This window comes from Nitratireductor sp. StC3 (assembly GCF_003015025.1).
GTDB lineage: Bacteria > Pseudomonadota > Alphaproteobacteria > Rhizobiales > Rhizobiaceae > Mangrovimarina > Mangrovimarina alexandrii.
The window spans coordinates 113,658-171,328 of the sequence record NZ_PYBP01000006.1; the positions used below are offsets into that span (position 1 = coordinate 113,658).

At 65.2% G+C, this 57,671-nt stretch carries 50 protein-coding genes (2 of these 50 cut by a window edge); 29 read left to right on the forward strand and 21 right to left on the reverse strand.

Annotated elements, in window-relative coordinates:
- From C7T96_RS14490 to C7T96_RS14510, 5 genes are all read right to left on the reverse strand, one after another.
- Positions 1-731, reverse strand: the beginning of a protein-coding gene (locus tag C7T96_RS14490; RefSeq protein ID WP_106571960.1) for an AMP-binding protein. Its footprint begins 1,255 nt before the window's first position; 731 of the gene's 1,986 nt are visible here — the first part of the coding sequence; it begins with the start codon at positions 729-731; its stop codon lies beyond the left edge, outside the window.
- 304 nt (positions 732-1,035) lie between these two features.
- On the reverse strand, positions 1,036-1,710 hold the full coding sequence (locus C7T96_RS14495) for a Crp/Fnr family transcriptional regulator (RefSeq protein ID WP_106571961.1): 675 nt from the start codon (positions 1,708-1,710) through the stop codon (positions 1,036-1,038).
- A gap of 73 nt (positions 1,711-1,783) precedes the next feature.
- Positions 1,784-2,563, reverse strand: a complete 780-nt coding sequence (locus tag C7T96_RS14500; protein ID WP_238719883.1) for a hypothetical protein — start codon at positions 2,561-2,563, stop codon at positions 1,784-1,786.
- 248 nt (positions 2,564-2,811) lie between these two features.
- Complete coding sequence (locus C7T96_RS14505; protein ID WP_106571962.1) at positions 2,812-5,121, reverse strand: EAL domain-containing protein; 2,310 nt, start codon at positions 5,119-5,121, stop codon at positions 2,812-2,814.
- Between the two features lie 147 nt (positions 5,122-5,268).
- Positions 5,269-8,745: an indolepyruvate ferredoxin oxidoreductase family protein gene (locus tag C7T96_RS14510; RefSeq protein WP_106571963.1), complete on the reverse strand. Its 3,477-nt coding sequence runs from the start codon at positions 8,743-8,745 to the stop codon at positions 5,269-5,271.
- 426 nt (positions 8,746-9,171) lie between these two features.
- On the opposite strand from C7T96_RS14510, the gene C7T96_RS14515 reads away from it, so the two are divergent.
- Positions 9,172-9,753 (forward strand): TRAP transporter small permease subunit, encoded by a 582-nt coding sequence (locus C7T96_RS14515; protein WP_106571964.1) that lies wholly within the window; start codon positions 9,172-9,174, stop codon positions 9,751-9,753.
- Complete coding sequence (locus tag C7T96_RS14520) at positions 9,746-11,554, forward strand: TRAP transporter large permease subunit (protein ID WP_106571965.1); 1,809 nt, start codon at positions 9,746-9,748, stop codon at positions 11,552-11,554. Before C7T96_RS14515 ends, C7T96_RS14520 begins: the two co-directional genes overlap by 8 nt.
- A gap of 113 nt (positions 11,555-11,667) precedes the next feature.
- Here C7T96_RS14520 and C7T96_RS14525 read toward each other — a convergent pair whose 3' ends face one another.
- Complete coding sequence (locus C7T96_RS14525) at positions 11,668-12,774, reverse strand: TRAP transporter substrate-binding protein (protein WP_106571966.1); 1,107 nt, start codon at positions 12,772-12,774, stop codon at positions 11,668-11,670.
- A 480-nt stretch (positions 12,775-13,254) separates the two neighbouring features.
- Between C7T96_RS14525 and C7T96_RS14530 the strand changes: the two genes are divergently transcribed.
- Positions 13,255-13,827, forward strand: coding sequence for a TRAP transporter small permease subunit (locus C7T96_RS14530; RefSeq protein WP_106571967.1), 573 nt, complete (start codon positions 13,255-13,257; stop codon positions 13,825-13,827).
- Positions 13,827-15,218, forward strand: a complete 1,392-nt coding sequence (locus C7T96_RS14535) for a TRAP transporter large permease subunit (RefSeq protein WP_106571968.1) — start codon at positions 13,827-13,829, stop codon at positions 15,216-15,218. Before C7T96_RS14530 ends, C7T96_RS14535 begins: the two co-directional genes overlap by 1 nt.
- Before the next feature lie 87 nt (positions 15,219-15,305).
- On the opposite strand, the gene C7T96_RS14540 is transcribed toward C7T96_RS14535, so the two are convergent.
- Entirely contained in the window at positions 15,306-16,391 is a 1,086-nt protein-coding gene (locus C7T96_RS14540) for a TRAP transporter substrate-binding protein (protein WP_106571969.1), read from the reverse strand.
- Between the two features lie 260 nt (positions 16,392-16,651).
- Between C7T96_RS14540 and C7T96_RS14545 the strand changes: the two genes are divergently transcribed.
- Complete coding sequence (locus tag C7T96_RS14545) at positions 16,652-17,425, forward strand: gamma-glutamyl-gamma-aminobutyrate hydrolase family protein (protein ID WP_106572090.1); 774 nt, start codon at positions 16,652-16,654, stop codon at positions 17,423-17,425.
- Between the two features lie 34 nt (positions 17,426-17,459).
- Here the strand turns inward: C7T96_RS14545 and C7T96_RS14550 are convergent, their stop codons facing one another.
- Together C7T96_RS14550 and C7T96_RS14555 are read right to left on the reverse strand one after the other, a co-directional pair.
- The gene (locus C7T96_RS14550) at positions 17,460-17,852 is read right to left on the reverse strand and encodes a hypothetical protein (protein WP_106571970.1); all 393 of its coding nucleotides are present in this window, start codon (positions 17,850-17,852) and stop codon (positions 17,460-17,462) included.
- Positions 17,853-17,913: 61 nt separating this feature from the next.
- Positions 17,914-18,885: a 2-hydroxyacid dehydrogenase gene (locus C7T96_RS14555; RefSeq protein ID WP_106571971.1), complete on the reverse strand. Its 972-nt coding sequence runs from the start codon at positions 18,883-18,885 to the stop codon at positions 17,914-17,916.
- Positions 18,886-19,060: 175 nt separating this feature from the next.
- Between C7T96_RS14555 and C7T96_RS14560 the strand changes: the two genes are divergently transcribed.
- Entirely contained in the window at positions 19,061-19,405 is a 345-nt protein-coding gene (locus tag C7T96_RS14560) for a hypothetical protein (RefSeq protein ID WP_106571972.1), read from the forward strand.
- A gap of 142 nt (positions 19,406-19,547) precedes the next feature.
- Here C7T96_RS14560 and C7T96_RS14565 read toward each other — a convergent pair whose 3' ends face one another.
- Both C7T96_RS14565 and C7T96_RS14570 read right to left on the reverse strand, forming a co-directional pair.
- Entirely contained in the window at positions 19,548-20,570 is a 1,023-nt protein-coding gene (locus tag C7T96_RS14565; RefSeq protein WP_106572091.1) for a LacI family DNA-binding transcriptional regulator, read from the reverse strand.
- Between the two features lie 252 nt (positions 20,571-20,822).
- Positions 20,823-21,311, reverse strand: a complete 489-nt coding sequence (locus tag C7T96_RS14570) for a MarR family winged helix-turn-helix transcriptional regulator (RefSeq protein ID WP_106571973.1) — start codon at positions 21,309-21,311, stop codon at positions 20,823-20,825.
- Positions 21,312-21,461: 150 nt separating this feature from the next.
- Between C7T96_RS14570 and C7T96_RS14575 the strand changes: the two genes are divergently transcribed.
- The 3 genes from C7T96_RS14575 to C7T96_RS14585 all read left to right on the forward strand — a co-directional run bounded on the left by C7T96_RS14575 (position 21,462) and on the right by C7T96_RS14585 (position 24,456).
- Positions 21,462-22,241 (forward strand): creatininase family protein, encoded by a 780-nt coding sequence (locus tag C7T96_RS14575; RefSeq protein ID WP_106571974.1) that lies wholly within the window; start codon positions 21,462-21,464, stop codon positions 22,239-22,241.
- Between the two features lie 111 nt (positions 22,242-22,352).
- Positions 22,353-23,402 carry a GTP-binding protein gene (locus C7T96_RS14580; RefSeq protein WP_106571975.1) on the forward strand — a complete coding sequence of 350 codons (1,050 nt, stop codon included), beginning with the start codon at positions 22,353-22,355 and terminating at the stop codon, positions 23,400-23,402.
- A 79-nt stretch (positions 23,403-23,481) separates the two neighbouring features.
- Complete coding sequence (locus C7T96_RS14585; RefSeq protein WP_106571976.1) at positions 23,482-24,456, forward strand: WD40 repeat domain-containing protein; 975 nt, start codon at positions 23,482-23,484, stop codon at positions 24,454-24,456.
- A gap of 27 nt (positions 24,457-24,483) precedes the next feature.
- Here C7T96_RS14585 and otnI read toward each other — a convergent pair whose 3' ends face one another.
- The 3 genes from otnI to C7T96_RS14600 all read right to left on the reverse strand — a co-directional run bounded on the left by otnI (position 24,484) and on the right by C7T96_RS14600 (position 27,913).
- On the reverse strand, positions 24,484-25,272 hold the full coding sequence (gene otnI, locus C7T96_RS14590; RefSeq protein ID WP_106571977.1) for a 2-oxo-tetronate isomerase: 789 nt from the start codon (positions 25,270-25,272) through the stop codon (positions 24,484-24,486).
- A gap of 113 nt (positions 25,273-25,385) precedes the next feature.
- Positions 25,386-26,690 carry a guanine deaminase gene (guaD, locus tag C7T96_RS14595; RefSeq protein WP_106571978.1) on the reverse strand — a complete coding sequence of 435 codons (1,305 nt, stop codon included), beginning with the start codon at positions 26,688-26,690 and terminating at the stop codon, positions 25,386-25,388.
- Positions 26,687-27,913, reverse strand: a complete 1,227-nt coding sequence (locus C7T96_RS14600) for a urate hydroxylase PuuD (protein ID WP_106571979.1) — start codon at positions 27,911-27,913, stop codon at positions 26,687-26,689. The genes guaD and C7T96_RS14600 overlap by 4 nt, the downstream gene beginning before the upstream one ends.
- A 138-nt stretch (positions 27,914-28,051) precedes the next feature.
- On the opposite strand from C7T96_RS14600, the gene C7T96_RS14605 reads away from it, so the two are divergent.
- Both C7T96_RS14605 and C7T96_RS14610 read left to right on the forward strand, forming a co-directional pair.
- Complete coding sequence (locus tag C7T96_RS14605) at positions 28,052-28,966, forward strand: LysR family transcriptional regulator (RefSeq protein ID WP_106571980.1); 915 nt, start codon at positions 28,052-28,054, stop codon at positions 28,964-28,966.
- A gap of 29 nt (positions 28,967-28,995) precedes the next feature.
- On the forward strand, positions 28,996-29,265 hold the full coding sequence (locus C7T96_RS14610) for a hypothetical protein (protein ID WP_106571981.1): 270 nt from the start codon (positions 28,996-28,998) through the stop codon (positions 29,263-29,265).
- On the opposite strand, the gene xdhC is transcribed toward C7T96_RS14610, so the two are convergent.
- Genes xdhC through uraH form a run of 4 tightly spaced genes read right to left on the reverse strand, consistent with a single transcriptional unit; the run spans position 29,213 to position 34,308 of the window.
- Positions 29,213-30,064: a xanthine dehydrogenase accessory protein XdhC gene (gene xdhC / locus C7T96_RS14615; RefSeq protein WP_106571982.1), complete on the reverse strand. Its 852-nt coding sequence runs from the start codon at positions 30,062-30,064 to the stop codon at positions 29,213-29,215. The two genes, C7T96_RS14610 and xdhC, sit on opposite strands and share 53 nt — an antisense overlap.
- 43 nt (positions 30,065-30,107) lie before the next feature.
- Positions 30,108-32,453, reverse strand: a complete 2,346-nt coding sequence (gene xdhB / locus C7T96_RS14620; protein ID WP_106571983.1) for a xanthine dehydrogenase molybdopterin binding subunit — start codon at positions 32,451-32,453, stop codon at positions 30,108-30,110.
- 16 nt (positions 32,454-32,469) lie between these two features.
- Positions 32,470-33,942, reverse strand: a complete 1,473-nt coding sequence (xdhA, locus tag C7T96_RS14625) for a xanthine dehydrogenase small subunit (RefSeq protein ID WP_106571984.1) — start codon at positions 33,940-33,942, stop codon at positions 32,470-32,472.
- Between the two features lie 3 nt (positions 33,943-33,945).
- Positions 33,946-34,308, reverse strand: coding sequence for a hydroxyisourate hydrolase (gene uraH, locus C7T96_RS14630; RefSeq protein ID WP_106571985.1), 363 nt, complete (start codon positions 34,306-34,308; stop codon positions 33,946-33,948).
- 238 nt (positions 34,309-34,546) lie between these two features.
- Here uraH and puuE point away from each other — a divergent pair, with 238 nt between their 5' ends.
- From puuE to C7T96_RS14680, 10 genes are all read left to right on the forward strand, one after another.
- Positions 34,547-35,962: an allantoinase PuuE gene (puuE, locus tag C7T96_RS14635; protein ID WP_106571986.1), complete on the forward strand. Its 1,416-nt coding sequence runs from the start codon at positions 34,547-34,549 to the stop codon at positions 35,960-35,962.
- A complete protein-coding gene (locus C7T96_RS14640) occupies positions 35,959-36,810 on the forward strand; it encodes a bifunctional allantoicase/(S)-ureidoglycine aminohydrolase (protein ID WP_106571987.1) in 852 nt (283 codons plus the stop codon). The genes puuE and C7T96_RS14640 overlap by 4 nt, the downstream gene beginning before the upstream one ends.
- A complete protein-coding gene (locus C7T96_RS14645; RefSeq protein ID WP_106571988.1) occupies positions 36,807-37,319 on the forward strand; it encodes an ureidoglycolate lyase in 513 nt (170 codons plus the stop codon). Before C7T96_RS14640 ends, C7T96_RS14645 begins: the two co-directional genes overlap by 4 nt.
- Entirely contained in the window at positions 37,312-37,905 is a 594-nt protein-coding gene (locus tag C7T96_RS14650; protein ID WP_106571989.1) for a nucleoside deaminase, read from the forward strand. The genes C7T96_RS14645 and C7T96_RS14650 overlap by 8 nt, the downstream gene beginning before the upstream one ends.
- A gap of 124 nt (positions 37,906-38,029) precedes the next feature.
- The gene (locus C7T96_RS14655) at positions 38,030-40,039 is read left to right on the forward strand and encodes a CocE/NonD family hydrolase (protein ID WP_106571990.1); all 2,010 of its coding nucleotides are present in this window, start codon (positions 38,030-38,032) and stop codon (positions 40,037-40,039) included.
- Between the two features lie 152 nt (positions 40,040-40,191).
- Positions 40,192-41,781 (forward strand): ABC transporter substrate-binding protein, encoded by a 1,590-nt coding sequence (locus tag C7T96_RS14660; protein WP_106571991.1) that lies wholly within the window; start codon positions 40,192-40,194, stop codon positions 41,779-41,781.
- 15 nt (positions 41,782-41,796) lie between these two features.
- Complete coding sequence (locus C7T96_RS14665; RefSeq protein ID WP_106571992.1) at positions 41,797-42,756, forward strand: ABC transporter permease; 960 nt, start codon at positions 41,797-41,799, stop codon at positions 42,754-42,756.
- Between the two features lie 10 nt (positions 42,757-42,766).
- On the forward strand, positions 42,767-43,591 hold the full coding sequence (locus C7T96_RS14670) for an ABC transporter permease (RefSeq protein ID WP_106571993.1): 825 nt from the start codon (positions 42,767-42,769) through the stop codon (positions 43,589-43,591).
- Positions 43,591-45,255 carry an ABC transporter ATP-binding protein gene (locus tag C7T96_RS14675; RefSeq protein ID WP_106571994.1) on the forward strand — a complete coding sequence of 555 codons (1,665 nt, stop codon included), beginning with the start codon at positions 43,591-43,593 and terminating at the stop codon, positions 45,253-45,255. Before C7T96_RS14670 ends, C7T96_RS14675 begins: the two co-directional genes overlap by 1 nt.
- 105 nt (positions 45,256-45,360) lie before the next feature.
- Positions 45,361-46,206: an alkaline phosphatase family protein gene (locus C7T96_RS14680; RefSeq protein WP_106571995.1), complete on the forward strand. Its 846-nt coding sequence runs from the start codon at positions 45,361-45,363 to the stop codon at positions 46,204-46,206.
- A gap of 3 nt (positions 46,207-46,209) precedes the next feature.
- On the opposite strand, the gene C7T96_RS14685 is transcribed toward C7T96_RS14680, so the two are convergent.
- The gene (locus tag C7T96_RS14685) at positions 46,210-47,193 is read right to left on the reverse strand and encodes a GlxA family transcriptional regulator (RefSeq protein WP_106572092.1); all 984 of its coding nucleotides are present in this window, start codon (positions 47,191-47,193) and stop codon (positions 46,210-46,212) included.
- An 82-nt stretch (positions 47,194-47,275) separates the two neighbouring features.
- Here C7T96_RS14685 and C7T96_RS14690 point away from each other — a divergent pair, with 82 nt between their 5' ends.
- From C7T96_RS14690 to C7T96_RS14725, 8 genes are all read left to right on the forward strand, one after another.
- Positions 47,276-48,193, forward strand: coding sequence for a 3-keto-5-aminohexanoate cleavage protein (locus C7T96_RS14690; protein WP_106571996.1), 918 nt, complete (start codon positions 47,276-47,278; stop codon positions 48,191-48,193).
- A gap of 61 nt (positions 48,194-48,254) precedes the next feature.
- On the forward strand, positions 48,255-49,292 hold the full coding sequence (locus C7T96_RS14695) for a 3-hydroxyacyl-CoA dehydrogenase NAD-binding domain-containing protein (RefSeq protein WP_106571997.1): 1,038 nt from the start codon (positions 48,255-48,257) through the stop codon (positions 49,290-49,292).
- A gap of 40 nt (positions 49,293-49,332) precedes the next feature.
- Positions 49,333-50,496: an acyl-CoA dehydrogenase family protein gene (locus C7T96_RS14700; protein ID WP_106571998.1), complete on the forward strand. Its 1,164-nt coding sequence runs from the start codon at positions 49,333-49,335 to the stop codon at positions 50,494-50,496.
- Positions 50,497-50,505: 9 nt separating this feature from the next.
- Positions 50,506-51,243: a DUF2161 family putative PD-(D/E)XK-type phosphodiesterase gene (locus tag C7T96_RS14705; protein ID WP_106571999.1), complete on the forward strand. Its 738-nt coding sequence runs from the start codon at positions 50,506-50,508 to the stop codon at positions 51,241-51,243.
- A complete protein-coding gene (locus C7T96_RS14710) occupies positions 51,240-53,360 on the forward strand; it encodes an acetate--CoA ligase family protein (RefSeq protein ID WP_106572000.1) in 2,121 nt (706 codons plus the stop codon). Before C7T96_RS14705 ends, C7T96_RS14710 begins: the two co-directional genes overlap by 4 nt.
- Positions 53,361-53,374: 14 nt before the next feature.
- Positions 53,375-54,157 carry a carnitinyl-CoA dehydratase gene (locus C7T96_RS14715; RefSeq protein ID WP_106572001.1) on the forward strand — a complete coding sequence of 261 codons (783 nt, stop codon included), beginning with the start codon at positions 53,375-53,377 and terminating at the stop codon, positions 54,155-54,157.
- A gap of 13 nt (positions 54,158-54,170) precedes the next feature.
- Positions 54,171-55,112 carry an alpha/beta hydrolase gene (locus tag C7T96_RS14720; RefSeq protein ID WP_106572002.1) on the forward strand — a complete coding sequence of 314 codons (942 nt, stop codon included), beginning with the start codon at positions 54,171-54,173 and terminating at the stop codon, positions 55,110-55,112.
- Positions 55,113-55,158: 46 nt separating this feature from the next.
- Entirely contained in the window at positions 55,159-55,674 is a 516-nt protein-coding gene (locus C7T96_RS14725) for a GNAT family N-acetyltransferase (protein WP_106572003.1), read from the forward strand.
- A 16-nt stretch (positions 55,675-55,690) separates the two neighbouring features.
- Here C7T96_RS14725 and pcaF read toward each other — a convergent pair whose 3' ends face one another.
- Together pcaF and C7T96_RS14735 are read right to left on the reverse strand one after the other, a co-directional pair.
- Entirely contained in the window at positions 55,691-56,899 is a 1,209-nt protein-coding gene (gene pcaF / locus C7T96_RS14730) for a 3-oxoadipyl-CoA thiolase (RefSeq protein ID WP_106572004.1), read from the reverse strand.
- On the reverse strand, positions 56,892-57,671 hold the 3' portion of the coding sequence (locus C7T96_RS14735; RefSeq protein WP_106572005.1) for a CoA-transferase subunit beta. It continues 33 nt past the right edge of the window; only the last 780 of its 813 coding nucleotides appear in the window; its start codon lies off the right edge, out of view — the gene reads right to left on this strand; its stop codon occupies positions 56,892-56,894. Before C7T96_RS14735 ends, pcaF begins: the two co-directional genes overlap by 8 nt.

A 57,671-nucleotide genomic window follows, 5' to 3' on the forward strand; every position in this document is an offset into this window, starting at 1 on the left:
ACCCAGGCCAGCGGCAGATAGGCGATCGTCGTCTCGTCGACGCCGAGATTGTCGAAGGCGTTGCCGTGCAGGGCGGACTTCACCAGATTGTCGTTGGACAGCATCACCCCCTTCGGGCGGCCGGTGGTGCCGGACGTATAGAGGATGATGCCGAGATCGTCGCCCGTACCGGCCTTCAGCGACGTCTCCCAGCGTGGCAAGGCATCGGACGAGGCCGAGACCGCGGCAAGCCCGGCGTCACGCAGATCGGCATAGGAATGCAGGTAGGTATGATCGTAGTCGCGCAGGCCGCGCGGCTCGTCGTAGACGATGTGCTTCAAACTCGGCACGCTGTCGGAAACCGAAAGCAGCTTGTCGACCTGTTCCTGGTCCTGCGCGACGGCGAACTTCACCTCCGCATGGTCGAGCACGTAAGCCATCTCGTCAGCGACCGAATCGGCATAGACCGGCACCGGCACCCCGCCAAGCGACTGGATGGAAGCGAACGACCAGTAGAGCCGCGGCCGGTTCGCCCCGACCACGGCGACCTTGTCGCCGCGCGCGATCCCCAATGTTTCCAGACCGAGGGCGAAGGCTCGCACCTCGGCGAGCTGCTGCGCCCAGGTCCAGCTTTGCCAGATGCCGTAATCCTTGTGCCGCATGGCCGGGCGATTGCCGTACCGGTCGGCGTTCAGCAGCAGATACTTCGGAAACGTATCAAGAGTTCTGTCGGCGTCGGCCGCAGCAACCATCTCCCATCATCCTCCCGAACCCCGCCTTGTCTCTGCGGTTGGTCCACATTTATCGCGCGGCTTGGCCCAGCGCGCAAGTTCACCCATCTTGTCCGTTCGGCTAACCCGGCCGGCTTTTTGCGCATCCGGTCCGTCGTCAGCGCCTTAAAGGTAAAATCACACGAAGGATGGCAGAGATTCAATTTCACGATTGACAGACAAGGGAGGCGATGGTCTGCTATCGGTGCCGAGCTTTTGATTTCCGAGATATATAATCCGGTCCGCCTTTGCTCCCGCTGTGCCCCAGGGTGGTGACGCGCGGCGGTCAAGGTTCGTAGCGTTTCAGCTTTTCCAGCTTGACCACCCGGATGCGGCCGTGCTCGCACCGCAGCAACCCCTCTTCCTCCAGATCCTGCAGGGCGCGGTTGGCGACGGCCCGCGACACGCCTGCAAGCAGGCCGAGCTCCTCCTGGGAAATCTCGATCTCGTCCTTGACCGTCGGGTAAAGCACCGGGTTGAAGAACCAGGACAGGTTGCGGGCGACACGGGCGCGCGGGCTGAGAATACGATCATATTCGATCGTGGCGATGAACTGGCCCATGCGTTCGTTGAGCTGGCGAACAAGAAAACGGCTGAAGCCGCGGCTGTTTTCGTAGAGCCACATGAAGGTCGCGCGGTGCATCATCGCCAGACGGGTGTCGCGCAGCACGACCAGATCGTATTGGCGCGGCTCGCCTTTCAGCACCGAACCCTCGCCGAACCAGCTTCCCGAGGTCGCCCCGGCAAACGTCATCGCCTTGCCGTCGCTCGACACGGCCGAAATCTTGGCCAGGCCGTCGACGACACCGGTCCAATAGTCGAGCCTGTCGCCCCGATGACAGATATAGCTGCCCTTGGCGTAGCTTTTCTCGATGGTGCCGCGGCGCGCGCGCTCAAGTTCCTCGGCGGTGAGTTCTTCGGCCCAGATCGCGGTGCCGACGATGTCTTCCTTCGTGCCCATGTCTTTCCGGACTACCGTGCGACGGTGCCGTTATGAACGCGTGCGCGTCCTAAGACAAGCAGGGTGGGACGGCTCAGGCGGCCCGCTCCGACCGGCGCGCGGTCGGCAGCACCGTCAGCGGTGCGCGCGCGCCGGTGACCGGCCGGTCGAATAGCAGTCTCTGCTCCATGCGGGTCGATTTGAAGAACGGAAACCGGGCGAAGGACCGCTCCTCTATGGCATGCACGTTGGCCTGGAACAGCACCACCGGGTAATTGAGGCCCGGATAGTCGCGCAGCCCGCCGATCTGTTCCGACATATAGATGCGCCGGTAGAAGCCGGTATGGTCTTCCTGAATGGTCGACAGGCAGTAGGGCGCGTTGAAATGGAAACACGCCATGCCGGCGATGCGCAGCGTCAGATAAGGGATCTGCGGATAGATCTGCGACCAGTCCGGATCGGCGGCAAAGCGGCTCGGATCGATGAAGGTGTCGCCGGCCCGAATGCGCGGATTAAGAATATCGCCGTAAACCGTCACCGACGGAGAGACCGGGTGCTTCTTGTTCACATGATGAATGCGGATCGTAGAAACCAGATTGCCGTCGATATAGATGCCGAAACGGTAGCAATTGTCGAGATCGTCGAGGGAATCGTGCACCGCCTGATCGGGTAGTTCCGGCACCATGTCGGCGGCGCGGTAGGATTTGTAGCGCAGCCGGTAGATGTCCTCCAGATCCTCGCCACCCTCCACGCGCCGATATTCGGTGCGCTCGAGCACGGCCAGCACGTTCCTGGCGAATGCGGAGATTTCCGAATGACTTTTCTGAGCCACCGCACGCAACTCAGCGCCCGGTAGTGCCGGATTCGCGTTCATGTCACTCAATTCCCCGTACCTCGTACATTCGACGGTAGACCAAGCGCCGGTCAAGTAAAGCTGAAACTTCTCATGGCGGCGTTTACTTAGCGTTAACGTTAACGCGATGATGGCCTATGGCGCGATCGCACCATGACGCGGCGTCACCCACGCAAGTGCCGGGAACGAAGGGCTGGAAAAGCCGTCATGGACGTGTTGCAGAAGGTTTCGGCATGCGACCCGGGCCACCTTGCCGGGCGGTCCGGAACCTATCGCGCCGCGACCTGGGCGCTGCGCAGATCCTCGGCGAACGGCCACACCGTGTTGGACATGGTTTCGATGCCGGAGGCCGACAGCGCCGCGCCGAACAGGAACCCCTGCAGGAGATCGGGCTTGACCTCTTGCGACAGCAGCCGAAGTTGGTCGAAGGTCTCCACACCCTCCATCGTGACCCTGAGCCCGACCTGTCGCGACAGATGGACGACGCCCTTCAACAGTTCGCGCGAACGCCCGTCTTCGGTGACGTCCTTGAGGAAACTGCGGTCGATCTTGACCTTGTCGAGCGGCAGGGTGTGGAGATAGCTCAGGCTGGAATAGCCGGTACCGAAATCGTCGAGCGCGATCCGCACCCCGAGATCGCGGATCTCCTGCAGATATTTGCGCGTCGACAGTTTGTCGTCGAGGATCGCCGTTTCGGTGACTTCGATCTCCAGCCGCTCCGGCGCCAGGCCGCTCTCGGCGAGCGCATCGGCGACGGTGGCGACAATATCGGAATCGCGAAAATCGCGCGCCGACAGATTGACCGAGACGCCGATCGGTTCGGGCCATTTGGCACATTCTCGGCAGGCGGCCTTCAAAACCTGGACGCTGATATCGGAGATAATGCCCATTTCTTCGGCCAGTGGAATGAAAACCCCCGGCGAAACCGCGCCGAGTTCGGGATGCTGCCAGCGGCACAACGCCTCGCAGCTTTCGATGCGCATGGAATCCATGCCCACGATCGGCTGGTAGACCACGCGCAGCGCATTCGCCTCGACCGCACTGCGCAAATCCGATTTCAGCATCTGCTTTTCGCGGAAGGCGGCATCCATCGACGTCTCGAAGAGCTGCCAGCCGTTCTTGCCGGTTTCCTTGGCCCGATAGAGCGCGAGATCGGCCTTCACCACCATGCCGTCGACGTCGCCGAACGCGACCGGCAGCAGCACCGCGCCCGCGCTCATCTGCACACGCAGCAGGTGACCGGCCACGTCGACCTCGTCGGCAAGCCCCTCGAAAATTCCGTCGAGAATCTGGCCGAGATGAAGTTCGTCGTGAACGCGGTCGAAATAGACGACGAATTCGTCGCCCCCGAACCGACTGACCTTGACGTCCTCGTCGGCGAAGCAGCCGAGCTTCTCGGCGATCGCGTAGATTAGCCCATCGCCGACGGGATGGCCGAGCGTGTCGTTGACCGTCTTGAAATCGTCCATGTCGAACACGGCGAGCGCGCAGTTGCGTTCGCGGTCGCCACCGGCCATCTGCTCGGCAACGATCTCCTGGAAATAGGCGCGGTTGGGCAGTCCGGTCAGCGTGTCGTAACGCGCCATGTGACGGATCTTCTCGTCCGCCTGAACCCGCTGGGTCACGTCCTCGAACGTGATCACCCCGAGTTCGTCGTGCCCCTCGCGCGCCGAGAATTCCAGATAGCGTCCGTCGGACAGGCTGACCAGCAGCTTTCGGGTGCGGCCTTCGCGCAGGGCGCGGGTGAGCTGGCCTTCGACGAAACCGCAATCCTTGTAGGAGATCAGTCCCCCCGCCGCGCCGCGCATCAACAGCGCCTTGAGCGAACGTCCGACGAGATGGTCGGGCGTGGCAACCGACATCAGTTGTGCGGCCTCGGCATTGGCCACGACGACGCGGCTGTCCGGGCCCAGCATCACCAGCCCATGCGACATGGTGTTGAGCGCCCGGTTGAAGCGCTGCGCGAGCCGGTTTGCCTTCTTCTCTTCCGAAAGCGCCGAAAACAGCACTTCGCGCACCGTGTCGGCGAAGCGCCGGATGGCGAAGAAGAAGGGAAAGGCCATGCAGCCCAGAATGATGTGATAGATGTCGCCGCGCAGAATGAAACCGATCGAGATCGGCCACGTCATGGTCATGATGAAGATCATCACCATGCGCGGCGACCCGTAATTGCGTCCGGCGATCGACGTCGCGGAGGCCAGTGTCACCGCCACGGAGGCGATTTCGGCAAAACTGTCATGGGCCAGATAGATGCCCACAAAGCAGAAAAAGCCCAGCATGAAACCATGCATGGACCCGAACACGATATAGTCTCTCTCGCGTGCCTTGGCCTCGGCGGCGCTCGCCGGCGGAGGGCGGTTGCTGTATTTGCGGATATTGCGCAACCGCAGAATGCCGACCATGACCATGGCGACGGCGACCAGGAGATAGAGCGGATCCCCGGTTTTCCAATAGCATAGAACGACGAGCAGGGTCTGGGCGACGAGACCGATCGACAGCGTCAGCCCGTCGCGGAAAAGCGTTTCCACGAACGGGATGTAAATATCGACCGGGATGTCGCGCTTCTTGATCCTGTCCATGCCGTGGTCCGCTCAGGAAGCCGGACTATGGCACGGTCCTGTTAATAAAACGCTTCCCGCGCGTGTGGCCGCGCGCGCCTTGCAAAGTTGCACCGGCTGCGACGGTCTCGGTCCAATACCTGTCTCACCGGGGTGCCGAGGCGACCGCTATTCCGCCGCTTCCAGCGTTGCGGCCGCGTCACCGGCCTTGAAACGGGCAAGCAGCCGCGTCCTTTCCTCCGCCGCCTTGCGCGCATTGGCATCCTTGACGTGGCCATATCCCTTGACGATCTGCGGCAGGCTGGCAAGGGCGGCCGCGGCCTCGGCGCGCTCGGGCGTCAGACCGGATAGCACCATGTCGAGATCGGCTTCGTACTCGGCCAGGAGACGACGTTCCATGCGCCGCTCCTGCGAATAGCCGAACAGGTCGAGCCGGGTGCCACGCAGCCCCTTCATGGCGGCGAGCAGGCGAAACGCACGCATCATCCAGGGTCCGAAAACGGTCTTTTTCGGCCGGCCGTCGGCGCCCTTTCTGCCCATGATCGGCGGCGCCAGATGGAATTCGAGCCGGTCGTAGCTTTCGAACTCGGCCGAGAGCTGCCTGGCGAACGACCCGTCCGTATAAAGCCGGGCGACCTCGTATTCGTCCTTGACCGCCATCAGCTTGAACAGGTTGCGCGCCACCGCCTCCGTGACAACGCTCGAGCCGGGAACTGTTTCGGCCTCCTTCGCCTGCACAGCCGCGACCCGCCTGCAGTAACGCTCGCCATAGGCCCGGTCCTGGTAGGCGGCAAGAAACGCGGCGCGGCGCGAAACGATCTCGTCCAGCGTGTCGGCCGGTTTTTCGGCACTCGCGGCGGCGCCGGCCCGCCCGATCAGCTCGCGCACGAATGCCGGCTCGTGCGCGGCCCGTCGCCCCCAGCGGAACGCATCGACATTCATGGCCACCGCCTGGCCGTTGAGCGCGATCGCTTGTTCGATCGCCTCGGCCGAGACCGGCAGTCCGCCATGCTGATAGGCCATGCCGAGCATGAACATATTGGCGCCGAGCGAATTGCCGAACAGGGCCGCGGCCGCACGCGTGGCGTCGAAGAAATGAGCCTTGTCTGCGCCCGCGGCCGCCCGGATCGCCTTTTTCAGCCTCTCGGCCGGCAGCGAAAATCCCGGCGAGCGGGCGAAGTCGCCTGGCATGATCTCGGCCGTGTTGGCGATGAACACGGTCTCGTTCTCGCGCACGGCCGACAGCACCTTCTTGGAGCCCGAGACGACCAGGTCGCAGCCCAGCACCATGTTTGCCTTGCCGGCCGAGACCCGGATGGCGTGGACCGCCTCGGGCGTCTCGGCGATGCGCACATGGGTAAACACCGCCCCGCCCTTCTGGGCCAGACCAGCCATGTCGATCAGGCCGCAGCCGCGCCCTTCCAGATGCGCGGCCATGCCGAGAACCGCCCCGACAGTCACGACGCCGGTACCACCGATGCCGTCGATGATCCCCGACCAGCCGCCGGAAAGCGACGACAACGCGGGTGCGGGCACGCCCTCCAGCGGATCGACCGAACCGGCAATGCCCCGCGATTTGCGGATTTTCGCCCCGTGCACCGTGACGAAGGACGGGCAAAAACCGTTGACGCAGGAAAAATCCTTGTTGCAGCTCGACTGGTCGATGCGCCGTTTGCGCCCGTATTCTGTCTCCACCGGCTGGATTGACACGCAGTTGGACTGGACGCCGCAATCGCCGCAGCCCTCGCACACGAGTTCATTGATGATGACGCGCTTGTCGGGATCGGGATAGGTGCCACGCTTGCGCCGCCGCCGTTTTTCCGCCGCGCAGGTCTGGTCGTAAAGCAGCACCGACACGCCCTTGACCTCGCGCAATTCGCGCTGCACTGGGTCGAGATCGTCGCGATGATGGATCGTCGCTCCGCTGGGAAAGCGTGCCGCGCCTGCATATTTGTCGGGTTCGTCGGTGACGATTGCGATGCGCGCCACCCCTTCGGCGCGCATCTGGTTGGCGATCATCTCCACACTCAGCGCGCCCTCGTGCGGCTGCCCGCCGGTCATGGCAACGGCGTCGTTGTACAGAATCTTGTAGGTAATGTTGGCGCCCGAAGCGATCGCGAAGCGCACCGCCAGCGATCCGGAGTGATTGTAAGTGCCGTCGCCGAGATTCTGGAAGATGTGCGCGCGCTTGGAAAACGGCGCCTGGCCGACCCATTGCGCGCCCTCCCCGCCCATCGCGGTGAAGCCGACCGTGTTGCGGTCCATCCAAAGCGCCATGAAATGGCAGCCGATGCCCGCGCCGGCGATCGAGCCGTCGGGCACCTTGGTGGAGGAGTTGTGCGGGCAACCGGAACAGAAATAGGGCGTGCGGCTGGCCACGTCTGTGCTCTCGGCCAGCATGGCCTGGAACTGTTTGAGACGGTTGACCCGGGCCGCGATCTCCTCCGAGGGCCCGATCACCTTGAGGATCCGCTCGCCGATGGCGATGGCGATGTCGTTGGGATCGAGCGCCCCCTTGGCAGGAAACAGCCAATCGCCGCGCTCGTCCTTCTTGCCGACGACCACCGGCTGCATGGCGGTTCCGTAGAGGTCCTCGCGCACCTGAACCTCGATCAGCGACCGCTTTTCCTCCACGACGATGATCATCTCCAGGCCACGCGCGAAATCGCGTATGTGCTCGAGGTCGAGCGGCCACGGACAGGCGACCTTAAACAGGCGCAGACCGATGCGCTCCGCCCCGGCCTCGTCGATGCCGATATCCTCCAGCGCCTGACGCACGTCGAGATAGCTCTTGCCGACGGTGATGATGCCGATCTTGGGTGTGCGTCCCCCCGAATAGACGATCTTGTTGAGATTGTTGACGCGGATGAAGGCCGCCGCCGCAGCCCGCTTGTATTCGTGCAACCGGGCTTCCTGCCCCATCTGGTCGAGTTCGTGGCGGATATTGAGCCCGCCGGGCGGCATGTCGAACTCGGGCAGTACGACGTTCAGCCGGTCGAGCGCGACATCGACCGAACCGGTCGATTCGATATTGTCTTTCACGCATTTCATCGCCGACCATGTGCCGGCGAAACGCGACAGCGCGAAGCCGTGGAGCCCGTAATCGACCAGTTCCTGGACCCCGGCCGGATTGAAGATCGGGATCATCGTGTCGACGAACAGGAACTCGGTCGCGTGCGCGTTGGTGGAGGATTCGGCCGTGTGGTCGTCGCCCATCAGGGCCAGCACGCCGCCGTGCCTGGACGAGCCGGCCAGATTGGCGTGCCGGAACACGTCGCCGGACCGGTCGACCCCCGGCCCTTTGCCGTACCAGAGCGAAAACACGCCGTCATGCTTGCCTTCGCCGAGCAGTTCGGTCTGCTGCGCGCCCCAGCACGCGGTCGCGGCCAGTTCCTCGTTGAGACCCGGCTGAAAGACGATGTTGGACTGCTGGAGTTCGGCCTTGGCCCGCCACAATTGCTGGTCGAGCCCGCCGAGCGGCGAGCCGCGATAGCCGGAGACGAAACCGGCCGTGTCCAGGCCGGCGCGCCGGTCGCGCTCGCGCTGCATCAGCAGCATGCGGATGATCGCCTGCGCGCCGGACACATAGATGCGCCGCTTTGCCAGGTCGTATTTGTCGTCGAGCGAAACGTCGTGAAGGGTCATCGGTTCCTCCGCGATGCCCGCTGCCGCGCGAACATCGCTTTCCCGCAGGAGTGTTCAATTCCAGAGCCTCCGCGTCAAACAAATTTCGCAAAACCTGACACGGCGCAACATCGCTACCGGCACCAACGCGCCGATGGAAGATCGTAACCGCAGACGGGCCGGCGGCGTATTTTCCTTATCCGCGCGCAAGCCGGCCGAAAAGCCGCAACGCGACCGCCCCGCGATAAAACCCCTAAGCCGAATTGGGGAGTAGGTTTGAACACCAATCGTCTTTGATTGAACGGTCAAAGCTGATAATCACGGCCGGGTCAGCCGGGAAAATTCCGGCGACCAGCCGGGCGGCAATCGACACAAGAGCCAAGAATGGCCGCTGCCCGACTTCGGGGAAACGCCCGCCTGGCGGGCGCATAAAACGGGAGGAAGTGCATGGCGGGTCTGCTCGCGCTCTCACGGCTTGTCGACACGATCAACGAATTTGTCGGCCGCCAGGTGTCGTGGCTCATCCTCGTCGCTGTCCTGATCAGCGCCGGCAATGCAAGCATCCGCAAGGCGTTCGACATTTCGTCGAATGCCTGGCTGGAACTGCAATGGTATCTCTACGGCACGGTGTTCATGCTCGCCGCCGCCTATACACTGCAGCGCAACGAACACGTGCGCATCGACATCCTGTCCAATCGCCTGTCCAAGCGCACCCGCGACTGGGTCGACCTGATCTGCCACATCACCTTCCTGCTGCCCTTCGTGGTGCTGATGGTGTGGTTGTGCTGGCCCTGGTTCTGGTTGTCCTATCGCAGCGGCGAGATTTCGGCCAATGCCGGCGGCCTGGTGATCTGGCCGGCGAAGATGATGGTGCTGGCCGGCTTCATTCTCCTGACGGCGCAGGCGCTCTCGGAGATCGTCAAGCGTATCGCCGTCCTCCGCGGTGACATCGACGACCCCACCCCCTCGCATGACATGCCGCCTGCCGCCGAGGCCGCGATCGAGATGGAGACGAAGGCCCGTGATTGACTTCGTCGCCCATAATCTCGCGCCCATCATGTTCGTGTGCGTGATGGCCATGTTGCTGATCGGCTATCCGGTCGCTTTCACGCTCGCCGCCGGCGGGCTGTTCTTCTTTGCCATCGGCGTCGAGATGTCGGCCATCTCGAGCGAAATCCGATTGTTCTGGCCGCTGCTGCAATCCCATCCCGAACGGGTCTACGGCATCATGTACAACGACACGCTGCTGGCGGTGCCGTTCTTCACCTTTATGGGGCTGATCCTGGAACGCTCGCGCATGGCCGAAGATCTGTTGGAGACGATCGGCCAGTTGTTCGGCCCGGTGCGCGGCGGCCTCGCCTTCGCGGCCGTGCTCGTCGGCGCGCTTTTGGCCGCCACGACCGGCGTGGTCGCGGCCTCGGTGATCGCGATGGGGCTGATCTCGCTGCCGATCATGATGCGCTACGGCTACAACAGAAGCGTGGCGACCGGGACGATCGCCGCCTCGGGCACGCTGGCACAGATCGTGCCGCCCTCGCTGGTGTTGATCGTCATGGCCGACCAGCTCGGCCGCTCGGTGGGCGACATGTATGTCGGCGCCCTGCTGCCGGCGCTAATCATCGTCGCGTTCTACTGTCTCTACGTGCTGATTCTCAGCCTGTTCCGGCCGGAATGGGTGCCGGCCCTGCCACCGGAAGCGCGCACGCTGGGCGGCGGCGTGACCTCGCTGGTGGCGATCCTGGCGGCAGCGGTGGCGATCTACATGATCACCTACAACACCGTTTTCGCCGACATGCGCTACGAGGTCCGCCTGGTCTGGGCGGCGACCGTGGCAACGCTTGCCGCCTATCTGTTCAGCCTGATCAACCGGCAGTTCAAGCTCGGCATCTTGTCGCGCCTTGCCGAACAGGTGGTGATCGTGCTGATCCCGCCGCTGGCGCTGATCTTCCTCGTTCTGGGTACGATCTTCCTCGGCATCGCCACACCCACGGAGGGCGGCGCGATGGGGGCGACCGGGGCGCTGATCCTGGCGCTGGCGAAAGGGCGGCTCAACCTCACCGTCCTCAAGCAGGCACTCGATTCGACCACCAAGCTCGCCGCCTTCGTGATGTTCATCCTGATCGGCGCGCGCGTGTTCGGCCTGACCTTCTACGGCATCAACGGCAATATCTGGATCGAGGAACTGCTGTTGTCCCTGCCCGGCGGCGAATACGGCTTCCTCATCTTCGTTACCATCATCATTTTCATCCTGGGCTGCTTTCTCGATTTCTTCGAGATCGCCTTCATTGCCGTGCCGCTGCTGGCGCCGGCGGCCGAAGCCCTCGGGATCGACCTGATCTGGTTCGGCGTCATCCTGGGCATCAACCTGCAGACCTCGTTCCTAACGCCGCCCTTCGGCTTCTCGCTGTTCTACCTGCGCTCGATCGCACCGATGCGCGACTGGACCGACACCGTGTCGGGCCGGGTCCTGCCTGGAATCAAGACCTTCGAGATCTACAAGGGCGCCCTGCCCTATATCGTAATCCAGTTCATCATGATCCTGATCGTGATCTCGTTCCCGCAACTCGTCACGCACTACAAGTCGGCGCCGGGCGTCGGCGGCGGCGACGTCGAAATCAAGCTGCCTCCGCTCGGCCCGCCTCCGGCCGATGGCGGCGACGGCGACCAGCCCGCTCCGTTCGGCTTGCCGCCGCTTGGTATGCCCGACAACAGCAGCGGCGGCGAACAACCGGCGCCGTTTGGCCTGCCGCCGCTCAACCTGCAGCCCGAGGACACGCCGCCGAAGCCGGGCCCGGCGACAGATCTCAGCCAACCGCCGAAGATCGAATAGGCGGACAGTCGGTTCTGTTCATGCGGCCGCAATGTCCGCGCCCATCGCCATAAGAAAAACCCCGGGGCCGCTGCCCCGGGGTTTCGTGTCCTGGACCGGTATCGGCTCGCGCGTTAGAGCTTGCCGGCGCGCTGCTGGATCATCATGAAGGTGTCGAAATTGTATTCGGTGAGCTGAGCCCACAGATACGCATCCTTCTTGAACGCCAGCTGGTTGTCGTAGATCTTCTTGAAGGTGGCGTTCTGGGCGTTGATCTCTTCATAGGTCTCCAACGCCGCGTTGTAGCAGGCCTCGAGAATCTCCTGACTGAAGGGACGCAATTGCGCGCCGCCCTGAACGAGCCGCTTGAGCGCGGCCGGGTTCTTGTAGTCGTAATTGGCCATCATGTCGGCATTGGCCGCGCGGCACGCAGTTTCCAGGATGGCCTGATACGGCTTCGGCAACTCGTTCCACTTTTCCAGATTGGCGAGCGTGTGCAGAACCGGCCCGCCTTCCCACCAGCCCGGATAATAGTAGTACTGGGCGACCTTGTTGAAGCCGAGCTTCTCGTCGTCATAGGGTCCGACCCATTCGGTGGCGTCGATAGTGCCCTTTTCCAGCGCCGGATAGATGTCGCCGCCGGCGATCTGCTGCGGAACGACACCGACCTTCTCGATGATCTTGCCGCCCATGCCGCCGATGCGCATCTTCAGGCCTTGCATATCGGCCACGGTGTTGATTTCCTTGCGGAACCAGCCACCCATCTGCGCACCGGTATTGCCGCACGGCATGCCGTACAGCCCCTGGGTGGCGTAAAACTCGTTCATCAGCGTGTTGCCGTCGCCATAATAGAACCAGGCGTTCTGCTGGCGATAGTTGAGGCCGAACGGAATCGCGGTACCGAGCGCGTAGGTCGGGTCCTTGCCCCAATAATAATAGGACGCGGTATGCGCCAGTTCGACCGTGCCGGCCGAGGCCGCGTCGGCCGCCTGAAGGCCGGGTACGATCTCGCCGGCCGCGAAGACCTGAACCTGGAAATTGCCGTCCGTGGCCTCATTGACGAATTTCGCCATCGTTTCGGCCGCGCCGTAGATCGTATCGAGCGCCTTTGGGAACGAAGAGGTGCAGCGCCAGGTGACTTTTGGCATCGACTGCGCGATTGCGGGTGCGGCCAGCGTCGTTGCTGCCGCGGCGCCCGCGCCGGCGACGCCCGCCTTCTTGATAAATGAACGACGATCCATTCCGTTTCCTCCCATTCGTGGATCTATCGAAATCCGCCTCCAGCCGAGAGGGCTATCCAACGGTTTCAGCCTGCGACAATACACGCTCGAAGAAGTGTGTCCAGCATTCGGATATCCACCTTTCCGCCAAGGCGAGGCGGACAAACCGCTTCGTTTGCGACGCTTTCGGCACAATCGATCTTGCGCTCTCGCCGTGGCGAGCACGACGTGGCCAGCTGGATATTCCGCGCCGTCACCCGCCCGTTTGTCCGGCAATCCAACCGCCGGCCCGCCACCGGGCGTTGTGGAGGCGCATTTTTCGCTTGCTGTTACTTTTGCCACCCGGACAAAGCTGCTAAGCAAAATCGGCCGGCCGGACAAAGTCCGCGGCCAACGATAAACCGCCTGGCTCGTGCCGGACGGTTCGAGGGGGAAACGGGAGGTCACATGACAGCGTCGGCTGCAGCGCCATCTGCTCGTGGTGCATCGGAGACATAGCCGGTGCAGGCGATCGCTCTTGTCGTACGCGCCATCAGCGCCTTCAACCGCTTCATTGGCAATGTCTTTTCCTGGCTTTCCCTGGCGATCGTCCTAGTCTGCTTCACCGTGGTGGTGCAGCGCTACGTCTTCGCGGTCAGCTATGTGTGGATGCAGGACCTTTATATCTGGCTAAACGGCGCCATGTTCACCGCCGTGGCCGGCTTCGCGCTGCTGCGCAACGATCATGTCCGCGTCGACATCTTCTACCGGCCGGCGGGACGGCGGGCGAAGGCGACCGTCGACCTGATCGGGGTCGTGCTTTTCCTATTGCCCTTCGCCTATATCGTGTTCGCCTATGGCTGGACCTTCGTGGCGCGCGCGTGGCGGCTGGGTGAGGGCTCAGCCAATGTCGGTGGGATGCCGGGCTTGTTCGTCCTAAAAACGTTCATTCTCGGCTTCGCCGTCGTCATCGCTCTGCAGGGCGTCGCCATGGCCCTGCGCTCCGTCCTGGTCCTGACCGGCAACGAGCATCTGCTGCCCGCGCATCTGCGTTACGAAAACGCCGCCGCGCCCGTGCCGGAGGTCAGCGGCTGATGGATCCCGTTTTTCTCGGCGAGCTCCTGTCGGGGCTGATGTTCGTCGGCATTATCGGCTTTCTGCTTTTGGGTTTCCCGGTCGCCTTCACCCTGGCCGGGGTGTCGCTTCTTTTCGGCCTGGCGGGAATGGGATTCGGCGTCTTCGACCCGTCCAATCTCGGCAGCCTGGCCAACCGTTATATCGGCTACATGACCAACGAGGTCCTCGTGGCCGTGCCGCTGTTCATCTTCATGGGCGTGGTGCTGGAACGCTCCAAGATCGCCGAGCAACTGCTTTTGACCATGGGCAAGCTGTTCGGCAATCTGCGCGGCGGGCTTGCCATGTCGGTGGTGCTGGTGGGCGCCATGCTGGCGGCCTCGACCGGCGTGGTCGGCGCGACGGTGGTCACGATGGGCCTGATCTCGCTGCCCGCCATGCTGCGCGCCGGCTACGATCCCAAGCTGGCAAGCGGGGTGATCTGCGCCTCCGGCACGCTGGGCCAGATCATCCCGCCGTCCACAGTGCTGATCTTCATGGGCGACATGCTGTCGGGCATCAACGCCCAGGTGCAGATGGCCAAGGGCAATTTCGCCCCGGTGCCCGTCTCCGTCGGCGACCTGTTCGCGGGTGCGCTGCTGCCCGGTCTGCTGCTGGTCAGCCTGTATATGGGCTGGGTCGCCATCAAGGCGCTCATAGAGCCCGCCTCCTGCCCGGCGATGCCGGTGGCCGCGGAAGACCGCGGCGCGCTCGGCCGCGAAGTGCTGGTGGCGCTGCTGCCGCCGCTGCTGCTTGTGCTCGCCGTCCTCGGCTCGATCCTCGGCGGCATCGCAACCCCCACCGAGGCGGCCTCGGTCGGTGCCGTCGGCGCGATGCTGCTTGCCGCGCTGCGCCTGCGACTGTCCTTCACTGTGCTGCGCGAAACGGTCGTGGCGACGGCGACCATCACCTGCATGGTGTTTATCATCCTGTTCGGGGCATCGGTGTTTTCGATCGTCTTTCGCCTGATGGGCGGCGACAACCTCGTGCATGAATTCCTGACCGGGCTGCCCGGCGGCACGCTCACCGCCGTGGCGATGGTGATGGCGATCATGTTCCTGCTCGGCTTCATCCTCGACACGTTCGAAATCATCTTCATCGTCATCCCGATCACCGCGCCGATTTTGCTGGCACTGGACGTCGATCCGGTCTGGCTTGGGGTGCTGGTCGGCGTGAACCTGCAGACCAGCTTCCTGACGCCGCCATTCGGCTTCGCCCTGTTTTATCTGCGCGGCGTCGCACCGGGCGAGGTCGCGACCTCTATGATCTACCGCGGCGTCTTCCCCTATGTGATCCTGCAGATCCTGGCGATCGCGATCATGTTCGCCTTCCCCGGCATCGCCACGTGGCTGCCGCGGCTTTTGTACAACTGATCCCCACCAACCGTGCCGCACCGAAACGAAAGAGCCCCGGACGTCACCGTCCGGGGCTCTTCAGGGTCAGCGCCGGAGGCGCGATCGTCAGATGGAGAAAAACTTCTCGCGAGCTGCGACGAAGGCGCCGTCGGTGCCCTCCGTCCGGGTCCGCAGGATATTGAGCGCCTCGATGAAGCTTTCCGTGGTCTTCTTCGTCAGCGCATCACCGGAACCGCGCAATTCACCCATGATCTCGGCCGCGGCCTTGGCACCGGCCTCCAGAATGTCATCGGGGAACGTACGCACATTGACGCCGTGATCGTTGACCAGAGTCTGCAGGGCGCGCGGGTCGTTTGCATAGAAATCCGACGCGACCTGATCGTATTCGGCCTGGCACACATCCTTGATGATGGCCTGCAGGTCCGATGGCAGTTCCTGATACTTGGCCTTCGACACGACAAGCTCGGTCGCCAGCCCCGGCTCGACGAAGCTGGGGAAATAGTAGTTCTTGCAGACCTGGTAGAAGCCCAGCGCCAAATCGTTGTAGGGACCCACGAATTCGGCTGCGTCGAGCGTACCCGACTGCAGGGCCTGGAAGATTTCCCCGGCCGCCATGTTGGTCACCGTCGCGCCAAGCTTTTCCCAGACCCGGCCGCCGAGCCCCGGCGTGCGGAAGCGCAGCCCCTCGACGCTGTCGAGCCCGCTCAATTCGTCGCGGAACCAGCCGCCGGCCTGCGTGCCGGTGTCGCCGGACAGGAACCCCTGGACGCCGAACTGGTCGTAGATTTCGTCCCACACTTCCTGGCCGCCCATATAGCGCACCCAGGCGGCGAGCTCGCGCGAGGTCATGCCGTAGGGAACACCGGTGAAGAAGGCGAGGCCCTGGCTCTTGTTCTGCCAGTAATAGGCCGCGCCATGGCTCATCTCGGCCGATCCGTCGATGACCGCGTCGAGCGACTGCAGCGGCGGCACCAATTCACCGGCCGAATAGACCTGCACGGTCAGCCTGCCGTTCGAGGCGGCGGTGATACGGTCGGCAAGGCGCTGGGCGCCGACACCGAGGCCGGGGAAATTTTTCGGCCACGTCGTGACCATGCGCCACGTCATGTTGCCCTGCGCGATGGCCGGCGCGGCGAGCGCGGCCGTGCCGCCAGCCAGCCCCGCGGCCTTGATAAACGAACGACGATCCATAAAAAACCTCCCAATATGCCGGTCATGTTGCAAAACGGCTGCCGGACGGTGCCGACAAGGCCCCGTTACACCCGACTCCGACCCGTATCAATACACGCAGCGCATTCGCCGCAATTGCGCCACAGAGCGGTTGGAAGTGATGGCAAAGACGGTTAGATTCCGGCTCATTCGCGTGGCTCAGCCGGACCCTGGGGCGATACGCAACCTGCTCCGGGCAGCGTCTGACACCGCCCTGGGGCGACCGGCATAGGATGGATGAAATGCACCCGGCTCTCGTCGCCGTCTCAACCGATGTGCGCGTCTTCGACCGCTACACATGGCACGCCACGCCGCAGCAATACATCGAGGCCGCCCTGTCGGGAGCCGGCGTCTTGCCGATGCTTCTGCCCTGCTTCGGGGAGCGCATCGATTTCGACGCCTTGCTCGACCAGGTCGGCGGCGTGCTGATCACCGGGTCCAAGACCAATGTGCACCCCGCGCTCTACGGCGGCGACGCCAGCGAGCGCAACGGCCCCTACGACGAGGCCCGCGACGCCACCACGCTGCCGCTGATCCGCAAGGCGATCGAACGCGGCGTGCCGCTGCTCGCCATATGCCGCGGCATCCAGGAATTGAACGTCGCGCTTGGCGGAACGCTGGCGACCGAGATCCAGGAACGCCCCGGCATCATGGACCACCGCGCCCCGCCGAGCGAGTTCCAGGACGATCGCTTCGCCATTCGCCACCGCGTCAGCTTCACAGAAGGGTCGTGCCTGGCCGATCTGTTCGAAGCCGGCGCGATCGAGGTCAATTCGGTTCACCGGCAAGCCGTCGGCCGGCTTGCGCCGCGGCTCGGGATCGAGGCGGTAGCCGAGGACGGCACGGTCGAGGCCGTTTCAGTTCTGGGTGCCAAGGGCTTCGCGGTCGGCGTGCAATGGCATCCCGAATACTGGGTCGGGACCGACGGCGCCTCACGCCGCATCTTCGAGGCGTTCGGCGCGGCCGTGCGCACCTATGTGGCCAAGCGCGGCCATGCGCGAACGGCCGCCGAATAGGCTCCTGCGGCCACAGCGTCCTATGACGCTGTGGTCAGAACCGGGAAAGAAGCTGAAAGATCGGCGCTTCCGGCCGAACGGATTCGTAGGCGATCCCGTCGGCGACCGCGAACTCGACCACCGGCGTGCCATCCTCCGACAAGAAGCTCAAAAGCCCGTTGCCCTCGTCGCGGCCGAAACGAACCTGTGCGAACCGTTCGTCGAGTTTGCCGCAACCGGGTTCGAGGACGAGGCGGAACCGACCCTGCGCCGCAGCGCCCGCCCGTTCGACCAGGCACCGCTCGGCGCCGCCGACCCGATAGAGCGAATAGTGGCCGTCAGGCGCGTCGGTGACTTCTTGCGCCGCGCTGTCCGGCGCCCTTTGCGACGTGACATAAAGACCGGCCGTGGCGGCAAGCGCCATGACGAGCACGGAAAACAGCTTCACCGCGAATCATCCTTGCTTGTACCCCCGCCATCGAAGGTGGTGCGAAGGGGTTAACGAAAGGTTAACCCCTTCGCGTCGCGGCAAGCCCGGCGGTTTCGGGAACCGGGGTCAGAACGCGCCCCTCGTCGAACCAGGCAAGCAGATTGTCGACCACCAGGTCGGCCATGGCCTGCCGCGTTGCCCGCGAGGCCGAGCCCACATGCGGCAGCAGCGTCGCGTTGTCGAGGTCGAGCAGAGCCTGCGGCACATGCGGTTCGTCGGCAAAGACATCGAGACCGGCGGCCCGTATGGTACCGGCCGCAAGCGCCGCGATCAGCGCCTGCTCGTCTACCGTGCTGCCGCGCCCGATATTGATGAAGACGCCGTCGGGACCGAGCGCCTCGAAAATCTCGGCGTTGACGATCTTGTGCGTCTGCGCCCCGCCTGGAGCCACCGAGACGAGCACGTCGACCGCCTCGGCGAGACCACGCAACGTGTCGTGATAGGTGTAGGAGACGCCGGCGACCGGTCGCCGGTTGTGGTAGGCGATCGGCAGGCCGAAGGCCTCCAGCCGGCGCGCGATCGCCTGGCCAATGCGTCCTAGGCCGAATATGCCGACCCGACGGCCGCGCAGGGTCGATGCCGTCAGCGGATAGCCCCCTTCCCGCGCCCACCGGCCGGCGCGCAGATAGGCCTCGGCCTTCGTGAATTCGCGCACCGTGTTGAGCAGCAATCCGACCGCGGTGTCGGCGACCTCCTCATTGAGGACGTCCGGCGTGTTGGTCACCATGATCTTTTTCGACGCGGCGTGGCCCGCGTCCACGGCATCGTAGCCGACGCCGAAATTGGCGATGATCTCCAGGTTCGGCAGCGCGTCGATGAACGCCGCGTCGATCGTGGTCATCGCCGCGATGCCGCGAACGGCGTCGGCCGAGCGCCCGCTCAACAGGCCAGGGTCGGCGGTCTCGAGAGGCACCAGCCGGAACGCGTCCGAGATCCGCTTGACGGCATGGTCGTGCAGCTTGCCCGGCACCAGGATGGAAATATCGCGCATGAAATCACGACCCGTCTTCTCGTTGAAGTTGCGCCGACACCGTAGGCATAGCGCACGCGCCCGGCAAGCATCGCCTGCCGCTCCCGCTCGCGAAGCCGTGATCGGAAAATTCAGGAACGACCCGCCGGTCGCCCACGTTGACCGGGCAGTCCAACACGATGAAAGGAGGACTGATATGACCTTTAAGATCATCACCGCCACCGCGCTTGCCATCGGACTCGCAGCCGGCGGCGCGCTCGCCCAGACCACCAGCGCCACGTCGAAGGCCGGTTCGGGACCGAACTTCAAATCCGAAGACGAGCGCATGATGTATGAGGAAAACGCCGACGTGATGGGCGGTTTCTTCACCGACGACACGATGGCCGAAATCCGGTCGGACGACGAGGTGAAGGAAATCTTCGCCGCGCTCGGCAAGGAGGACCGCGACGAGATCAAGGCGGCCTGCGAGCGCGCGATGGAAAGCCGCGGCTCCTACGGCACGGTGACCGTCGCCCTGTGCGATCAGGTCGACACCATGTAGCGCCTGCGGCGCGCGGTACGGGATGGGCGGCTTCGCCCAAAACCGTTAGCAATGCCCGGCTCCCGCCTCACGGCGGGGGCCGTAATTATGTCGATTTGCCGTAAAACCGCGCTGCCCGACAGGCAGCGCGAGCGTTGTGATCTCAGTCTCGCTCGACAGGTTTGCCGGTCGATTGCCGCACATGCAGCTCCGGCTTGATCAGTTCTTGCGACGCGCTGACAGGAACCCCGTTCAACCTGTCGAGCAAGGCCCGCGCCGCGCGGCGGCCGACATCGCGCTGGCCGTTCCACACCGTGGTCAGGGCCGGCGTCGCGATCGCCGCCTCCTCAAGGTCGTCGTAGCCGGTGACCGAGATGTCGACGCCCGGCACCAGCCCGGCACGCGCAATGCCGTTCATCAGCCCGATCGCCACCAGGTCGTTCCAGCAGACGGCCGCGGTCGGCTTGTCCGGCAGGGCCAGAAACTGCCCGGCCACCTCGAAACCGCTCTGCTTAGTGCGCGGCCCCGGAATGCGCCAGTGCGGCGCGACGACGAGACCGGCCTTTTCCATCGCCGCGACGTAACCCTGGTAGCGGTCGCGGCCGGTCGAGGTCTGATCCGTGCCGCCGATCATGGCGATGCGACGATGGCCGAGCGAGATCAGATGATTGGTGGCGAGCCCGATTCCGTAGGCGTCGTCGCCGCGAAACACAGGCACCTCCGCACCCTCGACCGAGCGGGCGATCAGCACGGCTGGAAGGCCGTTTTCCTCGATCAGCCGGATATCCTCGCGCGGCGTGCCGATCGCCGGCGACATGATGACGCCGTCGGCACCGAGCTGAAGCAGCGTATCGACGAAGGTCCGCTGCTTTTCGAGCTGGTCGTAGTGGTTGGACAACAAAAATGTCTGCCGGCTGCGGTCGAGTTCGCTCTCGATCGAACGCAGGATTTCGGCGAAGAACGGGTTCATGATGTCGTGCACGACAACGCCGACAATACCGGATCGCGAGGTCCGCAGGCTGGCCGCGCGACGATTGTAGATGTAGCCGATCGCGCGCGCATGGTCCTTGATGCGTTCGCGTGTGGCGTCGGCGACCAGCGGACTGTCCCGCAGCGCCAGCGACACCGTCGCCGTGGACACGCCGAGTGCCTCGGCGATGGTCGAAAGCTTGATTTTCTGCGCCAGAACGCCCCTCCCGACGATCCGCCCGGGTCGTTTAAACCGTTTAATCGCGCTTATGCCATCGCCCCACGGCATTTCAAAGCCTTTTCGACAGCGAGCCAGGTCCCGCGGTCGGCGCCGAGGCCGAGTACAGCCGCACCCGCCGCCCGCGCTGGCGACCGGAACGCAGCGCAGCGAGGCCGCGGGATGAGGGCGACGCGCTCCGAAGGACCGCTTTTCGAGTGCCTTGCGCGGGACCGCGACAGGTCAAGCGGCTTATAGATCCTCGACCGCCTCTTCCCCAAACTCGCCCCGTTCAGCACCCGAAATCCGTGCCGTGCCGGAGAGATTGTCTTCAATACGCGCGAGCATTTTCAAGAAGGCCTTCTGCTCCTTCTTGTCGAGCCCCTTGAGCGCGATCTTCTGGGTCTTGCGCACCGATTTCTCGATCGCCTTGATCGCATCGCGCCCAGTCTCGGTGAGGAAGATATGGGCCTGTCTGGCGTCGTTGTCGGACGGGCGTTTGAATAGGAAATCCTGCGCCTGGAGCCGGTTGATGGTCTTGGTTATGGTCGGCGGACGCACGCCGAGCCGGTTGGCGAGTTGGCCCGGCGTCTGGCCGTCCTCGTGCGCGAGCGCGAGCATGATCTGGTCCTGGCCGGCATAAAAGCCGTGATCGAGCAGGCGCGCGGCGAGCGAGGTGCGAACCAGCCGCGCCGTCGATTGCAGGCGGCTGATCGCCACGCCCTTTTCCGTTTTGGCCATTCGCCCCTCCCAAGTTCGCCGCAATCGATCTAGTGTCCGACACCGGTCGCGACGGGCCCGGGCGTCTGGTTTTCGACACGCGAAAAGGCAGCATGAAAACCGGCCGACTAATTCGCCGACGAACTTATGGCAGAGGATGATTGCAGTTCCATGACAAACAGTGAAGCCGGCAAAGTCGAGCCTGCACGCGCCCGCACCGGCAAAACCATCGCGGTCCTGCCGCTCGGCGCGAGCGAGCAGCACGGCCCCCATCTACCCCCCGAAACCGACACGATCATCGCCGACGCGGTCGCGGCCCGCGCCGCCCAAATGCTGCCGGAAAACATCGACGTGACGTGGCTGCCGGCCGAGCCGGTCGGGTATTCGATCGAACATCTCGACCTCGGCCGCACCGAAAGCCTGACCTATGGCGAGGCGGTGGAACGCTGGATCGCGATCGGCGCCGAACAGGCCGCGCGCGGCTGCCGGAAATTCGTCATGCTCAACGCGCATGGCGGCAACTCGCCGCTGATGACGATCGTCGCCACCGAATTGCGGGTGCGCGAAACGATGCTGGCGGTCGCCACGAGTTGGACGCGTTTCGGATATCCCGAGGGCCTGGTCGGCGAGACGGAACGGGCCTTCGGCATTCACGGCGGCTTTGTCGAGACATCGGTGATGCTGGCGCTGCGGCCCGATCTGGTCGACATGGAAAAGGCCGCGACATTCGCGTCCGCGCAGGAGAGGTTCGCCGCCCGTTTCACCCATTTGCGCGCCTACGGTCCGCACGCGTTCGGCTGGACGATGCGGGACCTCTCGCCGCACGGCGTGGTCGGCGATGCCGCCGCTGCCAGCGCGGCGGCCGGCGAACGCCTGCTCGATCACGCCGCGCGCGGATTTGTCGACCTGCTTGCGGATGTCGACCGCTTCGATCTCGCCGATCTTGCCTGACAACGGAAAGGCCGGCGAGATTCGGACCTTGTTTCGCCGCTGCCGGCGTGCATTGGATCGGCCGCCATCCTATATGGAAACCGATCCGCAATTCGCTCCCCGGGGGACTTGATGTCCGATACGCAAACCCAACTTCCAGTCACCGTGCTGACCGGCTATCTCGGTTCCGGCAAGACCACGCTGCTCAACCGCATCCTCACCGAAAACCACGGCAAGCGTTACGCCGTCATCGTCAACGAATTCGGCGAGATCGGGATCGACAACGAACTGATCGTGGAATCCGACGAGGAAATCTACGAGATGAACAATGGCTGCGTGTGCTGCACGGTGCGCGGCGATCTGATCCGCGTCGTCGAAGGGCTGATGCGCCGGCCCGGGCGGTTCGACGCCATCGTGGTCGAAACCACCGGGTTGGCCGATCCCGTGCCGGTGGCGCAGACTTTTTTCATGGACGACGACGTGCGCGCCAAGACCCGGCTCGATGCCGTTGTGGCGCTGGTCGACGCCAAGCACCTGCCGCTCAGGCTGAAGGACAGCCGCGAGGCCGAGGACCAGATCGCCTTCGCCGACGTGGTCGTTGTCAACAAGACCGACCTGGTCGACGAGGACGAACTGGCAGCGGTCGAGGCGACCATCCGCGCGATCAACCCGTCGGCGCGCATCCACCGCGCGACCCGCGCCGGACTGCCGCTTTCCGAGGTGCTCGATCGGGGCGCCTTCGACCTGACGCGCGCGCTCGACAACGACCCGCATTTTCTCGATCACGGCCACCCCGACCACGCCTGCGGACCCGATTGCGATCACGATCATGGCGACCATGCCGGCCACGATCATCATCACCATCACGACGCGTCGCCAATCCACGACGTCTCGGTGCGGTCGATCTCCCTGCGCGGCGGCGCGCTCGATCCGAAGAAATTCTTTCCCTGGATCGAGAAGACGACCCAGATCGACGGCCCGAACATCTTGCGGCTGAAGGGCATTATCGCGCTTGCCGGCGACGACGAGCGCTACGTGGTGCAGGGCGTGCACATGATCGTGGAGGGCGACCACCAGCGTGCCTGGCGCGACGACGAAAAACGCGAAAGCCGGCTCGTCTTCATCGGCCGCGACCTCGACGCCGAACGGCTGAAGCGCACCTTCGAGGCGTGCCAGGCCTGACGCCCGACCTCGCTTTGGCGCCGTCGCCTCCCGGACCGGGGCGCCGCAGACCGCACAGACCCAGGACTCCCGACACCTTATGCCCACTGTCGCCCCTCTCGACCTCAACGGCCATTGCGTGGCCGCCCGCTGGATCGCCGGCATACCCCATTTCGCGCTCGCCGACGGGACCGTCCACCGGCTCGACGACGGACACAAGGCGATCGAGGCGCATGACGGGCTATTGGCGGCCGCGCCGGCCGGCGACGGCAAGATGCTTCTGACCGCCGGCGAGGACGGACGCGTCTGCGCCGTGACGCCTGAGGGCGATCTACGCGAACTCGCCTCGATCGGCCGCAAATGGGTTACCGCACTGGCCGGCGGCCCTCAGGGCGCGGTGGCGTTTGCCTCCGGCCGCACCGCCTATGTGCGTTTCGCCGACGGGCGCCTGCGCGACTTCGCCCACCCGCGCTCGGTGGAAGGCGTCGCCTTTGCGCCGAAAGGCATGCGCATCGGCGTCGCCCGCTACAACGGCGCGACGCTGCATTTTCCCGCCGCCGACGGCACGCCGGTGGACCTGACCTGGGACGGCGCTCACACCGGTATCACCTTTTCCCCGGACGGCAATTTTGTCGTCACCACCATGCAGGAAAACGCGCTGCATGGCTGGAAACTCGCCGACGGCAAGCACATGCGCATGAGCGGCTATCCAGCCAAAGTGAAATCCTGGTCCTGGGCCGCGAAGGGTCGCTGGCTGGCCACCTCCGGCGCGCCGGCCGCGATCGTGTGGCCGTTTTCCGGCAAGGACGGGCCGATGGGCAAGGCGCCGGTCGAACTCGGCACGCGCGCCGATACCATGGTCACGGCGGTCGCCTGCCATCCAACCGACGAATTCGTCGCCATCGGCTTCAGCGACGGCATGGTGCTAGCCGGGCGCATCGCCGACCAGAAGGAAGTGCTGCTGCGGCGGCCGGGCAAAGGCGCGATCACCGCACTGGACTGGGACGGCGAAGGCCGCCGCGTCGCCTTCGGCTCGGAGGCCGGCGATTGCGGCGTCATCGACGTCGCCGGTTAGGTCGGGTCGAAACCGGCGCGCACCGGTTCAGCCCTGCTTTTCGAGATAGTCCCGCGCCCAGCCGAGCCCGTCTTCGGTCCGTCCCGCCGGCCGGTATTCGCAGCCGACGAAACCCGAATAACCGCGCGCGTCGAGCGCCGCCAGAACGGCGCGATAGTCAAGTTCGCCGCGATCGGGTTCGTGGCGCCCCGGATTACCGGCGATCTGGACATGGGCGATCCGCGCACGATGGCGCTCGAACGTCGCCACGATCTCACCGCCGGTGCGGCTTTGGTGGTAGATGTCGTATTGCAGGAAAAGATTGTCCGAACCGACCCGGTCGAGGATCGCGGCCGCCTCGGCCATGGTTTCCAGAAAATAGCCAGGCATGTCGAACCGGTTGAGCGGCTCGATCATGATCCGCACACCGCGCCGGGCCGCCTCGGCGGCGGCATGGACGAGATTGTCGACGAAATTATCCTCCAGATCGCGGCGGTCGATCTCCTTGGGCGCCACGCCGGCCATGCAGTGGATCAGCGGCGCGCCGAGTATGGCAGCATAATCGAGCGCCAGGGAAAGAGCCTTGCGAAACCGCGCGCGCTGGCGCGGGTCGACCGCGAGCCCCCGGTCGCCCGCCGCCCAGTCGCCGGGCGGCGTGTTGAACAGTGCCAGGTCGAGCCCGTTGCGGTCGAGCGCAACGGCGATCGCCCGGGCGTCATGCTCGTAGGGAAACAGGAATTCGACCGCAGTGAAGCCGGCACGCGCGGCGCGCTCGAACCTGTCCAGAAACGGTACCTCGGTGAACAGCATCGTCAGATTCGCGGCAAGTCTGGGCATTCTCCCTCCAATGCGCGCTATGAAGGGTTCGTCCGCACGCGGCAAGGTGCCTGTCCGGGTAAAGCCACCGACGGTGCCCGCGATCCACGCCTCGGCCCGACTGCGGGCCGGCCTCAGCCGCCGAGCTTGGCGGCCCGGCCGGCGATATAGACCTCGCGTACGGCGCGGTCGTCTCCAAGCGTCTGCAAGAGAAACAGTTCCTCCGACAATGTTTCGATCGTTTCCATGCGGGTACGCATCGTCGGCGTCGCCCAGGCGTCGAGCACGACGATATCTGCGTCGGTGCCCGCGTCGAGCGTGCCGGCCCGCTCGGCGATCGACAACGCCTCGGCATTGCCGCGCGTCATCTGCCAAAAGGAGGCCAGAGGATTGAGTTTCTCGCCTTGGAGCGCGATCACCTTGTAGCCCTCGTCCAGCGTCCTGAGCATGGAATAGTTGGTGCCGCCGCCGACATCGGTCGCCACCGCCACGTGCAGCGGCCGTTCGCGCTTGCGGTAGCGCTGATAGTCGAACAGACCCGAGCCGAGAAAGAGATTGGAGGTCGGGCAGAACACCGCCACCGAGCCGGTTTCCGACATTGCGTCGGCCTCGCGATCGGTCAGGTGGATGCAATGGCCAAACAGGCTCTTGCGTCCCAACAGCCCGTAGCGGGCATAGACGTCGGTGTAGTCCTTCGCCTGCGGGTAGAGCTGTTCGGTCCAGCGGATCTCAGCGTGGTTTTCCGACAGATGCGACTGGACATGGCAGCCGGGATGTTCCGCTGCCAGCGCCTGGGCCATCTCCATCTGTTCCGGCGACGAGGTGATCGCAAAGCGCGGCGTGATTGCATAAAGCTGTCGGCCCTTGCCGTGCCAATGCGCAATCAGCGCCTTGGTATCGTCATAGCTCGATTGCGGCGTGTCTGTCAGGGCTTCGGGCGCGTTACGATCCATCATCACCTTGCCGGCGATGTTGAGCATGTCGCGGGAATGGCTTTCCTCGAAAAACGCCTCCGCGGAGGCTGCATGCACCGAACAATAGGCGGCCACCGTCGTCGTGCCGTGGCGGATCATGTCGTCGAGGAACAGCCGCGCGATCCGGCGCCCGTGCTGGGCGTCGGAAAATTTCGTCTCCTCGGGAAAAGTGTAATTGTTCAGCCAGTCGAGCAATTCCGCCCCGTAGGAGGCGATGATCTGCATCTGCGGAAAATGCGCATGGGCGTCGATGAAGCCCGGCAGCACCAGATGAGGCCGGTGATCGGCAACCGGCGCGTCGCCGGCCACGGCCGACACGGTCGCAAAATCGCCGACCGCGACAATGGCGCCGCGCTTGACGAACACCGCTCCGTCTTCCTCGTACCGGCAGGCCGCCAGATCGTCGGCCGCCACCGGCTCGCGCAGGAAGGAGAGCACCCGCCCCCTGATCAGAATCTCGCTCATTGTCCTGATCCGCGCGCCCCTTCGAACCACGAAACGATCAAGGCTCGCTCCTCTTCGGTCATGTAGGTGACGTTCCCGGGCGGCATGGCGTGGCTGCGCCCGGCCTGCAGATAGATCTCGCGCGCCCGATCCGCGATCGTGGCATCGGTGTCGAGCCGGACATTCTTCGGCGTGATATAGACGCCTTCATAGACCGGCTCCGCCGTATGGCACATCGAGCAGCGGCCAAGAACGGTGTCGCGCACGGCGGGAAAATGCGCCGAAGCGATGAAGGGTTCCGCCGCGGCCGCAGCCTTGTCCTCGCCGGTCAGGACTTTGGGAACGGTCGACAGCCACATGATGATGATGAACAGGATCGTCGCCGCAGCCCAGGTCCAGGTCGGATTGCCCTTTCTGGCGTGCACGGTGTTGAAATAATGCCGGATCAGGACGCCGATCAGGAAAATCAGCGATGCGATGATCCAGTTGAATTCGGTCGCAAACGCCAGCGGATAGTGATTCGACAGCATCAAGAACAGGACCGGCAGGGTCAGGTAGTTGTTGTGCAGCGAACGCGTCTTGGCGATCTTGCCGTATTTCGGGTCCGGTTTGCGGCCGGCGATCAGGTCGGCGACCACGATCTTCTGGTTGGGAATGATGATCATGAACACGTTGGCCGACATGATCGTGGCGGTGAAGGCGCCCAGATGCAAAAAAGCCGCACGGCCGGTGAAAAGCTGCGTGTAGCCCCAGCTCATCGCCACCAGGATAACGAACAGAACCAGCATCAAGGTGGTGTCGTTGTTGGCCAGCGGCGACTTACAGAGCTGGTCGTAGAGGACCCAGCCCACCGTCAGCGAGGCGAGCGAGATCAGGATCGCGGTGCCCGCCGAAACGTCGAGCACGTTGCGGTCGACCAGATAAAGGTCGGCGCCGACGTAGTAGACGATGGCGAGCATGGCGAAACCGGTGAGCCAGGTGGCATAGGCCTCCCATTTGAACCATGTCAGATGCTCGGGCATCTCGGCCGGCGCGACCAGATATTTCTGGATATGGTAGAAGCCGCCGCCGTGGACCTGCCACTCCTCGCCGAAAGCGCCTTCCGGCAGGTTCGGCCGTTGCCGCAGGCCGAGATCGAGCGCGACGAAATAGAATGACGAGCCGATCCACGCGATGCCCGTGACCACGTGCAGCCATCGCATCGCGAAGCTCAGCCAATCCCAGAAAACCGCAAGATCGTACATCGGCGCATGCCCTCCTCGTCCGGGCGACTTTACGGGCTCGGCCGCAAACGAAAAGAGGCACAGTCACCGAGCACTTTCAAAAAAATCTGGATAATAATAGTCTCCGCTCCTGTCATCCAGATCGCATCGGGGCACGTCATGGCCTATCTCGACAATGTCGCCGTTTTCGTTCGCGTGGTGGAGCTCGGCAATCTGTCGGCCGCGGGACGCGACATGCGCATTTCTCCGGCCGTCGCCTCCAACCGCATCAAGGAGCTGGAAAAACATCTGGGCGTGCGCCTGTTCAATCGCACCACGCGCCAACTCACCCCGACCGAGCAGGGCCGGGTCTTTTACGACGGCGCCAAGAAGGTGCTCGACGCGGTCGCCGACGCCGAGGCCGCCGTCAGCGCCCTGTCGGGCCAGCCGCGCGGCACCATTCGCGTCACCGCGCCGCTCGGCCTCGGCCGCCGGCTGCTCGCCTCCGGCATTCCCGAATTCCGCGAGCGCTATCCCGACATCGAGGTGCGGCTCAGACTGTCCGATCACGATGTCGACATGATGCGCGAGGGCATCGACGTCGCCTTCCGGCTCGGCGTGCTGGAAGATTCCAGCCTGCGCATGCGCGGCGTCCTGGAATGCGAGCGGGTGCTGGTCGCCGCCCCGTCCTATCTGGCCAAGCGCGGCGAGCCGCAAAGCCCGGACGACCTTCTGGCGCATGATTGCCTGATGTTGCGCTATCCCGGCGCACGCGAGCATTTCTGGACCGTGCGCACGCCCGACGGCCCGCGCAAGCTGGACGTGCGCGGCCCTTACGATTCCGATGACGGCGACGTGCTGACCGGCTGGGCGCTCGCCGGCCACGGCATCGTCATGAAGCCGCGCTTCGAGGTCGAGCCCTTTCTGCGCGATGGACGGCTGACGACCATTATGACCGACACGCCGCCGATCCCGGTTCAGCTCGCCGCCGTCTATCCGCACAAGAAATACCAGGACCCCAAGGTCCGCCTGCTGCTCGATTTCATGGCCGAGCGCTGCCAGCGCATGATCCGCGACATTCTCGACGGTCGCTGAGCGCCTGCCGGCGGCATGGGAGGAACCCCATGGCCCGTATCATCGCCAAAGCCGCCCTCACCGGCCTTGTCGGGTTCCTCGTCCTGCCCGCGGTGATTTTCCTCGGCGTGCTCGCGCTTGGTTATGCGTTCGATCCCGCCTGCGGCACGCCGGGCGCATCGGGCGGCTGCGAAATGGGGGCAGCCGCCTCGGCCATCGCCTCGGCGATCCCCGGCTTCATGCTTTTTTTCCTGGTTTCGCTGCTGATCAGCGTGAGGCGGAGGAGGAAGGCTGAAACGCGGCCACGAGAGCCGTCATGATCTCCGCCGCAGCCAGGGCCGCGATCACGGCAGGGCGCTTGTCGCGCACGCCGTCGCCGCCAATCGGCGTTACCAGCCGCGACAACGCGGCCGCGCTGCCGCCAGCGGTTTTCAGGAACCAGCTCCTGAAGGTCGCCTTTTTTGTCGCCGAACCGATCATGCCGACATAAGCGGCGTCGCCGCGCTTTAGCGCCTCCGACACGATCAGGAAATCGAGCGCGTGGTCGTGCGTCAGAACGACGAAGGCGGTTCCGGCGGACGCCGCACGCACGAGCTCCTCCGGCACGGCGCTCAGGCGGGTTTCGACATCCGCAGGAAAACCGGCGATGGCCTCGGCGCGGGTCTCCACCACCGTCGCGCGCACCGGCAACAGCACGAGCGCGTCCGCCAGCGCCCGGCCGACATGGCCGCCACCGAAAACGAGCACGCGCGGCAAGCGGTCGTCCTCGGCCCGGGCGCGCGCGAGAAGCCGGTCGCGCAAGCCCTGGTCGACCCGCTCGATCGACAGGCCGACCCGGCCGCCGCAGCATTGCCCGATTTCGGGACCGAGCGGAATGTCGAGCGCCTTCTCCCGTTCAGCCTCCGCTGCCGGCGCCGCGCGCAGCAGGGCCCGCGCCTCGTCGATCGCCATGAATTCGAGCTGGCCACCGCCGATCGTGCCAAAAATCCTTTCCGGCGCGACCAGCATCCATGTCCCCGCCTCGCGCGGCGTCGACCCCTTCGCCGCGCTCACCTCGACCTTCGCCGCCGCCGGATGGGCGTCGAGAAAGGCTTTCAGGCTGGTGGCCGTCTTCGTCATGGTCGTAATTCTAACCCGAGATGCCCCTGTCGGCGATCCCCGGCTAGGCCGCGGTTTGGGAACGCACGCGCTCGACCGCCATCAGCACCCGTTCGGGTGTCGCCGGCGCGTCGAGACGCGGACAGACCTTGTGTTCGCCCACACTCGCCACCGCATCCGACAGCGCGTGGAAAACGCTCATCGCCAGCATGAAGGGCGGCTCGCCGACCGCCTTGGACCGGTGCACGGTCGGCTCATGCGCCTCCGGCCAGTCGGCCAGCGTGACGTTGAACACCTTGGGCCGGTCCGAGGCGAGCGGGATCTTGTAGGTCGAGGGTGCGTGCGTGCGCAGCCGGCCCTTGTCGTCCCAGACGAGTTCCTCCGTCGTCAGCCAGCCCATGCCCTGGATGAAACCACCCTCGATCTGGCCGATGTCGATCGCCCGGTTCAGCGACCGTCCGGTCTCGTGCAGGATGTCGGCGCGCTCGACGACGTATTCGCCGGTCAGCGTGTCGATCGAGACTTCCGCGCAGGCCGCACCATAGGCGAAATAATAGAACGGATGGCCTTCACCCTTGTCGCGGTCCCAGCGCACCTTCGGCGTCTTGTAAAAGCCGGTCGCGGAAAGCTGGACGCGGGCCATATAGGCTTGTTGGGTCAACTCGCCGAACGCGATCTCCTGGTTGCCGACCCTGACCCGGTTGGGCAGGAACTCGATCTGCTCGCACGGCACACCGTATTTCTCGGCGGCGAAATCGCACAACCGGTCGCGGATCGTGCGCGCGGCGGCCTGCGCGGCCATACCGTTGAGGTCGGAGCCCGAAGAGGCCGCCGTCGCCGAGGTGTTGGGCACTTTGCCGGTCGTGGTCGCGGTGATCTTGACGTGATCGATGTCGATCTGGAACTCCTCGGCCACGATCTGCGCGATCTTGACATAGAGCCCCTGCCCCATCTCGGTGCCGCCATGGTTGAGATGCACCGATCCGTCGGCATAGACATGCACCAGCGCGCCCGCCTGGTTGAAATGGGTCGCGGTGAAGGAGATGCCGAATTTCAGCGGCGTCAGCGCCAGTCCGCGCTTGATCACCGGCGAGCAGGCGTTGAAATCGGCGATCGCGCGCCGCCGGGCCTGATAGTCGGCGCTCTTCTCGAGCTCGTCGACGAGCCGGTGGATGATGTTGTCCTCCACCGTCTGATGGTAGGGCGTGACGTTGCGATCGCTGGTGCCGTAGAAATTCTTCCTGCGAATCTCCAGCGGGTCCTTGCCGAGCGCGAAAGCGATCTCGTCGACCACACGCTCGCAACCGATCATGCCCTGCGGGCCGCCGAAACCGCGAAACGCCGTGTTGGAGACGGTGTTGGTGTAGAGCGGCGCCGACTGGGCGCGTACGGCCGGATAATAATAGGTGTTGTCGCAGTGAAACAGCGCCCGGTCCGTCACCGGGCCGGACAGGTCGGAGGAAAACCCGCAACGGGCGGCGTAAAAATAGTCGACGCCCAGGATGGTGCCCTCGTCGTCGAAACCGACCTCGTAGTCGATGACGAAATCGTGCCGCTTGCCGGTCGCAGTCATATCGTCGTCGCGGTCGGGCCGGATCTTGACCGCCCTGCCGAGCCTCTTGGCCGCCGCGGCTGCGATCGCGGCGAACTGGTTGCCTTGCGTCTCCTTGCCGCCGAAACCGCCGCCCATGCGCCGGATTTCGACGGTGACGGCATGCGAGGGCACGCCCAGCACATGCGCCACCATGTGCTGGACCTCGCTCGGATGCTGGGTCGAGGAAAAGACGGTGACGTCCGTGTCCTCGCCCGGTACGGCCAGGGCGATCTGGCCCTCGAGATAGAAATGGTCCTGGCCGCCAAGCCGCATCGTGCCCTTGATGCGCCGCGGCGCGGTCTCGATCGCGGCCGCGGCGTCGCCGCGCTTGAGCGTCAGCGGATCGGTGACCAGCTTGCCCGCCCGGCGATCCATGTCCCAGATATCGGTGACGAAGGGTTTCTCGTCATAGTCGATCTTCGCCAGCCGGCAGGCGCGCCGGGCCTGCTCGCGGCTCTCGGCAATCACCGCGAATAGCGGCTGGCCGAAAAAATGCACGGTATCGGTGGCGAGCACCGGTTCGTCGGCGCGGCCCGTCGGGCTGATATCGTTGGAGCCGGGCATGTCGTGCCCGGTCAACACGTCGATCACGCCGGGCGCGGCGCGCACGGCGGACAGGTCGATCGAACGGATCGTGCCGTGCGCCACGGTCGACAGGCCGAGGCAGGCGTGCAACAGCCCTGCCGGCTCGGGCATGTCATCGATATAGATTGCCGTGCCGGTGACGTGCTTGTGGGCGGAATCGTGGCGCTGGTCGGTGGCGACGCCGCCCAGAATGCGGGTCGCTTTGAGGTCGGCCGTGGCGTGCTTGTTCATCGGTCTCTCCCTGGGCCTAGGCCGCCTCGTAGCGCGACACCTGCACTGGCAAGCCGCTCGTCGTCTCCAGATGGAACCGGCGCAGCAGGTTGCGGGCGGCCAGCATCCGATAGTCGGCCGAGGCGCGCATGTCGCTGATCGGCGCGAAGTCCTTCCCATAGGCGTCGAGCGCGGCCTCCACCGTCTCGCTCGACCACGGCTTTCCGGCGAGCGCGGTCTCCACCGCCGCGGCGCGTTTGGGCGTCGCCGCCATGCCGCCATAAGCAATTCGCACCGCCGCCACCGTGCCGTCGGCGGCGAGCGTCAGATGGAACGCGCCGAGCGCGGCGGTAATGTCCTCGTCGCGGCGCTTGGTCAGCTTGTAGACGGCGTAATGCGTGTCCTCGCCGGGCACCGGCACATCGATACGCTCGACGAACTCGCCCGGCCGCCGGTCCTGCTTGCCGTAATCGATGAAGAAATCCTCGAGCGCGATGGTGCGCCGGCTTTCGCCCTTGCGCAGGGTCACAGTGGCGCCGAGCGCGATCAGCGGCGGCGGCGTGTCGCCGATCGGCGAGCCGTTGGCGATGTTGCCGCCGATCGTGCCCATATTGCGCACCTGCTCGCCGCCGATCCGATCGATCAGCGGACCGAAGGCCGGGATGCGGCGCGACAGGGCCGAGAACGCTTCGGTGTAGGACACGCAGGCGCCGACCGAGACGGCGCCGTCTGTTTCGGTGACGGTGTGCAACTCGTCGAGATGGGCGATGAACACCACCGGCGTGATCTCGCGCATGAATTTGGTCACCCAAAGCCCGACATCGGTCGAGCCGGCGACGATGGTCGCCTCGGGTTCGGCCTCCAGAACCGCGGCCAGATCCTCGACGCTGGCCGGAATGACGAGACGCTGCCCGTCTTGGCCGATTTCCACGCGCGCCCCGTCCTTGAGCGCGTTGAGCGTGGCTTCCACGCGCGCACGCTCGCTGGCCAGCACATCGGTCTCGACGCGGCCATAACTGGAGATCGCGCGCGCGGCCTTGACGATCGGCTGGTAGCCCGTGCAGCGGCACAGATTGCCCTGCAGCGCCTTCTCGATATCGGCCTCGGTCGGATCGGCGCGGCGCATCCAAAGAGCGTAGAGCGACATGACGAAGCCCGGCGTGCAGAAACCGCATTGCGAGCCATGGAAATCGACCATCGCCTGCTGCACGGGATGCAGCCCGCCATCCTGTCCCTTCAGGTGTTCTACCGTGACGACGTGGCATCCGTTGACGGAGCCGAGGAAGCGGATGCAGGCATTGACGCTTTCATAGATCAGGCCGTCCGGGGTCAGGCGGCCGACCAGAACCGTGCAGGCGCCGCAATCGCCTTCCGCGCAGCCCTCCTTGGTGCCTCGGAGCGCGCGCCTGAGGCGCAGGTAATCGAGCAGGGTTTCGTCGGCGCGCACATCCGACAGCGCGGTTTCGACGCCGTTCAGCATGAAGCGGATTTCGGAGCGGATCTCAGTCATCGGTCAACTGCCCCTGTAGGTCGAGTAGCCGTAGGGCGACAGCAGCAACGGCACGTGATAATGGCTCGGTTCGGCCATGCCGAAACGCAACGGGATCTCGTCGAGAAAGGCCGGCTCCGGCAGCTCCGCACCGTTGGCCCGCAGATAGTCCCCGGCGAAGAAAACCAGTTCGTACCGACCGGTCGCGAACGCGTCGCCGGCCAGCATCGGCGCGTCGCAGCGCCCGTCAGCATTGGTCGAGACGGTCTTGAGATGGGTGCGGCGTTCGCCCTCGATGCGATAGAGGGCGATCGACAGGCCGGCCGCCGGCTTGCCGGTCGCCGTGTCGAGCACATGCGTTGTCAAACGTCCTTCACTTGCCGCCATTCCTCGCCGTCCTCTCCCATCGTCGCGAATTGGCCGGAGCCTTCACCCCAGCGTTGCGATTGTGCAGCAAATCGCGGTCGCGCATAAGGTTCAACCGGCAGAAGCGCCTTGAAAAGACTTTCAAAATTTTTTGGGGCAATGACGCCACGGCCCTTTGATACTCTAATTGCGAAGAGCTGAAATTTCCGACCGGAAGGACGACGGCAAAGCGATGCGGCCGACACGATATCCTCGCGACATGCGCGGCTACGGCGCGAACCCGCCCGACCCGAAATGGCCGGGCGGCGCCCATATCTGCGTCCAGTTCGTGGTCAATTACGAAGAGGGCGGCGAAAACTGCATCCTCCACGGCGACGCGGCTTCGGAAGCCTTTTTGTCGGAGATCGTCGGCGCGGCCCCGTGGCCCGGCATGCGCCACTGGAATATGGAATCGATTTACGAATATGGCGCGCGGGCCGGCTTCTGGCGCCTGCACCGCCTGTTCACGCAGGCCAATGTGCCCGTGACCGTCTACGGCGTCGCCTCCGCGCTCGCGCGAGCCCCCGACCAGGTCTCTGCCATGCGCGAGGCCGACTGGGAGATCGCCACGCACGGGCTGCGCTGGATCGACTATCGCGACCACGCGCCCGCCGACGAACGGGCTGATCTCGACGAGGCGATCAGGCTGCACACCGAGGTGGTCGGCGCGCGCCCCGACGGCATCTATCTCGGCCGCACCTCGGTCAATTCGGTCAGGCTCGCGGCCGAGGAAGGCGGCTTTGCCTATATTTCCGACACTTATGACGACGATCTGCCCTATTGGCTCGACCATGACGGCCAGGGCAATGCGATCGCGCCGCAACTCGTCATCCCCTATACGCTCGACGCCAACGACATGCGCTTCGCCACGCCGCAGGGCTTCAATTCCGGCGACCAGTTCTTCGCCTACCTCAAGGATGCGTTCGACACGCTCTACGAGGAAGGTCGCAATGGCCGCCCAGGCATGCTCAATATCGGCCTGCACTGCCGGCTCGTCGGCCGACCCGGCCGCGCCGCGGCGCTGAAGCGCTTCGTCGACTACGTCACCAATCACGAGCGGGTCTGGATCGCGCGCCGCATCGACATTGCCCGTCACTGGGCCGAGCACCACCCCTACCAGGCGCCGGCGCTGCAGCCCTCGCGCATGGGCGGTGCCGAGTTCGTCGAGCGGTTCGGCTCGATTTTCGAGCACTCGCCCTGGGTAGCCGAGCGCGCCTTCATGCTCGAGCTCGGCCCGGCGCACGACACGGCCGGCGGCCTGCACAACGCGCTCTGCCGGGTGTTCCGTTCCGCCGGCAAGGACGAACGCCTCGGCGTTTTGACCGCGCATCCCGACCTTGCCGGCAAGCTCGCCCAGGCAAAGCGGCTGACCGCCGAATCCAGCAAAGAACAGGCCTCGGCCGGGCTCGACGCGCTGACCGACGCCGAGCGCGCCCGTTTCACCGAGCTCAACACCGTCTATGTCGAGAAGTTCGGCTTCCCCTTCATCATCGCGGTCAAAGGGCTCACCAAAGAGAGGATCCTCGCTGCCTTCGAGACGCGCATCGACAATGACCGCGACACCGAATTCGACACCGCCTGCACACAGGTGGAACGCATCGCGCTGCTGAGGCTCAGGGACCTTCTGCCGCTATGAGAGACGTCACGATGAAGAACCGCCCCTATTATGCCCCGCATGGCGGCCTGCCTCCGCAGACCCAGTTGCTGACCGGCCGGGCAGTGTTTACCGAGGCCTATGCGGTGATCCCCAAAGGCGTGATGAGCGACATCGTCACCAGCCTGCTGCCGTTCTGGGACGAAACGCGCTGCTGGGTGTTGTCGCGGCCGATGTCGGGTTTTTCGGAAACGTTTTCGCAATATATCGTCGAGGTCGCGCCTGGCGGCGGCAGCGACCGCCCCGAGCCCGACGCCAGCGCCGAGGGCGCCCTGTTCGTCGTCGAGGGCGAACTGACCGTCACCGTCGGCGGCACCCGCCACACGCTTAGCCCCGGCTGGTTCGGCTACCTGCCGCCCGACTGCGGCTGGAGCGCGCGCAACCAGAGCGGGACGACGGCGCGCTTCCACTGGATCCGCAAGGCCTATGAGCGTGTCGAGGGGATCGACGCGCCCGAGGCGTTCTTCGCCAACGAGGCCGCGATCGCTCCCACGCCGATGCCCGATACCAACGGGGTGTGGGCCACCACGCGTTTCGTCGATCCCGCCGACATGCGCCACGACATGCACGTCACCATTGTCACGCTCGAGCCAGGCGGGGTCATTCCCTTCGCCGAAACCCATGTCATGGAGCACGGGCTCTACGTGCTGGAGGGCAAGGCGGTCTATCGGCTGAACCAGGACTGGGTCGAGGTCGAGGCGGGCGACTTCATGTGGCTGCGCGCCTTCTGCCCCCAGGCCTGTTATGCGGGCGGACCCGGAAAGTTCCGTTACCTGCTCTACAAGGACGTCAACCGCCACATGGCGCTTGGCGGGATCGCGCCGCGATGACGCGCACCGTCACCGCCCGGAAACTCACACGTGAGGCCTTCGCCGCCTTCGGCGACGTGCTCGACACCGACTGGCCGGACCATTTTTCGATCAACAACGGCAAATGCGAGCGCTATCACGATCTCACCCGGGTCGAGGCCGCCGGCCCGAACGCGCGCGTGCTTGTCTCGCTGTTCAAGGCCACACCCTACGAATTTCCGCTCGCGCTCGGCATGGTCGAGCGCCATCCTTTCGGCAGCCAGGCCTTCATGCCGCTGTCGCCGGCGCCGTTCCTCGTCGTGGTCTGTGCCGATGGGCCCGAGGGACCCGGCGCGCCGCATGCCTTCGTGACGGCCCCCGGCCAGGGCGTCAATTACCGCCGCAACACCTGGCACGGCGTGCTGACGCCGATCGGCGCACCGCAGGACTTCCTCGTCGTCGACCGTGGCGGCGACGGTTCGAACCTTGAGGAATTTTTCTTCGACGCGCCATGGCAGGTGCGACTGCCGGAGACCAAAACCGATGACTGATGCCGCGTTGATCGAGCGTCTGCTCGACGTGATCGAACAAGACATCATGCCGAAAACGGCCGCGGGCGTGGAGGCCGGCAACAAGCTTTTCGGCGCGGCGATCCTCAAAAAGTCCGACCTCTCCGTGGTCGTCGCCGAAACCAACAACGAGATCGAGAATCCGCTTTGGCACGGTGAGGTGCACGCGCTGAAACGGTTTTACGAATTGCCGCATGAGCGGCGTCCGGACACGGGAGACTGCATCTTCGTGGCAACGCACGAACCCTGCTCCCTGTGCCTGTCGGCGATCACCTGGACCGGTTTCGACAATTTCTACTTCCTGTTCAGCCACGAGGATTCCCGCGATTCCTTCGCCATCCCGCACGATCTGAAAATCCTGAAGGAGGTCTTCAGGCTCGATCCCGGCGGCTACAACGCCAAAAACGCATACTGGACCGGCTATGCGATCCGCAGGCTGGTCGAGGCCTTGCCCGAGGCCGAACGCGCTGGTTCGCAAAACCGCATCGCCACGATCGCCGCCGGTTATGACGCGCTCTCGGCGGCCTATCAGTCGAGCAAGGCCGGCAACGACATTCCGCTGAATTGACCCTGTCCCGTCTCCGTTCGGGCGCCCCGTCATATCAATCCCCAATGCCGGGCTTGCGCCGGACCGCGGGCGCATGGCTTGCTTGGCGATCTTTCTGGAAAGTCAGGCGCGGAAGGGAGCGGACATGAAGACAGTCACCGATTTTCCCCGGAAGGTCGTCGAGTTCCCCGATATCGGCATCGTCATGCCCGACGGCTGTCGGCTGTCGGCGCGTGTGTGGATGCCAAAGGACGCAGAGGCGGAACCCGTTCCGGCAATCTTGGAGCACCTGCCCTATCGCAAGCGCGACGGCACCACGGCGCGCGACAGCCTGACCCATCCCTATCTCGCCGGACACGGCTATGCCTGCCTGCGCGTCGACATGCGTGGCAATGGCGATTCCGAGGGCCTGATGGCGGACGAATACACCCAACAGGAGCTCAGCGACGCCTGCGCGGTGATCGCCTGGGCGGCGGCGCAGCCCTGGTGCAGCGGCGATGTCGGCATGATGGGCATCTCCTGGGGCGGATTCAATGCCCTGCAGGTCGCCGCGCTCCAGCCGCCGGCGCTCAAAGCGATCATCACGCTGTGTTCGACCGATGACCGCTATGCCGACGACATCCACTACAAGGGCGGTCTGCTTCTGAACGAGAACCAGGGCTGGGGCGCGACCATGCTGTCTTATTCGTCGCGACCGCCCGATCCCGCCCTCGTCGGCGAAAACTGGCGTTCGATGTGGCTCGATCGGCTCGACAACGAACCGTTCCTGCCCGCGCTCTGGCTTGAGCACCAGACCCGCGACGCCTATTGGAAACATGGCTCGGTCTGCGAGGATTATTCTGCCATCAAGGCTGCCACCCTCGCCGTTGGCGGCTGGGGCGATGCCTACAAGAACGCCGTCTCCCGGCTCGTCCGCGGCATCCAGAACGCCCCTGCAAAGGGCATTATCGGCCCGTGGATCCACAAATACCCGCATTTCGCCGTCCCCGAACCCGCCATCGGCTTTTTGCAGGAGGCGTTGCGCTGGTGGGACCGCTGGCTGAAAGGACGCGCCACCGGCGTGGAGGACGATCCGGCGATGCGGCTATACCTGATGGACTCCGTGCCGCCGCGCGACTGGTACGACGAGCGGCCGGGGCGCTGGATCGCGGAGCCGGACTGGCCGTCGCCGGCGATCGCGACCCGCGATCTGTTTCTCGACGGGTCGGGCGGGCTCGCGGACGGCGCCCGGCCCGGCTTCGAGGCGACCATCGCCTCACCACAGGATTGCGGATTGTTCAGCGGCGAGTATTGCGCGATCTGGCTCGGTCCCGACCTGCCGGGCGACCAGCGCGAGGACGATGCGCGATCGCTCTGTTTCGACGGCCAGCCGGCCGATACCGCCATCGACATCGTCGGCGCGCCGGTCGTCTCGCTGTCCCTTTCGGCCGATCGGCCGCGGGCCATGATCGCGGTCAGGCTGTGCGACGTTCAGCCCGACGGGGCATCGACCCGCATCACCTATGGCGTGCTCAATCTGTGCCACCGCGCCTCGCACGAATATCCCGAGGACGTCACTCCCGGCGCGAAAATGGCGATCACGTTGCGCCTCGACGACGTCGCCTATGCGCTCAAACCCGGCCACCGGCTGCGCCTGGCGATCTCCAGCGCCTATTGGTCGCTCGTCTGGCCGTCGCCCGAGCCGGTCGAACTCACCGTGTATGAGGGCAGGCTCACCCTGCCGGTGCGTGCCCCAGGCACCGGCAACGAGGTCGACTTTTCCGGCCCCGAAGGCGCGCCAGCCTGGGCGGCCGAGACCGTGCGCACACCGTCCAACAGCCGTCGGGTCGAGCGCGATCCGCACACAGGGACCGCGACCCTGGTCATCGAGGACGATTTCGGCGCCTTTCGCGATTGCGATCACGGCCTGGAGACGGGAAGCGTGGCGCGTGAAAAATGGTCGATCCATCCCGGTGACCCGCTGTCGGCGCGCGGCGAAACCCACTGGACCGAGACGCTGCGGCGCGGCGACTGGTCGGTGCGCACAGAGACGTTCACGACGATGCACGCCGACCGCAAGCATTTCTTTTTGTCAGGGCGCATTGAGGCCTATGAGAATGAGAAATTGCGCTTTACACGAAGATTTGCCAATAAAATCAAACGCAACTTCATCTAGCGGATTAGTCGCCTGCAAATGGCCTCTCGCCATTTACGCCAGGGAATGTCGCATTCGGTCTTGCGATATGCACAGCTATGGCGCCAATATTCCCGTCAAATAGAGGCCGGATAATCGGTCCGCGGGCAACCAAAAAGAGTGAGGAACATCCCATGTCGCAAGAACTTGAATATTTGAGCCATCGCGTCGCTGTCGGCAAGCTCAGCCGGCGTGACTTTCTGGGCAGGGCCGCGGCACTCGGCGTCACGGCCTCCTTTGCCAACACGCTTCTGGGAAGCGCGGCCAGGGCCGCCGGTCCGCAGAAGGGCGGCATCATCAAGGCCGGCATGCAGGGTGGCGAGGCGACCAACAGCCTCGATCCGGCGAGCTTCCTGTCGCAGGTGCCGTTCACCTTCGGCAAGAGCTGGGGCGAATATCTCGTCGCGCTGACGCCTGCAGGCGGGCTCGAAAACCGCATCGCCGAGGAAATCGGCGCCTCCGACGACGCCAAGGTGTGGACATTCAAGATCCGCGACGGCGTCGAGTTTCACAACGGCAAGACCGTCACCGCGGACGACGTTCTGGCCACGCTCGAGCGCCATTCCAACGAGGATTCCAAGTCCGGCGCGCTCGGCATCATGAAGGGCATCGAATCCATGAAGGTCGACGGCAAGAATGTCGTCGTCACGCTCAAGGAGGCCAATGCCGACCTGCCCTACCTGATGGCGGACTATCATTTGATCATCCAGCCGAACGGCGGCAAGGATGCGCCTGACGCCGGCATCTCGGCCGGCCCCTACAAGGTCACCGTCAACGAGCCCGGCGTGCGCCATGGCGGGGAGCGCTTCGCCAATTACTGGCAGGGCGACAAGATGGGCTTCGCCGACCAGATCGAGATCATCGTCATCAACGATGCAACGGCGCGCACCGCCGCCTTGCAGGGTGGCCAGGTGCAGTTGATCAATCGGGTTGAGCCGAAGATCGTCGATCTGGTCAAGCGCGTGCCGGGCGTGACGATCCGCAACGTATCGGGACGTGGCCATTACGTCTTCATCATGCATTGCAACACCGCCCCCTTCGACAACGCCGATCTCAGAATGGCGCTGAAATACGCGATGAACCGCGAGGACATGGTCGAAAAGATCCTGCGCGGCTACGGCTCGGTCGGCAACGACTTCCCGATCAACGGGGCCTATCCGCTGTTTTCCGACGATGTCGAGCAGCGCCCCTACGATCCCGACAAAGCCGCGTTCCATTTCAAGAAATCCGGCCATGACGGATCGGTCTTGCTGCGCACCTCCGACGTCGCCTTCCCCGGCGCGGTCGACGCCGCCCAGCTCTATCAGCAGAGCTGCGCCAAGGCCGGCATCACCATCGACGTCAAGCGCGAGCCCGGCGACGGCTATTGGTCGGAAGTATGGAACAAGCAGCCGTTCTCGACCTCTTACTGGGGCGGCCGGCCGACGCAGGACCAGATGTATTCCACCGCCTACATCTCGACGGCGGACTGGAACGACACCCGCTTCTTCCGCGAGGATTTCGACAAGCTGATCATTGCGGCCAGGGCGGAGCTCGACGAGGCCAAGCGCAAGGCGATGTATCGCGACGCCGCGCTCATGGTGCGCGATGATGGCGGTCTGATCCTGCCGATGTTCAACGATTTCATCGACGCCTCGACCGACAAGATCGACGGCTGGGAACCCCACCCGGCGGCCGAACTGATGGACGGCTACGCCCTTGCAAAGTGTTGGCTGACGGCCTGAGAGGGCCGTTGACCAATGGGTTCATCCATCGCAAGCCTCATCGCCCAGCGCATCGCGCTGGGCGTCCTCCTCCTGTTGGCCGTCTCGGTCCTCATCTTCGTCGGCACGCAGATTCTTCCCGGCGACGTGGCGCAGTCGATTCTCGGCAATCAGGCGACCCCCCAGGCGCTCGCCAATCTGCGCGAGGAACTGGGCCTCAACGATCCCGCCATCGTGCGATATTTCGCCTGGCTCGGCGGCGTCGTGACCGGCGATCTCGGCACCGCGCTCACCACGCGTCAGGATATCGCCACCACACTGATGCCGCGGCTGTGGAACACACTGTTTCTCGCTTTTTGGGCGGCGGTCGTCTCGGTCCCGCTCGCCATCATTCTGGGCCTGCTGGCGGTGCGCTATCGCGACGGCCCGATCGACAAGGCGATTTCCGGCTTCGCGCTCGCTTCGACCTCGCTGCCGGAATTTTTCGTCGGCTATCTGCTGATCTTCTTCGTCGCGGTCAAGCTGCAATGGTTTCCCTCGATCTCGACCGTCTATGACGGGATGCCCCTGCTGGCCAAGCTGCAGGCGATCGTGCTGCCGGCGACCGTTCTGGTTCTGGTGGTGCTCGCCCACATGATGCGCATGACGCGTGCAGCGATTCTCAACGTCATGCAGTCGGCCTATATCGAGACCGCCGAACTGAAGGGGCTGTCGGCCTTCGACATCATCCGCAAACATGCCTTTCCCAACGCGATCGCCCCGATCGTCAACGTGGTCATGCTCAACCTCGCCTTCCTGGTGGTCGGCGTGGTCGTGGTCGAGGTGATCTTCGTCTATCCCGGTCTCGGCCAGTATCTCGTCGACCATGTCGCCAAGCGCGACGTGCCGGTGGTGCAGGCGGTCGGGCTGATCTTCGCCGCCGTCTATATCAGCTTGAACATCATCGCGGACATCACGGCGATCCTCGCCAATCCGCGCCTCAGGCATCCGAAGTGAGGGCGGCTGCATGGTCACGCTGACACGCATCCCCTTCGCCGCCGCCCTCGGGCTGGTATTCACGCTGCTGTTCGTGTTCGTCGCGATCTTCGCGCCGCTGATCGCACCCTACCCGCTGTCGGAAATCGTCGGCGACGTATGGGAACCGATGTCGTCCACCCACCTGCTGGGAACCGACAATCTCGGCCGCGATCTGTTGTCGCGCATGATCTTCGGCGCGCGCACGACCATCTTCATCGCTGTGATGGCGACGGCGGTCTCCTTCATCACCGGCTCCGTGCTCGGCTTCACCGCCGCCGTCGTCGGCGGCTGGTTCGACACGATCATGTCGCGCTTCGTCGATCTTTTGATGTCGATTCCGACGCTGATCTTCGGCCTCGTCGTCTTGTCGGTCCTGCCCTCGACCATCCTCACGCTCGTGCTGGTGATGGGTATACTGGACTCCACGCGGGTCTACCGGCTGTCGCGCGCGGTCGCCGTCGACATCAACGTGATGGATTTCGTCGAGGCTGCCAAACTGCGCGGCGAACGCATGGGTTGGATCATCTTTCGCGAGATTCTGCCCAACGCGCTTTCGCCGCTCGTTTCCGAGCTCGGCCTGCGTTTCATCTATGCCGTGCTCTTCCTGTCGGCGCTGTCCTTCCTCGGCCTGGGCGTGCAACCGCCCGAGGCGGACTGGGGCGGCATGGTCAAGGAGAACAAAGAAGGTATCGTGTTCGGCATTCCCGCGGCATTGATCCCGGCGGCGGCGATCGCCGTGCTGGCAATCTCCGTCAACCTGGTCGCCGACTGGGTGCTGAACCGGACGACGAGCCTCAAGGGAGGACGTGGCTGATGGCCCGCACGCAGGCAAAACCGACCACGGACGGGCCGCTGCTTCAGATCCGCAATCTGCGCATCGAAGCGACGGTCTATCCGCCCGGCGAGGCCCCGCACGACATCACCATCGTCGACGACGTGTCGCTGAAGCTCGAAAAGAGCAAGGTGCTCGGGCTGATCGGCGAATCGGGGGCCGGCAAGTCGACCATCGGCCTGTCGGCCATGGGTTACGGTCGCGGCGGCGTCAGGATCACCGGCGGCGAAGTGATCCTCAACGGACGCGACATCCTCAAGGGCGGTCTCGGCGGGCTGCGCCGGCTGCGCGGGCGCGAGGTGTGTTATGTCGCCCAGTCGGCCGCCGCCGCCTTCAACCCGGCCCACAAGCTGATGGACCAGGTGGTGGAGGCGGCGCTGCTGCACGGCACCGCCGCGCGCGCGGAAGCCGAGAAGCGTGCGATCAATCTGTTCCGGAAGCTCTCCTTGCCCAATCCCGAGACGATCGGCGAGCGCTATCCGCACCAGGTCTCGGGCGGCCAGCTCCAGCGCGTGATGACGGCGATGGCGCTATGCCCGGAGCCGGACCTGATCGTCTTCGACGAGCCGACGACCGCGCTCGACGTCACCACCCAGATCGACGTGCTGGCCGCCATCAAGGACGCGATCCAGGATACCGGGGTCGCCGCGCTCTACATCACCCACGACCTGGCGGTCGTCGCCCAGGTCTCCGACGAAATCATGGTGCTACGCAACGGCAAGCTGGTCGAATGGGGCGACACCCAGCAGATCATCACCGAGCCGCGACGCGAGTACACCAACCAGCTCGTCTCCGTGCACCAGATCGCGCATCAGGAAAAGGAAGCAGTCGGCGCGCCGCTTTTGAAGGCCGAAAACGTCACCGCGGCCTATGGCGGCGGCATGGTGGACGTGTTGAAGAACGTCTCGGTCGAGATCAGGCCCGGCCAGACGCTAGCCGTGGTCGGCGAATCGGGATCCGGCAAGTCGACTCTGGCGCGCGCCATCACCGGCCTGCTGCCGCCGCGGCAGGGCTCGATCACCTTCGACGACCGCGAACTGCCGGCGAGGCTTGCCAGCCGCACCCGCGACGATCTGCGCGAATTGCAGATGATCTACCAGATGGCCGACGTGGCGATGAACCCGCGCCAGACGGTCGGTACGATCATCGGCCGGCCGCTGGAATTCTATTTCGGCATGCGCGGCGCCGAACGCGACAAGCGCGTCGGCGAGCTCCTGGAGGAGATCGAGATGGGCAGCGGCTTCCTCGACCGCTATCCGGCCGAGCTTTCCGGCGGCCAGAAGCAGCGCGTGTGCATCGCGCGGGCGCTGGCGGCGAAGCCGAAACTCATCATCTGCGACGAAGTGACGAGCGCGCTCGACCCGCTGGTGGCCAACGGCATCCTCAAACTGCTGTTGAACCTGCAGGAGATCGAGCATGTCGCCTACCTGTTCATCACCCACGATCTGGCGACGGTGAAATCGATCGCCGATTCGATCGCGGTGATGTATCGCGGCGAGGTGGTGCGCTACGGCCCGAAATCCGAGGTGCTCGCGCCGCCCTTCGACGACTATACCGACCTGCTTTTGTCCTCGGTGCCCGAGATGGAGGTCGGCTGGCTGGAAAAGGCGATCGCCGGCCGCAAGATGGAGAGCGCAGGCAACTGACACCACCGGCCAAGCCGGCCCGACAGAAACGTGACGGCGACAGCCGGGTTGCGTTCCGGTGCGCTCTGCCACCGGCCCCGCCAACACAACCACGAAAGCGCAACCATGCCTGTTTCATCGAAACTTCTGCTGATTGTTCTCGACGGCGTGCCGTGGCGCAATTGGCGGCGCCTGTTCGGCAATCTCGAGGGATGGGTGCAGTCCGGCGAGGCGCGGGTGTGGAAGATGCGTGCCGTGCTGCCGTCGATATCGGCCTGTTGCTACGCCTCGATCCACACCGGCGTGCCGCCGCAGGTGCACGGCATCCTGTCGAACGAGGTGCGCTTTCGCGTCGCCCAGCCCGACATCTTTTCCGAGGTGACCAAGGCCGGCGGCAAGACCGGCGCGGTCACCCATTCCTACTGGTCGGAGTTCTTCAACCGCCATCCCTTCGATTTCGTCGGCGACATCGAATATGACGAACCGGCCGGGCCGATCGCCCACGGCCGTTTCCACACCATGACCGGCTACGGTCACGACAACCAGATGACGCCGTCCGACGTCGATTTGTTCGCGACGCTGTCGATGCTCGCCGCCCGTCACGGCATCGACTACGGCATTCTGCATACCTGCACGCTGGATTCCATGGGCCATCGTTTCGGCCACGACAACACCCCGATGGACCACGCCTGCGCGGTCATGGACGGCATGCTGGCCGCCTTCCTGCCACGCTGGCTGGAAGCCGGCTACGAGGTGATCGTCACCGCCGATCACGGCCAGACCGATCGTGGCCACCATGGCGGGCGCGAGGATCTGCAGCAGGATTTCGCGCTTTATTATTTCGGACCGGCCGCCGGACCCGACGACGACATGCTGCTCGACCAGCTCCAGCTCGCGCCGACCATCCTGACACGGCTCGGCGTGCCGGTTCCCGCAACGATGAGCGCTCGACCGTTCCTGCGCGCCGGCTGATGATCAGCGCCCGCCGCGCATCGCCGAGGGCGCGCGTGCAAACGCTGCCGCAAAGGCCCGGCTGAAGGCGGAGGCGGAGGAAAAACCGGTTCGCGCGGCGATGTCAGCCATCGGCTCGGTCGTGTCGAGCACCAGCCGCCGCGCCGCAGCCAGGCGCAACCGCAGATAATAGGCGCCGGGCGTTTCGCCGACCGCGTCGGCAAACAGCGTTTCCAGCCGGCGCGCGCTGACGCCGCAACGCCGCGCCAGCGCCGAGACCGGCAAGGGCCGGTCGACATGGCTTTCCATCAGCCGGATCGCCTGGGCCACGCGCGCATCGTAACCGTCGAGCCTGCCGAGCGAGACCAACGGCTGGGCATCGGTCGCCGCCCGCGCCTGATCGTAGATAAACACGCTCGCCACGTCGAGCGCGACCGCCATGCCGAGCCGCGAGCGCACCATGTGCAGCATCAGGTCGAAGGTCGGCGAGGCGCCGCCGGCAGTGAACACCGGCCCGTCGATCACATACCGGTCGGGACGCACCTCGCAGCCGGGAAAACGCGCGGAAAAATCCTCCAGGTCCTCCCAATGGGTGGTCGCCGCCCGTCCCTCCAGCAGGCCCGCCGCGCCGAGCAGCCACGATCCCGCCTCGATCCCGCCCACCGCGCGTGCCTGCCGAGCGGCACGCCGCACGCCTGCGATCAGCCCCGGCGTGGCGGCAAGCCGCGTGCCGAAGCCGCCGACCACGATCAGGACGTCGCTGCGGCGCGCCGGATCGAAACGGCCGGCGACGGCGACCGGTAGGCCGCAGGTCGTGACCGGCGCCTCCCCGCCGGCCGATACGATGGTCCAGTCGAACAGCGTCTTGCCGGCGATGCGGTTTGCCGCCCGCAGCGGATCGACCGCCGAGGCCACGCACATGATCGAGGCGCCGGAAAAAACCAGGAAGGTCAGCGCAAGCGGGTCGCGTTCGGGCCGGAAGATCGAAGCGGCTTCGTTTTTCATCAAGAACAATTCGTAAATTGTAAAGCATCCTCCTGCAAGCCGCGCGATCCTGCGATCCGGATCGGACGCGAACCGGAGGATCGCCATGCCCCTTACGATGAACCGCGAGGTCTTCGTCACCTGTGCCGTCACCGGCTCGGGCGGCACGCAGGATCGCAGCCCGCACGTGCCGCGGTCGCCCAAGGCGATCGCCGAATCGGCGATCGCGGCGGCCAAGGCCGGCGCCGCGATCGTCCATTGCCACGTGCGCGATCCCGAAACCGGCGCGCCGCGCCGCGACGTCGAACTCTACCGCGAAGTGACCGAACGCATCCGCGACGCCGAAGTGGACGTCGTCCTCAATCTGACCGCCGGCATGGGCGGCGACATGGTGTTCGGCCCGACCGACAAGCCGCTGCCGCTCAAGGAAAACGGCACCGACATGGCCGGCGCGGCCGAGCGGGTCGAACATGTGCGCCAGTGCCTGCCGGAGATCTGCACACTCGACTGCGGCACGATGAATTTCGCCGAGGCCGATTACGTCATGACCAATACGCCCGGCATGCTGCGCGCCATGGGCGGCCTGATGACCGAGATCGGCGTCAAGCCGGAGATCGAGGCGTTCGACACCGGCCATCTGTGGTTCGCCAAACAGCTTGTCGAAGAGGGTATTTTGAAGCCCGACGCGCTGGTGCAATTGTGCATGGGCGTGCCGTGGGGCGCGCCCGACGATCTCAATACCTTCATGGCGATGGTCAACAACGTGCCCCGGGACTGGACCTTTTCCGCCTTTGCGCTCGGCCGCAACCAGATGGCCTATGTCGCCGCCTCGGTGCTCGCCGGCGGCCATGTGCGCGTCGGGCTCGAGGACAATCTCTGGCTCGAAAAAGGCGTCTTGGCGACGAACGCGCAACTGGTCGAGCGCGCGGTATCGATCGTCGAGGCGATGGGGGCGCGCGTTCTGGGGCCCGAAGAGGTGCGAAAAAAGCTCGGCCTGGAGAAACGCGCGCCGCTGGCGGCCTAGTGCTGAGGCTCAAGAAGATGGACAACGTAGCGCGCAACCCGTGTGGACCGGAGACGTTTCTATGACCATCACAAGAGCCGCATGTATCGGCGGGGGCGTTATCGGCGCCGGCTGGGTGGCCCGGCTCGCCCTCAACGGCATCGACGTCGCCGTTTTCGATCCCGACCCGCAGGCCGAGCGCAAGGTCGGCGCGGTGCTGGCCGGCGCGCGCCGGGCCTATCAGCGCATGGCCGGACAATATCTGCCGAAGGAAGGCGGGATCCGCTACGCGGCAAGCATCGCCGACGCTGTCGACGGCGCGACGCTGATCCAGGAAAGCGTGTCCGAACGGCTGGAGCTCAAACACGCGGTGCTGGCCGAGATCGACGCCCATGCCGCCGCCGACGCCATCGTCGGCTCCTCCACTTCCGGCATCAAGCCGAGCGACATGCAGACGGCGATGCGGCGTCCCGAGCGCCTCGTCGTCGCCCATCCCTTCAACCCGGTCTATCTGCTGCCGCTGGTGGAAATCGTCGGCGGTGAAAAGACCGCGGGCGAACATGTCGAGCGAGCGCGCGCGCTCTATGCCTCGATCGGCATGAAGCCGGTCGTCGTACGCAAGGAAATCGAGGCCTTCGTCGCCGACCGGCTTCTGGAAGCGATCTGGCGCGAATCGTTGTGGCTGATCAAGGACGGCATCTGCACCACCGAGGAGCTGGACGACATCGTGCGCTACGGTTTTGGCCTGCGCTACGCCCAGATGGGCGTGTTCGAGACCTATCGGATCGCCGGTGGCGAGGCCGGCATGCGCCATTTCATGGCCCAGTTCGGACCCTGCCTCACGTGGCCGTGGACCAGGCTGATGGACGTGCCGGAGTTCAACGACGAGCTCGTCGATCTGATCGCCGACCAGTCCGACGCCCAGTCGGGACAATGGTCGATCCGCGACCTCGAACGGATCCGCGACGACAATCTGGTCGCGGTGATGGAGGCGCTGTCGCGCCAGAACAAGGGCAAGGGCTGGGGCGCGGGCGCGCTGCACAAGGACTATCTTGCACGCCTCGCCGAAACCGCACGGCCGGACAAGGATGCGGGTGACGGCAACGGGAGCGAGACATGAAAAGGCTCGATCCCACCATGCCCGAAGCTGAGGTGAACGCATGAATTTCGGCTTGAGCGAGGAACAGGCGCTGATCGTCGAGACAACCCGCGCCTTCGTCGAGAACGAGCTTTACCCGCACGAGCAGACGGTGGAGCGCAGCGGCCACCTGCCGATGGAACTGATCCGCGAGGTGCAGAAAAAGGCGATCGCCGCCGGGCTCTACGCGGCAAACATGCCGGCAGAGGTCGGTGGCGCCGGTCTCGATACGCCGACATGGTTGCTTTACGAAAAGGAACTCGGCCGGGCCAATTACGCCCTGCACTGGACCTGCGTGGCCAGGCCCTCCAACATCCTGCTCGCCGGCACCGACGCGCAGAAGGAAAAATATCTCTATCCGTGCATCCGCGGCGAAACCTGGGATTGTCTGGCCATGACCGAGCCCGGCGCCGGCTCCGACCTGCGCGGCATGAAGGCGAGCGCGGTGGAGAAGGGCGGCGACTGGGTCTTGAACGGCACCAAGCACTTCATTTCCCATGCCGACATCGCCGGCTTCGCCATCGTCTTCATGGCGACCGGCGAGGAGGAGACCCCGCGCGGCAACCGCAAGAAGATCACCGCCTTTTTCGTCGACAAGGGCACGCCGGGCTTCACCGTGCGCGACGGCTACCGCAACGTCTCGCATCGCGGCTACACCAATTCGGTGCTGGAATTCGACGATTGCCGCCTGCCGAAGGACCAGGTGCTGGGCGAGGTGCATCGCGGTTTCGAGGTCGCCAATTCCTGGCTCGGCGCGACCCGGCTCCAGGTCGGCGCGACCTGCCTCGGCCGGGCCGACCGGGCGCTCGCCCACGCCATCGACTACGCCGCCCAGCGCGAACAGTTCGGCCAGCGGATCGGCAAATTCCAGGGCGTTTCCTTCAAGCTCGCCGACATGGCGACCGAATTGAAGGCGGCCGAACTGATGGTCATGGAAGCCGGTTGGAAATACGACGCCGGCACGGTCACCGACCAGGACATGGCGATGGCCAAGCTCAAGGCGACCGAGATGCTCGCCTTCGTCGCCGACGAGGCGATCCAGATCCATGGCGGCATGGGACTGATGGACGACCTGCCGCTCGAGCGCATCTGGCGCGACGCCCGCGTCGAGCGTATCTGGGAAGGCACCAGCGAGATTCAACGCCACATTATTTCGCGCGCGCTGCTGCGGACCGTGGGAGGATAGGACGACACGATGGCTGGCACGAGGATTCGCGAGGCCGACCTCTATGCGCCGGTCAAACGGCTCCTGGAGGCCCAGGGTTACGCCGTCAAGGGCGAGATCGGCGCCGCCGACGTGGTTGCGGTGCGTGGCGACGAGGCCCCGGTGATCGTTGAGCTCAAGGCCGGGTTTTCGTTGTCCCTATTTCATCAGGCGATCGACCGCCAGGCGATAACCGACGCCGTCTATGTCGCCATTGCGCGCGGACCCGGCCGCGCTTTTCTGCGCGCGCTCGCCGCCAATACCAAACTGTGCCGGCGCCTGGGGCTCGGACTGATCACCGTGCGGCTGAAGGACGGCTTCGTCGAGGTCCACTGCGATCCCGAGCCCTACCGGCCCCGGCAATCGGCGCCGCGGCGCGCGCGGCTTCTGCGCGAATATCACCGCCGCGTCGGCGACCCCAATACCGGCGGCACGATCCGCCGCAATCTGGTGACGGCCTACCGCCAGGACGCGCTGCGCTGCCTGCGCGTGCTGGCCGAGAACGGGCCGACCAAGGCCTCCGAGGTCGCCAGGCGCGCCGGTGTCGAGCAGGCGCGGCGGCTGATGGCCGACGACCATTATGGCTGGTTCGACCGCATCCGCACCGGCATCTACGATCTGAGCCCGAAGGGCCGCGCCGCGCTTGGCGATTATGCCGACGAGATCGGCAGGATCGCCGCGCGACAACCGGAGACGGCCGGGGATTGCGGCCGAGCGCCCTCGTCATGAGCGCACGCCGCGACTTCTCGCGCCTACTGCGCCCGCGCTCGATCGCCGTCATTGGCGGCGGCTTCTTCGGCTCCAACGTTGTGCGCCAGTCGCTCAAGATGGGGTTTGCCGGCGACATCTGGCCTGTGCATCCGGTCAAGAAGGCGGTGGAGGGCGTTCCCGCCTTCGCCAGCGTCGCCGACCTGCCGGGCGCCCCCGACGCCGCCTTTATCGGCGTGAACCGCCACCTGACCGTCGACATGGTCGGCGCACTCGCCGCGCGCGGCGCCGGCGGCGCGGTCTGTTTCGCATCGGGTTTTCTGGAAGCCGGCGAAGAGGACACCGACGGCGCGCGCCTGCAAAAGGCCCTGCTTGGGGCCGCCGGTGCCATGCCGATCGTCGGGCCGAACTGCTACGGCCTGATCAACTATGCCGACGGCGCCCTGCTGTGGCCCGACCAGCATGGCGGCGCCCGGCTCGCCGAGGGCGAGCGCGGAGCGGCGATCGTCACCCAGTCCTCCAACATCGCCATCAACATGACGATGCAGCGACGCGGCCTGCCGCTCGCCTATGTCATGACCGCCGGCAACCAGGCCCAGACCGGCCTGTCGGAGATCGGCCTCGGCCTGATCGAGGACGAGCGCGTGTCCTGTCTCGGGCTGCATGTCGAAGGCTTCGATGCGGTGGCCGGGTTCGAGCGGCTGGCGGCGCGGGCGCGCGAGCTCGGCAAACCGATCGTGGCGATGAAGGTCGGCCGCTCGGCCGCCGCCCGCGTGGCGACCGTCTCGCATACGGCCTCGCTCGCCGGCTCCGACGCGGCCGCCGAGGCATTTTTTGCGCGGATCGGCATCGCCCGCGTCCATTCGATCCCGGCCTTTGTCGAAACGCTCAAGTTGCTGCACGCGGTGGGGCCGCTTTCCGGCCCGCGCCTGTCGTCGATGAGTTGTTCGGGCGGCGAGGCCTCGGTGATGGCCGATGCCGCCGAAGGCCGGTCGGTGGGCTTTCCGCCGCTTGCCGAACCGCATCGCAAGCGCGTCAAGCAGACGCTTGGGCCGTTGGTCACGGTCGCCAATCCGCTCGACTATCACACCTTCATCTGGAACGACCGCGAGGCGATGACGACAACGTTTTCGGCGATGATCGCCGGCGGATTCGATCTCAACATGCTGGTGCTCGACTTTCCGCGCCGCGACCGTTGCACCGACGACGACTGGTGGCCGACTGTCGACGCCTTTGCCGCCGCCCTCGCCGCCAACGCGGCCAGCGGCGCGATCGTCGCCTCCATGCCGGAGAACCTGCCCGAGGATTATTGCGCAAGCCTTTTGGCGCGTGGCATCGCGCCACTATGCGGCATGGCCGAGGCGCTTGACGCTGCCGAAGCCGCGACCGCGATCGGCGAGGCCTGGCAACGCACCCCAGGCGCCCCTTTGTGGGCGGGTCGCACCGAATATCGCGACGATGGCGATGCGGATCGGGCCGAGGAAACACACGCCCCCGACGAGGCTGCGGCCAAGGCGATGCTGGCCGCGCACCGCCTGCCGATACCGGCCGGCCGCGTGGTGGCGAGTGCCGAGGAAGCTTCCTTCGCCGCCACCGGGATCGGCTTTCCCGTGGCGCTCAAGACGCTCGGCATCGCCCACAAATCCGAACGCGGCGCCGTGCGCCTCGGGCTGCGGGACGGCGCCGCCGTACACGACGCCGCGACCGCGCTGCTGGCGCTTTCCGACCGGCTCTATGTCGAGCGCATGGTGGAAGGCGGCGTCGCCGAACTGATTGTCGGCGTCACCCGCGACCCGCTGTTCGGTCCGGTGATGACGGTCGGTTCCGGCGGCGTGCTGGTCGAGCTCTTGCGCGATACCGCCACGCTTCTGCTGCCGCCGACACGCGCCGAGATCGAAACGGCGCTGCGCGGGCTGGAGCTTTTTCCGCTGCTCGACGGCTATCGCGGCCGGCCCAGGGCCGATCTTGAAGCGGCCATCGACGTCATCGCCGACGTCGCGGACTTCGCCGGCGCCCATGCCGGCACCCTCGACGAGCTCGACATCAATCCGCTGATCGTGTGCGCGAAGGGCGACGGAGCCTGGATCGCCGACGCGCTGATCGTGTTCACCCCGCCCGCCCCTCAAGGGGAAGGCTGAAGCCGGAGACAGTCATGTCCGATATCGTCAAGACCCGAGCCGAAAGCGCGATCCTGGAAATCACGCTCGACCGCCCCAAGGCCAACGCCATCGACCTGGCCACCTCGCGGCTGATGGGCGAAACCTTCAAAGCGTTCCGCGACGACGACGCGCTGCGCGTCGCGATCGTGAAGACGGCGGGCGACAAATTCTTCTCCGCCGGCTGGGATCTGAAAGCGGCCGCGAGCGGCGACGCGGTCGACGGCGATTATGGCGTCGGCGGGTTCGGCGGCCTGCAGGAACTGCTGGACATGAACAAGCCGGTGCTTGCCTGCGTCAACGGCATGGCGGTCGGCGGCGGCTTCGAACTGGCGTTGTCCTGCGACCTGATCTACGCTGCGGACCATTCCGCCTTCGCCCTGCCCGAAATTCGTGCCGGCACGCTTGCCGACGCCGCCACGATCAAGCTGCCGAAGCGCATCCCCTATCACGTGGCGATGGACATGCTTTTGACCGGCCGCTGGATGGATGCCGAGGAGGCGCGTCGCTGGGGCCTGGTCAACGAGGTGCTGGCGGCCGACCGGCTGGAGGAACGGGTCTGGGAGGTGGCGCGCCTGCTTGCCTCCGGCCCGCCGCTGGTCTTCGCCGCCATCAAGGAAGTAGCGCGCGCGGCCGAGGCGATGAATTTCCAGGACGCGATGAACCGGGTTACCAAGCGCAAATTCCGCACGGTCGACACGCTTTACGCATCCGACGACAATATGGAAGGCTTCCGCGCCTTCGCCGAAAAGCGCGACCCGGTATGGAAAGGACGATAGACGGGAATAGGTCATGACCGACTACGCCGAACTCATCGACGCGCAGACTTGGGCCTTTATCGAGCGTACCAATGCGTTCTATCCACCCGACACGGTCGACTACACGGTCGACCAGCAGCGCCAGATCTACGACCGCATGTGCCGTGAGTTCCATGCCGACCATCCCGAAGGCGTGAGCGCGCAAACGATGGCGATCGAGACGTCGGCCCATGCGATCCCGACCCGCCTCTATCGCGCCGCCACGCCCGACCCATCGGCGATGGTGCTCTATTTTCACGGCGGCGGCTTTATTCTCGGCGGGCTGGAAAGCCATGACGATATCTGCGCCGAACTGTGCCATCGCACCGGTTACGACGTCGTCTCGGTCGACTACCGGCTTTCACCCGAACATCTCTACCCCGCCTCGCACGAGGACGGTTATTCCGCCTTCGAGTGGGCCGCGCGAACCTATCGTTGCTCGATCCTGCTCGCCGGCGATTCGGCCGGCGGCAACATCGCCGCCGCCGTCGCCGGGCGTTACCGCCGTCACCCGCGCGCGCCGGCCGGGCAGGTGCTGATCTATCCCGGCTTCGGCGGCGACCACACCAAGGGCTCCTATATCGCCCACGCAAACGCGCCGATGCTGTCGACGCGCGACATGGCGTTCTATCAGCAGATGCGCACCGGCGGCGCCGACGTCTCGCGCGATGCCGGTTTCGCGCCGCTGCGCGACACCGACTTTGCCGACCTGCCACCGACCGTGATCGTGACCGCCGAGTGCGACCCGCTGGCCTCCGACGGCCCCGACTACCGCGACCGGATTATCGAGGCCGGCGGCAAGGCCTATTGCCGCGAGGAAAAGGGCTTGGTGCACGGCTATCTGCGCGGCCGCCACACCGTCGACCGGGCGCGGCGGAGTTTCTCGCGCATCGTCGATGCCCTCAAGGCGCTCGGGAGAGGCGAATGGCCTTATTGAGGCACAAGGCTTCACCGGAACCCGGGCCCGTTCTAAACCGGTGCTTATGAACAGCGAAGCTCTGCCCATCCTGCCGGTCGGCGCCAAGGTCGAGGCGGCCGTCCTCGAGCTTAACAACCGCCACGCCCTGGAATTGTCCTTCCTCGAGCCGGACGAGCTTGCCCGTCTGATCGACGCCGCATTCTGCGCTCGACGGATCGGCCAGATCGAGGCCTTCCTGATCGCCTTCGACCAGGATGCCGATTATGACAGTTCCAATTTCCAGTGGTTCAAGGCGCGCTACCCGCGCTTCGTCTATGTCGACCGGGTGGTCGTCGATCCGGCCGCGCGCGGCAGAGGCCACGCCCGGCGACTTTATCGCCATGTGTTCGACAAGGCCGCCGCTGGCGGCTACCCGCTGGTCACGTGCGAGGTGAACGAACAACCGCCCAACCCGGCCTCCGATGCCTTTCATGCCGCGATGGGATTTGAGGCGATCGGAAGGGCCACCCTGCCTGGCGGCGCGAAATCGGTACGTTATTTCGCCCGGCCGATCGGAACTCGCCAGGCCGAGGAGGCGTGACGCTCGGACCGCGCGGTCAGACCCGCTCGAGCGCGATCGCGATACCCTGGCCAACGCCAATGCACATCGTTGCGAGAGCCAGCTTGGCCTGGCGCTCGCGAAGCTCCAGCACGGCCGTGCCGGTGATCCGGGCCCCGGACATGCCGAGCGGGTGGCCGAGCGCGATCGCCCCCCCGTTCGGGTTGACGTGCTCCGCGTCCTCGGGAATGCCGAGATCGCGGAGCACGGCGATGCCTTGGGAGGCAAAGGCTTCGTTGAGTTCGATCACGTCGAAACCGGCGGGCTCGAGGCCGAGCCGCGCGCACAGCTTCTTGGTCGCGGGTGCCGGGCCGATGCCCATGATGCGCGGCGGCACGCCGGCGGTCGCACCGCCGAGGATGCGGGCGATCGGCGTCAGGCCGTATTTTCTGGCCGCCGCTTCGGAGGCCACGATCAGCGCCGCAGCGCCGTCATTGACGCCGGAAGCGTTGCCGGCCGTCACCGTGCCGCCTTCCTTCTTGAACGGTGTGCCGAGCTTGGCCAAAGCCTCCACCGTGGTGCCGGCGCGCGGATGCTCGTCCTTGTCGACCACCACCGGGTCGCCCTTGCGCTGGGGAATCGTCACGGGAACGATCTCCTTGGCCAGCCGGCCGTTTTCCTGCGCGGCGACGGCCTTGGCCTGACTGCGCACGGCGAACGCATCCTGATCGGCGCGCGACACGTTGAACGCCTCGGCGACGTTCTCGCCGGTCTCCGGCATCGAATCGATCCCGTACTGCTTTTTCATCAGCGGGTTGACGAAGCGCCAGCCGATGGTGGTGTCGTAGATTTCCGCGTTGCGCGAAAAAGCACTCGCCGCCTTCGGCATGACGAAGGGCGCGCGCGACATCGATTCCACACCGCCCGCGATCATGATCTCCGCTTCGCCGGCCTTGATGGCGCGCGCCGCGATGGTGACGGCGTCCATGCCCGAGCCGCACAGTCGGTTGACGGTCGAGCCGGGCACATCGATCGGTAACCCGGCCAGCAGCGCGGCCATGCGCGCCACGTTGCGGTTGTCCTCGCCGGCCTGGTTGGCGCAACCGTAAAACACGTCGTCGACCGCCTGCCAGTCGACCCCGCCATTACGCTCGATCAGCGCGCGGATCGGAGCCGCGCCGAGATCGTCGGCACGCACGGGCGAAAGTGCACCGCCGAAGCGGCCGATGGGCGTGCGGACATAGTCGCAGATAAAGGCTTCAGCCATCTTTCGATCCTTTCTTCGCGCCGGAACCGGCCGCGCCCTTGTGGGCCGCCTCGGTGCGCGCTTTCAAGTCGCGCAACGTCTTCAGTTCCAGTGCGGTCGGCGCGGGCGTCTCGTCAACCCTGTCGGCGAATTTTACCGTCCAGCCGCAGGTCTCCTGCACCTGATCGCGGGTAACGCCTGGATGCAGCGAAACGACGGTGAACTCCTTGGTCTCCGGGTCGGGTTCCCAGATCGCCAGATCGGTGATCAGCAGTGCCGGGCCTTCCGTGTCGATGCCGATGCGGCGGCGATGATCGCCGCCCTCGCCATGACCGAAGGAGGTGTAGAAATCGATCTTGTCGACCATGCCGCGCTTCGACTGCACCATGGTGATGTAGATCTTCTGCGCCGCGCTCGCGATCTCCGGCGCCCCGCCGCCGCCGGGAAGCCGGGTCTTGGGATGGTCGTAGTCGCCGATCACCGTGGTGTTGATATTGCCGAACCGGTCGAGCTGGGCCGCGCCCAGGAAGCCGATGCTGATGCGCCCGCCCTGCAGCCAGTAGCGGAACATCTCCGGCACCGAGACCGTCGTCACCGCCGTCTCGCACAATTCCCCGTCGCCGATCGACAGCGGCAGAACGTCGGGCGCGGTTCCGATCGTGCCTGATTCATAGATCAGCGTGATGTCCGGCGCGTGGGTAAGACGCGCCACGTTGCAGGCGGCCGACGGCGCGCCGATGCCCACGAAGCAAACGTCGTCGCCCTTCAGGGCGCGGCTCGCCGCGATCGTCAT

Coding starts and splice junctions, on each gene's coding strand:
- C7T96_RS14645 (WP_106571988.1), top strand. CDS start 36,807: ATGACGCGCACCGTCACCGCCCGGAAACTCACACGTGAGGCCTTCGCC.
- C7T96_RS14515 (WP_106571964.1), top strand. CDS start 9,172: ATGGCGGGTCTGCTCGCGCTCTCACGGCTTGTCGACACGATCAACGAA.
- C7T96_RS14495 (WP_106571961.1), bottom strand. CDS start 1,710: ATGGGCACGAAGGAAGACATCGTCGGCACCGCGATCTGGGCCGAAGAA.
- C7T96_RS14690 (WP_106571996.1), top strand. CDS start 47,276: ATGCCCCTTACGATGAACCGCGAGGTCTTCGTCACCTGTGCCGTCACC.
- C7T96_RS14570 (WP_106571973.1), bottom strand. CDS start 21,311: ATGGCCAAAACGGAAAAGGGCGTGGCGATCAGCCGCCTGCAATCGACG.
- C7T96_RS14605 (WP_106571980.1), top strand. CDS start 28,052: ATGGCCTATCTCGACAATGTCGCCGTTTTCGTTCGCGTGGTGGAGCTC.
- C7T96_RS14710 (WP_106572000.1), top strand. CDS start 51,240: ATGAGCGCACGCCGCGACTTCTCGCGCCTACTGCGCCCGCGCTCGATC.
- C7T96_RS14695 (WP_106571997.1), top strand. CDS start 48,255: ATGACCATCACAAGAGCCGCATGTATCGGCGGGGGCGTTATCGGCGCC.
- C7T96_RS14700 (WP_106571998.1), top strand. CDS start 49,333: ATGAATTTCGGCTTGAGCGAGGAACAGGCGCTGATCGTCGAGACAACC.
- xdhC (WP_106571982.1), bottom strand. CDS start 30,064: ATGACGAAGACGGCCACCAGCCTGAAAGCCTTTCTCGACGCCCATCCG.
- C7T96_RS14715 (WP_106572001.1), top strand. CDS start 53,375: ATGTCCGATATCGTCAAGACCCGAGCCGAAAGCGCGATCCTGGAAATC.
- C7T96_RS14675 (WP_106571994.1), top strand. CDS start 43,591: ATGGCCCGCACGCAGGCAAAACCGACCACGGACGGGCCGCTGCTTCAG.
- C7T96_RS14660 (WP_106571991.1), top strand. CDS start 40,192: ATGTCGCAAGAACTTGAATATTTGAGCCATCGCGTCGCTGTCGGCAAG.
- C7T96_RS14720 (WP_106572002.1), top strand. CDS start 54,171: ATGACCGACTACGCCGAACTCATCGACGCGCAGACTTGGGCCTTTATC.
- C7T96_RS14610 (WP_106571981.1), top strand. CDS start 28,996: ATGGCCCGTATCATCGCCAAAGCCGCCCTCACCGGCCTTGTCGGGTTC.
- xdhA (WP_106571984.1), bottom strand. CDS start 33,942: ATGACTGAGATCCGCTCCGAAATCCGCTTCATGCTGAACGGCGTCGAA.
- C7T96_RS14725 (WP_106572003.1), top strand. CDS start 55,159: ATGAACAGCGAAGCTCTGCCCATCCTGCCGGTCGGCGCCAAGGTCGAG.
- C7T96_RS14680 (WP_106571995.1), top strand. CDS start 45,361: ATGCCTGTTTCATCGAAACTTCTGCTGATTGTTCTCGACGGCGTGCCG.
- pcaF (WP_106572004.1), bottom strand. CDS start 56,899: ATGGCTGAAGCCTTTATCTGCGACTATGTCCGCACGCCCATCGGCCGC.
- C7T96_RS14655 (WP_106571990.1), top strand. CDS start 38,030: ATGAAGACAGTCACCGATTTTCCCCGGAAGGTCGTCGAGTTCCCCGAT.
- C7T96_RS14600 (WP_106571979.1), bottom strand. CDS start 27,913: ATGTACGATCTTGCGGTTTTCTGGGATTGGCTGAGCTTCGCGATGCGA.
- C7T96_RS14650 (WP_106571989.1), top strand. CDS start 37,312: ATGACTGATGCCGCGTTGATCGAGCGTCTGCTCGACGTGATCGAACAA.
- C7T96_RS14705 (WP_106571999.1), top strand. CDS start 50,506: ATGGCTGGCACGAGGATTCGCGAGGCCGACCTCTATGCGCCGGTCAAA.
- C7T96_RS14525 (WP_106571966.1), bottom strand. CDS start 12,774: ATGGATCGTCGTTCATTTATCAAGAAGGCGGGCGTCGCCGGCGCGGGC.
- C7T96_RS14670 (WP_106571993.1), top strand. CDS start 42,767: ATGGTCACGCTGACACGCATCCCCTTCGCCGCCGCCCTCGGGCTGGTA.
- C7T96_RS14555 (WP_106571971.1), bottom strand. CDS start 18,885: ATGCGCGATATTTCCATCCTGGTGCCGGGCAAGCTGCACGACCATGCC.
- otnI (WP_106571977.1), bottom strand. CDS start 25,272: ATGCCCAGACTTGCCGCGAATCTGACGATGCTGTTCACCGAGGTACCG.
- uraH (WP_106571985.1), bottom strand. CDS start 34,308: ATGGCGGCAAGTGAAGGACGTTTGACAACGCATGTGCTCGACACGGCG.
- C7T96_RS14640 (WP_106571987.1), top strand. CDS start 35,959: ATGAGAGACGTCACGATGAAGAACCGCCCCTATTATGCCCCGCATGGC.
- C7T96_RS14535 (WP_106571968.1), top strand. CDS start 13,827: ATGGATCCCGTTTTTCTCGGCGAGCTCCTGTCGGGGCTGATGTTCGTC.
- C7T96_RS14540 (WP_106571969.1), bottom strand. CDS start 16,391: ATGGATCGTCGTTCGTTTATCAAGGCCGCGGGGCTGGCTGGCGGCACG.
- C7T96_RS14560 (WP_106571972.1), top strand. CDS start 19,061: ATGACCTTTAAGATCATCACCGCCACCGCGCTTGCCATCGGACTCGCA.
- C7T96_RS14545 (WP_106572090.1), top strand. CDS start 16,652: ATGCACCCGGCTCTCGTCGCCGTCTCAACCGATGTGCGCGTCTTCGAC.
- C7T96_RS14510 (WP_106571963.1), bottom strand. CDS start 8,745: ATGACCCTTCACGACGTTTCGCTCGACGACAAATACGACCTGGCAAAG.
- C7T96_RS14585 (WP_106571976.1), top strand. CDS start 23,482: ATGCCCACTGTCGCCCCTCTCGACCTCAACGGCCATTGCGTGGCCGCC.
- C7T96_RS14575 (WP_106571974.1), top strand. CDS start 21,462: ATGACAAACAGTGAAGCCGGCAAAGTCGAGCCTGCACGCGCCCGCACC.
- C7T96_RS14580 (WP_106571975.1), top strand. CDS start 22,353: ATGTCCGATACGCAAACCCAACTTCCAGTCACCGTGCTGACCGGCTAT.
- C7T96_RS14665 (WP_106571992.1), top strand. CDS start 41,797: ATGGGTTCATCCATCGCAAGCCTCATCGCCCAGCGCATCGCGCTGGGC.
- C7T96_RS14500 (WP_238719883.1), bottom strand. CDS start 2,563: ATGAACGCGAATCCGGCACTACCGGGCGCTGAGTTGCGTGCGGTGGCT.
- guaD (WP_106571978.1), bottom strand. CDS start 26,690: ATGAGCGAGATTCTGATCAGGGGGCGGGTGCTCTCCTTCCTGCGCGAG.
- puuE (WP_106571986.1), top strand. CDS start 34,547: ATGCGCGGCTACGGCGCGAACCCGCCCGACCCGAAATGGCCGGGCGGC.
- xdhB (WP_106571983.1), bottom strand. CDS start 32,453: ATGAACAAGCACGCCACGGCCGACCTCAAAGCGACCCGCATTCTGGGC.
- C7T96_RS14505 (WP_106571962.1), bottom strand. CDS start 5,121: ATGGACAGGATCAAGAAGCGCGACATCCCGGTCGATATTTACATCCCG.